We start from the raw sequence: 57,671 nt of genomic DNA on the forward strand, positions 1-57,671 counted from the left end.
AGAGAAATGCATACGATATAGTAATTATGGATGTGCAGATGCCAAAATTAAATGGATTTGAAGTGACTCAAGCGATCAAAGAGAATCTATCTTCAGAAGACTGTCCTTATATCGTTGCAGTGACTGCAAATGCTCTAATAGGGGATAGGGATCGATGCTTGAAGGCAGGAATGGATGAATACATTAGTAAACCCATTAAAAGTGAATCTATTTATCAAGTGATAGAGACGTACTATAGCAAGAAACAGATGAATCATTCGTAACTATTAAAGTTAATGTGGCGATTCGCAATTTGGAGCGCACGCCGCAAACTGGATTGCACATGAAGCAGCATCAGATGAAGACGCTCTCTAAGCTAAGGGAGATTCTTCGTGCATTAACTCCTTAAAAACTTCTGAGATGATGCATCGTTACACTGAAGGAAGAGCATTTATCGTATGAATCATGTAGCGGCATCGTAGGATCTTTGTATCCTACGATGCCGCTGTTTCTTGAACTCGTAATTGCCTATCTTTATGAACAGAAGGGTAGGTTACATTAGATCTTGACGCCAGGTTTGTAATCTACCTGCTAGGAATGGATAATACCCCTTGCTAATTGACAATGATAATTATTATCATTATAATGTGTGCATTCTATATACATGGGGGGAAAGACATTTGTTACATATCAAAAAATATCTCAGAATTACTTTACTCCTACTGCTGATTAGTACCCTTTTCCTTTCTGGTTGTGGTATAGGTGAACGCACAATCGGTACGCAGCGTGATTCTAATGCAGATAAAAGCGGGGAAAGAGCATCTGAGCATTCCATATCTATTCCGAATGAAGCAGGGGAAACAACGATAATTGGAGAGCCCAAAAAGATTGCAGTTTTAAATTGGCAACTAGCTGATTTTCTCTTAGCCTTGGACATCAAACCTTACGCTATGACAAACTTAATGGGAGAAACGAACCTGGAATATTTAGAGAAAGATGCATTAGAGGGTGTCATTGATCTTGGAGATAAACCCAATCTCGAAGTACTCTCTCAAAGCAATCCGGATTTAATTATCGGTTGGGAAAGCCGAAGAGAAATTGTTGACCAATTGACCAAAATTGCACCCACAATCCTTACAAAGGAAAACGATGATTGGCGTAAATCTTTGCAAGAACTCGGAAGCATGCTTGGTAAAAACAAGGAAGCGGAGGAATGGTTAGCTCAGTATGATCAGAAGGCAACTGCTTCAATGCAGCTCCTTACCTCAAAGATTGACCCTACTGAAACGGTCCTTTATATGCGTGTGATGCCTAAGGTACTTCGAATATATAGCTCCACTCAATCCTTAGGAGCGACATTATCTCAAGACACAGGCCTACAATATTTGCCTCAAACCGAATCGATTCAAAATTTCGAAAATATATCAATTGAACAGTTGCCGGAGCTAAATCCAGATCATATATTTATTCAGATTGGGCGCCCTCTGCGCGGCGGAGATCAAGAAGCTAAAAAGATTTACGAGGAATTAACTCAAAGTTCAATCTGGAACAACATGAAGGCAATAAAGAACAAACAAGTTTATACTGTACCTCACTGGATTATTAGCGATGCTCCTCATATTAAGGAAAAATCGATTGATCTTGTGTTAGAGAAACTGGGCGTAAACTAATTATGCAACCTTCCATCTGGGATGTTAGTTGCTCCTTCGCCATCTTTTTGAAATAAACCGGGCAAGAAATACAGTGGAATTCCCTTTGTATTTCTTGCCCATCTTTTTTAGTTTGACACATCTTTCAATCTGTTTTATAAGTTGCCTAAATGTGAATCCCCTAAATTACCTTCTTTTTTTAACAAATAATCGACGATCCAAAAAATAACCTGCCAAAAGTGAAAGCACAAGAAGAATAATGGGTATTCCAAACGATTCCTTAGAGAAGGGGGCTGTTATATATACAAGACCCGTTAGAGCTATACTCCTCGTTTGACATAATAAAAGTTTTTCAATATGGTGACATCCATCTGAAAAGTTAGGAAAAGAAGGAACACGGACAAGCGTTAAAGAAAAGAAACTAATAGAACAATCCAAATGAAGACTTAAAGAAGTTGCTTTGTTAATCTCATTTGAGACTCTAGTAAAGATCAAAGGTATGGGCTTGGTTCAATCATTGAATGTATTATTTAATAGAGGGGTGTATTGATATTAATTTCAGTTTACAAGAAGCAATTGAGATTTTGGAGCGCACGCCGCAAACTCTGGAGCAATTCTTATCTGGACTTTCAAACGGATGGCTGCAAAGTAATGAAGGTGATGGAACCTGGAATGTACACGAGGTGATGGAACATCTCATTGAAGCAGAGAAACATAATTGGATTCCGCGAGTACAATCCATTGTGGTGGAAGGGGAACATCAGCTGTTTCCTGCTTTTGACCGTTTCTCCCATTTGAAGGATACAACGGATCGAACCACGGAAGAGGCATTACAGGAATTTAGCATCATCAGAAAGACAAGTATCTCCTCACTCAACGATATCATCCTTTCAAATCCTGACCTGGAGAAAACCGGCTTGCATCCGGAGTTTGGCCAGGTAAAGTTAAGGGAGCTTCTCTCTGCATGGGTCGTTCATGATTTTACACATATTTCGCAGATTGTTAGGGTGATGGCGGAGAGATACAGGAATGATGTTGGACCCTGGAGTGCTTATCTCGGCATTTTAAATAGAAGTTAATTTTTATCATCATATAGAAACTATACTTGTAATTTTTATAGAGAATTGAAAGAAAGATGGGTCCAGGAATGAACATAGTCCTATTAAAGTCGCTAATTTAGCGACTTTTTTCGTTATACACACACCATTTTTCAAGTATAACGCTAGAGCTCATTACATATTTAGTTTCTTCTTTCCCTACAACTCAAAATTGGTATGCAAAAAAATGCATATAGTGGTACTTAAAACATTCAAAATATTCATGTTAGCATAATCAAACAGCATGCTGTAATAAATGTATATCAATCATAGCTATGATTATCCAACAGCAACAGGGAATGAAAGGGGAGCATATGAATGCAACAGATCCCGCAACGAACAAAATAAGCAAGATGCCTTACGTTATTGCGATATTATTTATTCTACTCATGATTGGCTTATCTGAACTTTTACAACATTCAGAGATCATTTTACCAGAGGTTGCAGCGATGGCTATTGCCATGTGGGTATATAGAGAACCAGGGTGGATCAGACGTCCCTCTGTCATATTCATTGCACCGACCGTTACAGCTGCGATAGGTCTGATCATCAATCAGTTCCAGATTTTTTATCCAATCAAGATCGTCCTTACTCTAATGTTCATGATGTTGTTTTTAAGATTAATACGTTCGAATCTTGCACCCGCCATTGCTACAGGTCTATTACCACTCGCTATTCATTCAGAGGATTGGTCATTTGTATGGATTGTCTTTGGTTTTACATTAACTTTAATGGCCGGAGTTGTTGTGTTCCAGCTTCATAAAAATCTCGCAACAAAGTCGATGATCCAATACAAATACATGGTAATCTTCCTGGGAATTTCACTATGCTGGCTTAGTGTTTGCTGGTTACTGGGTTATGAACAAATGGCTGTAATTCCGCCTATTTTTGTTGTCGTTTACGAATCGCTGCAAAAGCCGATGTACACAGCAAAAATTGCATTTAAGCAGGGAATTACACTAACGTTATCTGCTGCCGTTGGCGTTCTCATTTTTATGCAGGTGGATTCACAGGTGCTGGCTGCGTTCATGGATATGATTGTAGTCGTCATGATATCGCGCCTTTTTCAAGCCCGAATTCCCGCTCTGTACGCTATACCGCTACTAACCTTTATATTTCCAGCAGAAAAAGTGTGGAGCTTACCTCTTGTCACGCTTTTTGCAAGTCTGTTTATGTTTAGCTTAGTACTGTTCTACAAGTACGGGGAAGAGAGAACTTTGAATCGTAAAACGAAGGGCAGCAGCCACAATTCTGTATCTCCATCATAATTTATAAATAATTCGGGTGCATGGCAAAAAGCGAAATTTGGAGGATAAACGTATGATATTCGGCCTGATTGCAGCACTTTGTTTTGGTTTTTCGGACTTTATGGTTACCCAGGCCACCAGAAAAGTTCAAACTTTGCCTGCCTTGCTCGGAATTCAGTTCATTTCCTCACTTTTGCTGGGAGGGTATGTACTTACGCAATCCCCTCATATTAGTCAAAACGCAATGGCATGGATGGGAATAGCAGGTATAAGTTTAATTAACTTTGTTGGTACGTTATTGTTGTATCGAGCTTTTGAAAAGGGGACCTTATCCATCGTTTCTCCGATCGGCTCGGGCTTTGCTGTGGTAACTGCCATTCTAGCTTTTGCCAGCGGTGAGCGATTGCCTTTCAATACGATTATTGGTGTCATCCTACTGATTATCGGCGTGTTGACGGTAACGAGATCAAGCAAAAGCGCTGGGCAACAAGTGACGTTGTCGGGTATACCGGAGGCAATTATCGCCTCAATCTGCATCGGTTTTTATTTTTGGGCGATCGGATACGTCACTCCTCAGCTGGGGGTGACTCTTCCTGTACTCGTCACACGGATCATCCAATTTTTCTGTGCGTTTACACTTCTACGGGTAAAAAGAATCCAGCTCCCGCGCATAGGACTGTCAACCGGTCTTATTCTGGTTGTAGCCGCCCTGCTGGATACAGGAGCTTTACTCTCTTTTAATATGGGACAAACCATTGATTATACCACGAGCACAACTGCACTCACGTCATTATATAGTGTCGTTACCATACTTATGGCCGGATGGATTTTGAAAGAAAAGCTGATGAAGAGTCAATGGACAGGCATTGGCATTATTCTTCTAGGGGTCATTATCGTAAGCATCTAGAAAGGAATAAAGGATGAACAGAGTGTACACCGTCTATTCGTTGATTACCGACTCGAATGATTCACATCTATTAATGGTCCAAAATATAGGCTCAGAGACGTGGTCTCTTCCGGGTGGCAAAGTTGAACCTCACGAAACGTTAGAAGCCGCTGCCATTCGTGAAGTATATGAAGAAACAGGTTTACATGTACAGCTTAAAGGTGTCGCAGCCATAAATGAGTATAGGAAGAAAGATTGTTCCGAACATGGTATATGTGTAACCTTCAGAGCATGCATTGTAAGTGGAGCTGAGACCATCTCAAGACCTGATGAGATCAGACAAATAACCTGGATTCGTCTTGAAGAAGCGGATGCGCTGATGCCATTTTATGAGGAAAGTTTACAAAAAATCGTCCGTAAAAATGTGCAGGTATCCTATTTCGATGAAGGGATCATCTGATGGTACAAATGAAATAAAACTGAAGTAAGGAAGGGCAGAGGCTCTTCCTTTTTTATATTCGCGATTTTGGATCGTTTGGAGAAATATAAATGCTCACTAAATTATATAAATTGTGCAAGCACTTGAATCCCCTCGGAAATCTGAGTCTCGTTCACATTGCCAAAGCCCATGATAAGACTGTCATTATGCTGATCTTTACGAATGGTGTATCGCTCGGCTGGGTAAATCTTGATATGATGCTTCTCCAGTTCCATTGCTGTCAAAAGATCCGCGCTGCGTCCTGGCCAAGTTGCGATAAGATGCAAACCTGCTGCATCACCCGATATTTGAACGTTCTCTCCAAATGTTTCCCGTAACGCCTGAAGCAGGTGAGTTCTTCGTTTATGATAGATCCGTTTCATTCGCAAAATATGACGTTTCAGATGCCCTTCGTTCATAAATCGGGCCAATGTTGATTGCGATAAGACAGGAGACTGCATATCGGCCGTACGTTTAAGCTGTACGATCGATTCTACCAACTCTTGTGGGGCCACAATATAACCGAGCCTTAATGCAGGGAACATATTTTTACTAAATGTCCCTACGTAGATTACCCGCTCTGTATCAAGCTCTCGCAAGGCATGAATAGGCATTCCCCCGTAACGAAACTCACTGTCATAATCATCCTCTATAATGTAGGCGCCTGCGTTTCGAGCGTAGTCCAGCAATTGGAGGCGCCTGCTGATCGACAGAATACTCCCGAACGGAAATTGATGAGACGGCGTTACAAAAATACATTTGGGCTTCACATCGGTTGGCAGCTGCTCTACACATAGACCATCGGAATCTACGGGCACAGGCACAATCCGGGCGCTCGTCTCAGCGAAGATATTATGAATAAATGTTGCCGTTGGGTCTTCCATTGCAATCGTTTCACCAGCCGTTAATAAAAGCTTGCCGAGTATCGAAAAAGCCTGCGTTGCTCCAGCCGTAACGATAATTTGCGAAGGAAGGCAGTGAAGGCCCTTGATATGGAGAAGATGATCACAAATAGCTTGTCGAAGCTCCATATCACCAGCCATATCCTCCTGATACCCGAGCATAGAAGGGGGGAAATTGTGGTACACATCGAGTGCAACTCTTTTCCACTTCTGAAGAGGAACATGCTCAAGAGCAGGAAAACTGGGACGAAAATCGATATAAGATGAACGATCTCCATGCATTGGAGAGATATCCTCATTCCTGTAACTCCTATCTTCAGGCTGCAGACGTAGCGTTGTGCTTGAGCCAATATCTCTTACAAAGGTCCCTGAACCTTGTTTACCTTCCAGAAATCCTTCAGCAGTTAGCTGCTCATACACCTCTACAATAAGGGCACGTGAAACCCCAAGTTCTTTGGCCAATTCCCGAGTAGAGGGGAGGGAGGTCCCTGCTTTGTAAATGCCTTGCATAATTCGATCTCTAATCCACGAGTATACCTGTCTGGTTTTCGTTTCATTCCGTTCGGACTGCATGAAGGATCTCCTTTCATCCTAAAGTGGTATGGTCAAAATGAAATAAAAATGGCTCTAATGATGACCAATATATCATGATATCATAAGTCATGCCAAACCCTATTCCTATAGAAAGAAGCGAATTGTATGAGAAAACATAGGAGCAACACCCTTAGAGCACCAACAATGAACACAGCACCTGAGAGTATACCTCCGATACCCATTATACCCATGGACAAAGATTACCAATTGCATCGTTGGTTATGCGTTATAGCACTTTTTATGGCATCTCTGAATCTAAGACCTGTTGTATCATCTATTGCTCCTGTCTTGGGAAGCATCCAACATGACCTTGACCTAAGCGGTGCTGTATCCAGCCTGCTTGTATCTATTCCGGTGTTATGCATGGGGATACTTGCTCCGTTCTCTGTAAAATTGAGTGAAAAATGGGGAATTGAGAAGGTCATTACCTTTTCCTTAACGCTGATTGGGGGGAGCACACTTTTACGCCTATTTATCCATTCCGCTTCGTTGTTATTTTTCACTACATTGTTATCTGGTGTGGGTATTGCTATGATGGGACCCTTGTTATCCGGCTTTATCAAAAAGCATATGGCTGACAGAGCACCCTCCATGATTGCAATCTATTCTATGGCTCTAGCATTAGGTGCGGCACTTGGTTCAAGCCTTACTTCACCCTTGAATTGGAAGCTTCATTCGTGGCAAATGTCATTATCGTTCTGGGGGATGCCTGTGATTCTCGCTTTGCCTCTATGGCTTAGTGTGCTAAAGCAACATCCTTCTAGCTCTAAACCGAATTCAACCGTTGCATACAAAAAATCGTTAGAACTACCTTGGCAAAAGGAAAAAGCATGGATTCTAGCTGTGCAATTCGGAATGTTATCCCTTGTATTTTATTCCCTTTTAGGTTGGCTTCCCTTAATCCTTATTGGAGCAGGTGCTTCCAAACTTCATGCCGGGCTTATGGTTACTTTGTTCGCATTGATACAAATTCCAAGTGGTGCCATTGTGCAACAGTTACTTAAAAGCCATCCATCAAGAAGAAACTGGCTCATCGTATCCTCCATAATGCAAGCTGCTGGTCTGTTGCTGATTTTCTTTTCTACTTATTTATGGCTTGCTGTGTTTATTTGTGGTTTGGGATCGGGTATGTTGTTTGCACTGCTCAATTTGCTTCCGGTTGAACTGACTACTTCGCCTGAAGAGGCGGCCTCATGGGCGGCTATGACGCAGTGCATAGGCTTTCTAATTGGAGCATCAGGCCCATTCTTAACAGGCTATCTGCATGATCGTACGGGTCATTTTAATGAAGGAATATTGGTCATGGTATTGATCTCTACAGCGATGGGAATTCTATCCTTAACTATGATGTCTAAAGAAGATTCATTGATTTTATCAAAATAAAGTATGCGAAATTTCAAAATAATAAATTGTAAACAGAACCTGGAGGTCTATTTCTATGAAAATTTTTGTAGCTGGTGCAAGTGGTGTTATTGGGAGATTGTTGCTGCCGCAGCTCGTACAAGCTGGACACGAAGTTGTTGGCATGACGCGGAAAGAAGAGCAGAAAGAAGCCATCGAGCAAACAGGAGCCAAAGCCGTGCTTGCCGATGTGTTTAATCGAGAGCAAATGGTGGATATTCTAATGGAAATTAAACCTGATGTTGTAATTCATCAACTTACCTCATTAAGTCAAGGCAGCTCAGCAGAAAATGCACGCATACGTATTGAAGGAACCCGCAATTTGGTAGACGCAGCTAAACAGGCGAAGGTACAAAAAATGATTGCACAGAGTATCTCATGGGCCTATGAGCCTGGCACAACCCCTGCGACGGAAGAAACCGCATTGGACATCTATGCACCTATGCCTAGAAATACAACCATTAACGGTGTTGTGGCCCTGGAGGAAGCTGTAAAAGAAATTCCTGCGCAAGTCATTTTACGATATGGTACTTTGTATGGACCTGCAACTTGGTATGCTAAAAATGGGGATACCGCACAAAAGATCATGAATCAAGAAATGAACGCTACGGACGGGGTGTCTTCATTTGTTCATGTCGAAGATGCCGCAAATGCTGCTTTGCTGGCGCTCGATTGGCCGATCGGCACGTATAACATCGTCGATGATGAACCCGCCAAGGGAGTAGACTGGCTCCCTGTATATGCTCGAGCTTTGGGTGCATCGGCACCAGACATTCAATCGGGAGGAAGTCCGTGGGAGAGAGGGGCCTCGAACGACAAAGTCAAAAACGAATGCGGGTGGGTTCTAGAATATCCTACATGGAGAACAGGCTTTGCTAAGTCGCTGCGGTAACTTTCTCGATATGAGCATGGCGACCCAGTATCATGAAAAACTCGTAAAAATCCAGAATGATGAACGGAGTCCCCAAAAGGGGACTCTTTCTATTTAGTTCTATTCAGAGGATTTAGATCTACTTTGATCTATTAAGATACAATGGATGGTTCTTTTCCGGGCTTTCGTGATTTAGTATTTTGTAGGTTGATTGGCCTGCATATAATGGAATCTCAAGCATTGAGAAGTCGGGGAGTCCATTCTCTAAAAAACATTGCTCATCTCTATACCGCTGTACAATTTCTCCTGCGATCCACTCATGGTCGCCAAAGCTTGTAATGCTCAACGTACGGCATTCGTATGCAAAGTAGGCATCCGTGAGAACAGGTATATCGACTTGAAGTCCTTCCTCATACTCAATATTGAATTCCTTGAATTTGTCCAAATCTCTCCCACTGTATGTTCCAACGGCTTGAATTATTTCTGAACAATGTGCAGGCAAAAAGTGTACACCGAATGCTCCGCTTTGCTTAATTAATGTATAGGTATAGGTTTCTTTGCGAAGCGATATACCATATATTCCTGGTGAAGAGCCGATGTACGTGTGCCATCCAGAAGCCATAATATTTTGTCGCCCCTCATGACGCGCAGTCACTATTGCAACCATTCCGGGGTATGAGTACCATGATTCGTCTTGGATCGGTTGTCGCATGAAAATCACTCCTCGTAAAAATATTTTCAACAGGGTTGGAGGTTATAATTAGAGTAGCAGAGCCAAATTTGAAAGGAACATCAAGCTGGTAAACATCAACCGTATTATTTGGTATCGATATGGAAGATGCCTATCTCATTATAATGTTCTAGCTTATAATCAATGACATCAAGGCTACAGTTCAACATCTCCATTTGCTTCATAATATTTTGCCGATGTTGCTGCAGCATTTCTTTCCTCTGTTCACTAGTACTTGAACCTTCCAGACAGAGCAGCATGAATGCTTTTATATTCTCAAGTGGCATACCACTGTCTCTCAGACAACGTACTAATTCCAGCCAACATATATCCATCTCGGAATATTTACGAGTACCGTATTCCGTCTTTTTCAACAAAGGCATAAGACCTGCCCGATCATAGAACCGCAAAGTGGAAGCAGGCAATTGAGTACGTTCCGCGACTTGTTTAATCGTAAATTCCAAGCATATCTTCCTTTCAAAAAAGGGTTGAAGGCCTTGACTTAAACCTAAGTTTAACCACTATCCTAAGATAGTACAATAGAGCGTTTACAATTATAGGCTCTAGTCCAACCAATCTCATAAGGAGTGATTCAGTTGAAATACAGAAGACTGGGTAGAAGTGGATTGAAGGTTAGCGAAATCGGATTGGGGAGCTGGCTGACCTATGGATCGGCCATTTCAGAGGAGGCAGCTCGTGCATGTATGCACAAAGCATACGAACTCGGCATTAACTTTTTTGATACATCGAATTCGTATGCAGGTGCTGAAGAGGTTATGGGAAGTACGTTGAAGCCGTATTCACGTAGTAGTTATGTCCTTGCTACAAAGTTGTTTTTCCCACAAGGATCGGGACCGAATGAACGTGGATTGTCCCGCAAGCACATCGTCGAGCAGTGTGAGGCAAGCTTAAAGCGGTTGGGTACAGATTACATTGACTTATATCAATGTCATCGTTTTGACTCCGAAACTCCTGTTGATGAGACGCTTCGAGCATTGGATGATCTGCAAGCGCAAGGCAAAATTTTATATGCAGGTGTCAGTGAATGGACGGCAGCACAGATTGCGGAAGCATCTGGAATCAGCAAACGTCTGAATTTGCGTCCGTTAATTTCCAATCAGCCAATATACAATATGTTTGAGCGTTATATCGAGAGAGAAGGTGTGATTAAGCAATGCGAGCAGGAAGGGCTGGGGCTCATCGTGTTCTCTCCACTAGCACAGGGTGTGCTCACGGGCAAATATAAACCGGGGCAACAAATCCCAGAAGGCACACGGGCTGCGAATGATCAAACGAATGGTGTCATCAACAGTTATTTACGTGAGGACGTGCTCCAATGTACTGTACAGCTGTCGGAAATTGCTAATGAACTCGGAGCAACCTTGTCCCAATTCGCATTAGCTTGGATTCTGCGTCAACCCGTAGTAAGCTCTGCCATCATTGGCTCCAGCAGACCCGCGCAGATTGAAGAGAATCTCAAAGCGGTTGAGCTTCAGCTTACACCTGATATTATCTCGGAAACGGAAAACATTCTGTCTTCCATCAGCCATTTTGCGCCACTGCGATAATAACAATAACCATCTACTTTCCAAGTAAAAAGAAACGGTAGTGCTATACTGTATGGGGACAATGATACCTATGCGCCTGAAGAGATCACCGCTGCAACATTATTTACACCATACCCGATCCAAAGAAATGGTCGAAAACTTTAGGAAGTTTATGAATGAGATAAAATAAAAATAAAAGAGATCAACAAGTACTGATGTGAAGTAAACAAAAGAGCAATCTCTATTGAGGTTGCTCTTTTCTTCATGGCTTATGTTGCCTGACGGTGTATACGCATTTTGTTCCTCCTGTTAAAAGGTACTCCCCCCGTTCAATATGAACATTATTGCCTAGAACCGTTTTAAATAAATGTAATTCATTCTTGCATAACCCGGTACATACCGCCGCCGCCTCACAGATTGGGCAATGCTTCTCAATGAGTAGGAGGCTGCCATCATCCTGCGCCTCAACCTCGGCCATATAACCTTCATTTGTTCGAATCTCGGCCAGTTTCTCCAATTTCTCTCTAACATTTGATGCATCGCCAAGATGCTGAAGATATTTTTCTTGCATATTTTTATTTCGAACATCCAGCAGCTTGTCCAGCCCTTCATTACCAAAAGCTTCTTTCATCGAATTAATGAGACTGACGGATAAATCGGAATAGCCGCTTGGGAAAAAACGATTAGCCGCGGGAGTTAATATCCATAGCTTGGTGGGTCGACCCATGGGACGGGCCTCTTCCACATTCGTAACTAATCCTTCTTCTTTCAGCGCATTCAAATGTTGACGAACAGCCATTCCAGACAACGAAAATTGAGAGGAGAGTGCCACAACATCCATGCCACCTCGCTCCTTTAACAGATCAATGATCGCTCTTCGAGTACTGGTGGAGACATCTTTTTTGACTTGATTTCGGCTCATAGTGCATCTCCTTTTGAAGCAACTAAATTTACCTCACTCACTACATTTTAAACAAAAATGTTGACAAAGTCAAAGTGGAACTGTAGCTTAACATTATAAACAAAAATGTTTACTAAGTATCCGGATACGAGTATACATACCATTTTTCTTGGAGGTCACATTTCATGTCGTCTAATCATCAAGGTATTTTCAGCCCACGTTATTTTGCACTTTCCATAGGAATCATCTTGTCAGTGATGGCCGTTGGATTCGAAGGTCTATCCGTAACCACCATAGCTCCTTCGATTGCTGGAGACTTAAACGGTCTTAGTCTGTTCGGGTGGATATTCAGTACGTATCTGCTTGCGCAGATTATCGGAACGCTGGTCGTCGGTCGGATCATAGATAAAAGAGGACCTGCAGCACCGTTTACCGTTGCGCTTCTGTTGTTTATCGTAGGACTGATTGCTGCCGCAACAGCAAGCGATATGTATATCATGATAGGATCACGGGCTCTGCAGGGTTTGGGTGCCGGAGCTATGATGACTTGTGTATACACGGCAATATCCTTAAGTTACCCGGATGAGTTACGCGCCAAAATACTTGGAGCATTTGGTACAGCTTATGTTCTGCCGTCCATGCTTGGTCCATATGTAGCAGGTCTTATAGCAGATCATTGGTCCTGGCGGTTTGTTTTCTGGGGGATCCTACCTGTGCTGGTTGTTTCAGCATTTCTTAGTTTACCCGCTTTCAGGAAATTGAAAGTGCAGAATACGGGAGGGGATAGCGGATCTTCATCCACTTGGATGGCGTTACTCTTAACGATGGGTACAGGGATTTTCCTGGTTGGTCTAAGTAGGCTTCCGAGCATTGTGGGATTTGTTTTAGTCACAATTGGTTTTGTATTTATGGTATTTCCTCTCCGTAAATTGCTACCGAAGGGAACGCTTACGTTGCGCAGAGGTATGCCAGCAATTCTGGCAACACGTGGGTTGTTCTTCGCAGCCTATACCAGCACTCAGAATTTCTTGGTACTGGCTCTAATCGACGTGAAAGGAATTACACCTTCGCAGGCCGGATTAATTGTAGCCAGTGCTGCATTAAGTTGGTGTATCATTGCGTATCTGCAAGGACGGTGGGATGCGGCAGATCAGGGCCGTGGACGTCATATGAGAATTTTTATTGGGGTATTACTGCTTGCGACAGGGATTGCCATCGTATTTTGGGTACCCGTTGTGACCGTTACCATTGCAGTTATTGGTCAGATCATCGCAGGAGTCGGTATCGGATTGGCACATCCGATTAGCGGTGTTGTCGCATTTTCCCAAACGGGGGAAGAAGGCGTGGGCCAAACCTCAGCAAATCTGCAATTCGCAGATTCTTTTACACCTGGCGTAGTGATCGGAATCGGTGGTTCCATCCTTGTCGTGTGCCAGGCTGGCGGAATGTCACTTCAATCCGGCTTAATTGTAGCCATGGGTTTCCATCTCTTGTTGATTGTCATGAGTATCATTGCCAGCACTCGGATCTCACCACGCCGATGAATAAGAAAGTGGGTGTACAAACCATTGTTCACTGAAGATTCGAATAAACTATTTACGGCTTATCGTATCATCGGAACGAAATGGACGATCCATATTTTATGTGCTCTGTCTCAAGGCCCAAAGAGATTCGGAGAAATTTTCGAAAGTATTCCTTCCATTTCCGAAATGATCCTCTCCAGACGTTTGAAGGGTCTTCAACATGATCATTTGGTCAAAAGAACAATACTGGAACATCCTACACAAATTATGTATGAACTTACACCCAAAGGAGCTGCTCTTGCTACATTCATCCCCTGTCTAATGGACTGGGATACAAGATTTTCAAAATGATACCATCAGGGAGGAATGAAGATGATCATCGAGGTCAGTGATGCAGCATCGGACAGAATTATCGAAATTTTATCAAGTGCGGATATCCAAGATGCTTTCCTTAGAGTAGGCGCTGTTGAAGGGGGATGCAGTGGTTTATCTTATACCCTTGTCGTGGATGATCAGCAGGCAGAAGAAGACATTATATTAAATAAAAAGCAATTCAGGATATTGGTTCACGCGAACAGTATTCCATATATCGATGGTCTTGAGATTGATTATGAAGAAAGCGGAATGTTAGGCGGATTCACCATGAATAATCCAAATGCCAAAGTTTCGTGTGGATGCGGAGCCAGTTTCAGAATGGCCAATTATCGTGGCGATGTGAAAAAATGTGAGTGAACTGAAGCAAGGAGTTTGTAGCTATGGAAATGGCTGCACATAAAGTTACCGAGCAACAAAAGATATAAACAAAAATATAGCAGCGATTGCTTCCGGGAATTGGGGAGCAATCGCTATGTTTATTTGCGGATTTTTTTGTCATTTTGTCCTCCATATGTGTACAAAAAACAAAAAAGATGCTACATTGAAATCAGAAAAAATCCTTTTATAACAAGGTTTTTTAAGTATAATTAGTTGTCTCCTGTACGAGGACATACGTATATCGAGGAGGGAATGGAATGTCAAGTCAAGCATTGGACCAATTTTTAAATTCTAACATCGAAGATCTAAAGACTAAAGGTCTATATAACGTCATCGATACGCTACAGGGTGCAAATGGTCCTGTTATTCGTATCGACGGAAAGTCTCTAATCAACTTGTCTTCTAATAACTATTTGGGACTGGCAACAGATTACCGCCTGATCGACGCTTCAGTTAAGGCAGCGCAGACATACGGGGCTGGCGCAGGAGCTGTGAGAACAATTAATGGTACGATGGATCTTCATGTTGAGCTTGAAGAAAAACTCGCCCGTTTCAAAAAAACGGAAGCCGTTATCGTGTATCAATCCGGATTTAACTGCAATATGGCTGCTATATCCGCGGTAATGGACCAGCATGATGCGATTTTATCAGATGAGCTGAACCACGCTTCAATTATTGATGGCTGCCGCTTGTCGAGAGCCAAGGTGATCCGCTTTAAACATTCGGACATGAATGATTTAAGACAGCAGGCGAAAGAGGCCAAGGAATCCGGTCAGTATCATAAAATTATGGTCATCACCGACGGGGTTTTCTCCATGGATGGTGATATCGCAAAGCTGCCCGAAATCGTGAAAATAGCAGAAGAATTCGATTTGATTACTTATGTGGATGATGCCCACGGTTCGGGCGTTCTCGGAGCAGGTGCGGGAACCGTGAAGCATTTTGGATTGTCCGACCGCATCGACTTTCAAATTGGTACTCTTTCCAAGGCGATCGGCGTTGTTGGCGGTTATGTCGCGGGTAAAAAACAACTGATCGAATGGTTGAAGTTGAGAAGCCGTCCGTTTTTGTTCTCGACATCGCTGCCACCGGCTGTAATCGCTTCTTGTAGCGCTTCTGTCGACATTTTGATGAATGACAAAGAACTAATCGAGAAGCTGTGGGAGAACGGCAATCATTTGAAAAATGGCTTGAGTCGGCTTGGATATGATGTAGGCCAAAGCGAAACACCGATCACACCTTGTATCATTGGCGATGAAGTAACCACCCAACAGTTTAGCAAACGGCTCTATGAAGAAGGCGTTTACGCCAAGGCAATCCTGTTCCCTACGGTTCCGAAAGGAACCGGAAGAATACGCAACATGCCGACAGCTGCCCATTCCAAGGAGATGCTGGATCAGGTGATCTCCGTTTATGAGAAAGTTGGCAAAGAAATGAAGCTGATTTAGTTGCACCTATGGGAGTCTATTTCGGGAGGAATGTCTTATGAAAAAGATATTGGTGACCGGAGCACTGGGCCAAATCGGTTCTGAGTTAGTTGTTAAATTACGTGAAAATTATGGTGAGGACCACGTCGTTGCTACGGATCTCAGATCATCATCCCACGAAATTACCCGAACCGGGCCATTCGAGCTGCTGGACGTGACGAATGCTAAGGCGATGTTCGAAATCGCCAAGCGATACGAAGTGGATACCGTCATCCATTTGGCTGCGCTGCTGTCGGCTACCGCAGAGGAGAAACCGTTGCTTGCCTGGAATTTGAATATGGGCGGATTGATGAATGCACTTGAAGTATCCAGGGAGCTCAGTTGCCAATTTTTCACCCCAAGCTCGATTGGATCTTTTGGCCCTTCGACTCCGAGAGACAATACCCCGCAGGATACGATCCAGAGGCCCAATACGATGTACGGCGTGAACAAGGTGTCCGGCGAACTGCTTTGTGATTATTATTTTTACAAATACGGTCTGGATACCAGGGGGCTGCGATTCCCGGGTTTGATATCTTATATGACGCCTCCCGGCGGAGGAACGACGGATTACGCGGTGGAAATTTACTATGCAGCTGTAACAACTGGCCGGTATACATCTTATATTGCCAAAAACTCTAACATGGACATGATGTATATGCCGGATGCCTTGAATGCTATCATTGATTTAATGGAAGCGGATTCATCCCGGTTGATACACCGAAACTCATTTAATGTCACCGCAATGAGCGTGGATCCGGAGGCGATCGCTGCAGCGATTCGGGAAGAGATTCCCGGCTTTATCCTCGATTATGATATTGATCCGAAGAGACAGGCAATTGCCGATAGCTGGCCGCATTCCATTGATGCGACGGCAGCGAAAACAGAATGGGGATTTCATACCCGCTACGACTTGAAGGCCATGACGAAGGATATGCTTTCACACCTAAGCGATAGAGAAATGCTTCGCAAAGCTTAAAGTTATGTTGGATTCGGTGTGCTAAGCGATTATAAATACAAAGAAGCTGTGCCACGAGGTAACAAGTCTCTAAAATGGTAGTTGAAATTACAAAAAAAGAAGTCGTTATTTTATCGACTTTTTTATCAATACAAGTCCTTGTATTGAGCCAAGGACTTGTATTGATTGCCGGAATTGACATGAATATAAATTCAATTGCCGATTAGATGGATGTTAAATCATTTAGCTCATCACTTATAAACGAATTAAGTACCGTAATACATAATAATATTGGTGTATAAACTACACGATGAAAAGATGTAACATAAGCGGTCAGTATAATAACAGATCGAAACATCAGTTCCGCACTACCTTTTAAGAAAATAACTAGATCTTGCACATATTATCTATTTAATTTGTGTGAGAACCACTTTACTGTTGGATCAGTACACTCGTTACACCAATCTATTCTTATGGTTCATCAGAAGGTGACTTTGAGCTATCGCTTCCCATTGGATTTTTATTGATTTTATTATATTTATCAAACCGAGAGAGATACCATCCATCAAAAATGAAGGCGAGTCTTCTAGGGCTTTCCATAGCGCTATACCAGCTAATTCTTCAATATGTTGGATAGATGCATTGATGGGGGATTACGAGTATTAACCCGATTGCTAATATGAAATAACCTAATAAAAAAACGACGTATGCCTAGCTCTTATCAAGGTGCGAGGTCATACGTCATTATTGAGGTGAATGTGCAAGTTGCATAGGTTATTTTAAAACGTATTTGGTGATCGTTTCACCCATGTGAATATAGAATGTGTTTTCATCGTGAAAACGAATATCAGCTTGGTGAAAAAGAGCGTCATCGAGTTCAAGGGTGTTTTTTACTTTTAATGTCCGCGAATCTAGAATGTAGTAGACTGCCTTCTTAGGCTCTGGCTTAGTTGAATCATACCAGGCTTGTGATTTATCAGTGGCTCCGAAGACGATACTGTAATCGTTGAGTTGTTGTAGCAATCCTTGTGCAGGTAAATCATCAAATGTCTTGGTCGCTATCAATTGATTGTTAGTATTGTACAAACTAAGCTTATTTTTTTCTTGAATCAAGTAGTTATTTCCTAAGGATACATATATAGAATCGTACATGCCGTGGGCGTATGTTGTGCCGTACACGGCATCTTGTGCTGGCTTAGGCAATCTTCTGGTCCATTTTTCTTCCCCGTTAGACTTGTAGCCGTGTAAAGTTTCTACTTTCGTCTTAGCATCATATATTGGAACAATCACAGTGCCACCGCTTAACACTTCAAAGTCAGCATGCACAATATTGACATGATCTTGTGGTTGGACAGCAGTAACAACCTTTTTACCAGTGGATATGGAATAGATATCAATGGTCGTCGTGCTTCTCGGTGCATTAGAATTGATCAATCCGACGTAGTTGCCCTGAATATGACGCATGTGACCAGGAAACTCCGTTTTGATAAGCTGCTTGCCTTCCTGGTTGTAAATTGTGATTACGCTAGTGTCTTTGGTGAACGTAACTACTGCTATACGTCCGTCTTCCAGTATATTGAATTGAAAATGCTCTTTGAATGTTTTGACCCAACGTTGCTTGTTATTGGAATCCAGGGCAATTAATTTGTATACCTTTTTGTTACCAGACATTACCTCATCATAATAGTAGACATTACCTTCCTCATCCAAGTCAAAAGAATTATAGCGCATAGGTGAGTCATGAATCCATTTTTGTTTTCCTGTTTTATCATCTATCGCGAGTATTGAATTTACAGCTTTAGATTTGCCGGCAGAACGAGCTGTTTTATACAAGAATGTATATGCGGTTTCTAGATTAGTCAGTTCTGACACAATAGGAAAAACGACTCTCCCAGTGTAATAATTGTTCTTACTATGTATTTGTGTGGTCGTATCGGACGGTACATGATATGTCCATTCTGGCTTAGGAAGTAGCTTATAACCCGCAGCAGATATGGTCATGTTGGTTGAGACTAAAGGAATCGTAAGAAGAGCGGTTAAAGTCGTCATTAAAAATGTACGTTGAATGATTTTTCTCATGGTATAAGTTACTCCTATTCTGGTTGTACTGGTTGCTATAGACTATAAATCTATAAATGCTACATTCAACTTGTTACATGCATCCTCCTAGTTAGTATGACTCTCAATTTAGATTTTTTCATAAAAGTTACAGGAAGAAAAGGGGGAAATGCGGATGGAATAACACAATCGCTACAGATATTTTTACATTCCTCCTTACTTTTGGTTAAAACAACCTTTCAAGTATAACATATGATTATGAATCATCTACACTTAGTTGGACGAAGCAGTAAAGTTAGAAATTGTACATTTTTTCGGGGAAGACCTTTAGTATGTATATTGGAAAAAACAAGCGGGGAGTGTACAATTACATCAGATATGTAAGCGCTTGCTTTGTTTAAAAAGGTCGGAGACAGTATATGTATCCGTCCTGAATTCTATTATTCCAATACCAAAGGAGATGCATTATGAATCAACAACAACCACCTAAGCCGCACCAGCCGCTCGTAACCCACATCTTCACTGCGGACCCGTCCGCTCATGTCTACGAAGGCAAAATCTACATCTATCCTTCCCATGACCTCGATCATGACGAGCCGAGCAACGATAACGGCGACCAGTATAAAATGGAAGACTATCATGTCCTCTCGATGGACAACTTCGATTCCCCGGTGGTCGATCATGGCGAAGCATTGCATCTGAGAGATATTCCCTGGGCCTCCAAGCAACTCTGGGCACCGGATGCCGCTTATAAGAACAATACCTATTACCTGTTCTTCCCGGCACGGGACCATGACGGTATCTTCCGTCTAGGTGTGGCAACATCAGAGTCTCCGGCAGGCCCTTTTACGCCGCAGCCGAATTATATGGAAGGCAGCTTCAGTATCGATCCGGCCGTACTGGTGGATGACGACAATAAGTCATACATCTATTTCGGCGGACTCTGGGGTGGTCAGTTGGAGAAATGGCAGACTGGCAGCTTCCTGCCAGATGCAGAAGGACCGGCTCCTGACCAGCCGGCGCTTGGACCGCAAGTTGCACTGCTTAGCGACGACATGCTGTCCTTCCAGGGCAAGCCTGCCGAGATATCGATTGTCGATGAAGACGGGAATCCAATTCTGGCCGGGGATGAGGACCGGAGATATTTTGAAGGCCCATGGATGCATAAATATAACGGCTACTACTACCTGTCCTACTCTACAGGAACCACGCATAAGCTCGTATATGCGATCGGCAAGAACCCCATGGGACCATTCACGTTTAAGGGCGAGATTCTCTCTCCGGTTATCGGCTGGACAACCCACCACTCCATTGTGAAAGTTGAAGACAAGTGGTATCTGTTCTATCACGACAGCTCCCTGTCGGAAGGCGTCAACCACAAGCGTTGTGTTAAATATTCCGAGCTAAAATACAACGAAGACGGAACGATCCAGAAGATCAATCCTTATCCGGATGCCGAGTAAGCTGGCAGGTTAGCGGGAACAGATCAGATTACAAGATAAGGTATAACATGAAGCAGCTCCTGACGGGGCTGCTTTTTTGATAGGAGGATCCATTATGTCACTCAAACGTACATCAGATCAACATATCGAATAACTATCTTATAAATTAAGGATTCGAATTAATTCGATATTATTGAAGGGTTTATTCGATGAACATATAGTCATAAAATAGAGATGCGGTGCACACGAATTGCTTACGTTTCATTGTATTTTTACATTTCCAATGGTAAAATCAGTCATGAGATGCATACAAAGGAGCATAAACCTTATCATGTGGATTAACCTGTAAAGATTAACAAATTAAAATAGGCCTTTAAAAGTAACAGCCTTTTATTTGGCATTTTTTTAATTATTCTTACAGGGTATGCAGGTCAAGTTGTTTTATAAACCTATTCCCCGGATAACTTTTGGTATTCGTTTTTTTATTTTATTGTGAAAACGCATCTCAAATCGCTTCGAACCTGCTTATCCTCCAAATTCTTGAATGGAGGAAATCTTATGACACCTAAGTTGATTTTGATTGAGGGAATACCAGGCTTCGGGAAAACAACAACTGCTCAATTGGTCCATGAAATTCTAACGGATATGAACATTAAAACTCAGCTTTATTTGGAAGGGAACTTGGATCATCCTGCTGACTACGATGGAGTAGCTTGTTTTAAGAAAAAGGAATACGATGAATTGTTAAATAACCATGAAAAATTTAGAGATTTATTAAATAATTGTATAATTAATGAAGGCAACCATTATTTCCTTGAATATCAAAAAATGATAAATGAGGGTGCGACCAAGATTCCAAATGAGTTGCTAGATGTAATTTTAAAAAACGATGTTTATGAATTAACACTAGATTACAACAAGGAACTAATTACAGAACGATGGAAGCAGTTTACTAAGCGTGCGTTGAATGGTTCAGACACTTACATTTTTGATTGTTGCTTTATGCAAAATCCTATAACAATAGGAATGATCAAATATGGCGCTATGAACGAAGATGTTACTAGCTACATCAGAGAACTGGAAAAAATTGTAGAAGGACTAAAACCCTTATTGATTTATGTTGAACAGAATGATCTTGAGCATTCCTTTAGAAAAGCGTTTAAGGAAAGACCTAAAGAATGGTCAGAGGGTTTTATTGAATATTATACAAATCAAGGGTATGGAAAAAAATTTGGTTACATTGGGCTAGAGGGAACTCTTCAGGTTCTTAAGGCAAGAAGAGAATTGGAAAAGGATATTTTTAACAACATAAATATAGCTAAGGAAACGGCAAACAATTCTTCATATGATTTGAATGTTTATAAGCAAGTTTTAGTGAAGATTTTAACAGAACATTTCGGCTTAACCTAACTTATTAAAATGTCTTACTAGATTTAATATTGAATGTAAGGATAACCGTGCTCAATAAAAAAAATTAATGAGGCAGCCGATCTATGATGGGTTGCCTTTTTTCATGCAATCGATCGACTGATGTTTGAGGGACAAGAACATGTTCCCATTTCCGATTAGATAGATGTCTAAATAAAAAAGCTATAATAGAGGCGAGCGGGCTTTAACTTGGGTAATCAGTAGCGCTAAAGGGAAATACTTAACCCTAAGAAAGGGATGAAATAGCTTGTTTACTTAGATACGTATTGTGTCTTATAATCCTCATAAAGATACATTTCGTATCTTTAAAGAGTTTGTATTGTGCAAGTAATGTGAGGGTGCTCGCATCTTGGTTCCAGTTTTTGTAGAAAGGAGGGGACGACCGATGGAAACGAAAAATGCGCCTTGGCTGGCACCGAAATTAGAGGTGCTGGAAGTGCAACAAACGATGGGTGGCCCTGGATTCAGGCAAATTGATTGGATCTCCGAACATGATGCAGACCTATATGATCCAGAGTCCTGATGATCATACTTCAAGTTGAAAATCGTATTGTTGCTCAAAAGGTCGCCTGTGGGCGGCCTTTTTGATTTAAGGAACCAAGTTCTTGTCCTTGGCTTGGGACAAGAACTTGGTCCGATTACCGAAATAGACAAGAACACGCTCCTATCTCCGATTGGAAAAGTATCTAAGCTTGGAGGTGAGTCTCTTTATGAGTGATTAAATAGACAAGGGGCTTCAAAGCTAGAAGGTATTTACTGCAGGAATGAAACAAGCTGACCAATAATCTGGTCAGCTTGTTTCATTAAGAAAATTTATTCGTTTAATTCGATCAACAAAATTCTATTTTCTGTAGTAACACCTATGATTTCTTATCTTTTATAGCCTTGTATAAATCACATAGTGGCTGAATTTTTTTATTGCAAATCAAACTTTTTAAACAACTCGCCCGTCTTGCTTCCGTAAGACAATTGCAATTGATGGTTACCCGCGCGGGCCCAAAGGAGTGTCTGATTAGATGAGAGTCGGCCGGAAGCTGGAAAAGCTTCTAATCCAATGCATCACCGAAAACCAAGAAAGGGCGTATCGACTGGCCTACAGCTATGTCCGCAACAAAGAGGATGCCCTCGACATCGTGCAGGATGCCATCCACAAAGCTTTCATGTCCATTGAAAACCTGAAGAATACGGGTTCACTAAAAAGCTGGTTTTTCCGGATCGTTGTAACAACGTCCTTGGATTTCATACGAAAACAGAAAAAAATCCAAATCATGGACGAAGAAAAACTGGAGGTTGTGCTGCCACGCAGTCAAGACCGTTATGCCGACCTGGATCTGGCAAGATCACTGGATGAGTTGCCGGACAAATACCGGATCTTGATTATCCTTCGCTTTTTTGAAGATATGAAGATCGAAGATATTGCCGAAGTGCTTAACGAGAATCTCAATACCGTGAAAACAAGGCTCTATCAAGGACTACAGAAGCTTCGGGTGAACATGAGCGAGGAAGCTCAAGAGGAGGAGAGACGATAATGGATGATAAGCTGAATAGGATGAAGCAAGAGTATGATTCCATTCCTATTCCCGATGAATTAAATGAGATGGTGAACAGAACGATCGCCTCCCGGCGAACAAAAACAAAGGCCATGCCCTGGATCGTAAGCACTGCGGCTGCCTGCATCCTGCTGTCTGTCAGCGTAAACGCCAGCCCGGCCTTCGCCAAGGCCTTGTCTGAAGTGCCGGTGCTTGGGCAGATTGTCAAGGTGATCACTATCCGGGAATATGCCGAACAGAACGAAAACACCGATGTGCATCTTAAAACGCCCGGCATTGCCGGCACCGGCGATCCTGGACTGGAACAGTCCCTAAACACCAAATATTTGGAGGAAAACAAGAAGCTGTACGAGGGCTTCAAGGATGAAGTGACCCAGCTAGAAAAAAGCGGGGGAGGGCATCTCGGGCTGGAAAGCGGCTATGAAGTCGTCACCGATACGGATCGGCTGCTGACCCTCTCTCGTTATGTCGTTGAATCAGCCGGAACCTCCGCTGAATCCCGCAAATACGATACGATCGATAAAGTCAACCATATCGTCATCACGCTGCCGAGCCTCTTCAGCGATGAACGCTATATTCAAGTGATTAGCGACAATATTAAAGAGCAAATGCGTCAGCAGATGAAGGACGACCCAAGCAAGGTTTACTGGGTTCAGCAGCCTGGAAGCGAGGCGGATATGCCGGAGGATGATCTGTTCCGCAGCATCGCCAAGGACCAGAATTTCTACATTAATCAGGACGGCAAGCTGGTCATCAGCTTCAATGAATATGACGTAGCGCCTGGCTACATGGGCGTTGCCCAGTTTACGATTCCGACGGAGGGCATTCAGGACTTGCTCGTCAGCAACGAGTATGTCCAATAAGAGCCGTTTTGCACCTAGCAATTGCTCCTTAACGCACTGTGAAGGGTCGCATTTCGGATATTAGCCACATGAGCCCCACGTAAGAGAGCAGGAAATCGCATCGGACGAGCCCGCTAGGTAATGATCCGAATGTAACAAGGACTGTACGACTAAATCTATTTAATCACCAGGAGGTAATCACGATGAAAACGATGCAATATACAACAAAATGGACCAAAACCTTAGCCGTCGCCGGCTTGGCAGGCATTCTGATGGTGTCCGCTTCCGGGCTTTCTTCCGCACATGCACAGGTCCAATCCGCTTCCGGCAACGGACAGATTACGGCTCCCGTGCTTGCCACGAAGATGGTTACAAGCAAGAAACTCCACTCATCTGAGAAATGGCTGAAGGCAGATGTCACCATTCCCGTATTCCAAGGACTCGCAGACACCAAATATCAGGATCAGCTGAACGATATTATTGAATCCCATGCCTCCAAGGATCTTGCAAAATGGGAAAAAGCCGCCGCTGAAGCAGCCACCTCGGCCAAAAAGAATGGCTACACCATGCATCCCTACCAGCTGTTGATCCAATATGAGCTGACATCGGACGGCTCGGACAACGGCCTAGTCTCCCTTAAAATCACCACGGAGGGGACCAGAATGAACAATCCAGAGACACTTGTGGATACGTACAACTTCACGAATGAAGCCGAGGCGAAGCGCGTAACGCTTGAAGATCTGTTCGGGAGTAAGTACCCTTCCATTCTGGATGCGCATATTAAATCCGCAATCGCTGCAGACCAAGAGCTTTATTTTAAAGGGGAGGACGGATTTCAGGGTGTACATCCCGGGCAGAGCTTTTACGTGAAGGACGGGCATGCATACATCGTGTTCCAAAAATACAGCATCGCTCCGGGATCGACAGGCACGCCTGAATTTGCCGTGAAGCTCCCGGACCAGAAAGACGTACACAGAGCTGTCCAAGCGATCATTCCTTCCAGCAAGCATTACATCGGCAAAGACGGTAAGCTAATGGTGCCTTTAGCCAGCGTGCTGCGCCAGATGAATTTCGACGTTACCTGGAATGGCAAAAGCAAAACCGCCGACATTACCAAAGGAGCCCTCTGGAGCTCCATCAGCTTGAACAAGGACAGCTATTTTCTTGGAAAAAATGCTCCCCGCAAGCTCGGGGCGGTACCGGAAATGAAAAATGGATACGTCTACGTGCCGCTGGAATTCCTGTCCGATATTCTGAATTTGAAGGTCATCCAAGACAAGCAGGGTCAGATCACGATCTCCAACGCAGAAAATTAAAAACGCGCTTTCCTCCTTTTCTGTCCGCCCTCATATTCGATCACAGCAAAGACCGCCCGCAAGAATTTGCGCCAGCGGTCTTTTTTTTTCTTGTTGGGGGCTTGTGACCCGCCCAATCACAGATAAGATCATAGTGGCTGAAATTTCTTATTGCAAAATCAAACTTTCCGAACAACTCCCCCGTCTTGCTTCCGTAAGACTATTGCAATTGATGGTTACCCGCGCGGACTCAGAGGAGTGTCTGATTAGATAAGAGTCGGCCGGATAAATATCCGATTTTGCTTATCCTTCGCTTTTTTGAAGATATGAAGATCGAAGAAATTGCCGAAGTGCTTAACGAGAATCTGAGTACCGTGAAACCAAGGCTCTATTAAGGACTGCAGAAGCTTCGTGTGAACATGAGCGAGGAAGACCAAGAGGAGGAGAGACGATAATGCATGACAAGCTGAATAGGATAAGGCAGGAGTATGATTCCATTCCTATTCCCGACGAATTAAATGAGATGGTGAACAGAACGATCCCCTCCCGGCGAACTTTTCTATTAATCTTATGTAAGAACAAGTTCAAAGATTAATAGTTAGCATAAATTACGAGATGATAGGACGTGGACAGGTTTTGAAATCACATCAAGAATCAACAAAAGTGTACGGAAGTGCAATTCGCGGTGGAAGTCACAAACGTAGAAGGAAAATTCGTTATGGAAAGTTAAGTTTGGTACTTATGGGTTTGATTCTCCTTGTCATGGGGATTACGTATGCATTCAGCGGTATGACACATTGGATAAAGACGATGGTTGAACCGCCGCCCATTTCTGTTATTAAAGAGCCTGTTCAATTAGGGTTCATACAGGGTTCGCCAGACTCAAAAGAGCAACCGACGAGATTTTTGGGTCAAGTTAGCAAAGTGGTATATATTACATTTGATGATGGCCCTAGCAAATACACGGAGCAATTGCTAGACATTATGAACCAGTATGATGCTAAAGCTACTTTTTTTATGGTTGGAGAGAATCTGAATCACTACCCGGAAGCGGTGAAACGTTTGGTGAAAGAAGGCAGTTATCCCGGGCTGCATAGTATGACACATAGTTATAAAAAGTTATATAAGAGCGGCAGCTCAGACAACTTTTTGAATGAATTTAAAGAAGTACAAAATAAGGTCGAAGCTTTGATTGGATTTACACCACATCTGATACGTGCGCCTTATGGAAGCAGCCCACAGATTGGTGAGGCATTTAGAGGGGATATCGCGGCAGCAGGATTTAAAATGTGGGACTGGACTACGGACTCACTTGACTGGAACCTTCCCGGTCAGCCCAATAAAATTATATCCCGGATACAAAGAGGCGCACACCGAGATATAGAAGTTATTCTGATGCATGAACGGAAACAGACTGTAGAAGCTCTGCCACAAATTTTAAAACTACTGAGAGCAAAAGGCTATGAGTTTGAGGTTTACAATCCGAATGAGCATATGGTTGTTAATTTCAGCCACGATCCTCGCTTGTAATTCAACTTAGATAAACTAACCTTAAAAGAGGGAAAAACCGTGAACATTATAAGTAAAAAACGGATATATGCTGTTCTCATTACCTTATTACTTCTCCTACTTAACGGATGTGGAGAGCCTCAGGAGCCTGCGGTCAATCAGATTAATCATTTAGCTCAAAATAGTCAGGCGATCGAGAAAGGTCTGGAGTCCCTTTCAAATCATGAACAAGAAGATATGAAATTATACAATGTTATTCTGAGTCAAGGGAGGGAGAAAAAGAGTAACGTAACAGGGTTCCTGGAGCAGGTGGAAACTCATATTCGCGCGAAGAACTATTCTTGAACAAATAGTTTATCATTTACAGTGACATACTCAATATTCTTCTTCCTCATGTCTGTACTACTCACATTATGGTGGGCAATAACACACAAAAAGGGTCCGTTAGAATTGTTCATGCGAAAAGTAACAGGTTAAAATCTTTCAATTGGAGAAATTATAACAAGGTATGATGAATTTTTGAGGATCGTGTAACATTCAAAGGGAGCTTATTTTTATGTATCACATAACTATAGACGGAAAAAAAATTTGTAATATAAAAGAGCTGCATAGTTTTCTTCAAGAGAATCTGGCATTAAACGCAATCTATTTTGAGAACCCAGAAGCATTGTGGGACGGATTGACCAGCCATGTTTCTATGCCCCTTACACTTCAATGGCTTGATTTTCAAATGAGCAGAAGGGTTCTTGGCAATTATGCTGATGAATTAATGAATTTATTTTATGAAATTGATGAAGAGTTGGAAGAACTGTTCACCTTTATTTTAAAACTATGATGTGTCCTTTGTTCTTTAAACAGGAAGAACAACATCAACATGTCCGGATATTTAACAAAAAGAACATGAGATTCATGGACATGTACTAAAGATAGGCGATAAGTAATGCTTATAGAGATCAGAGAGGTTAGCGAGGATTTTTCTGCCTGTCGGATAGAGGTAACTTTTGATACTGTCACGGGACAAGAACATTGTTCCATACAAAGCCGCTATTATAGCGGCTTTTTTGATTTAAGGAACCAAGTTGTTGTCCCAAGCTGAGGACAAGAACATTGTACCATTGCCGAAATGGACAATAACATTGTATCATTGCGGATTAGATTGTTATCTAAATATTATCATGACAGGATTAGTGCGGTGGGACAAGGATCCAAACGTTTCTATAGGCAAAAACTCTGTTAAGGTATTTGATAAAAAAAACAACGGCTAAAGATCTAAGAACTTCCTGTACATAGTCTTTGTCATCAGTTGAGATGAGAATTAACTAGCAAACGTGTAAAAAGAAATTTTTAAAAACGCTCTTCGTTTCGTATGTCCGAAAGGGCATGTACTAAAGTACTATTATTCATGTTGAAAAGAGGTATACTGGATACCGAGGTGAATCTAATGTGGTTTAAAAGAAGACCGAATACCGCTTCAGATGCAGAAGAACCTATCGACCCTTTATCCGCTTCGCGGCTCCCTGTGTTAATATGGCTATGCCTTGTTACCACCGCAACCCTTATACTACAGACCATGTCAGCACCCATTATTATCCCGAGTATTTTTTTCGTCATAGTGATGATTGTCCATGCTTACTTTTACTGGATAACAGGTTCAATAGTCGCTTATTCCAAGCCGTTATATATTATAATTCAAGCAAGTTTAATATACGGTAGTGCTATTCTTATGCCGGATGGCATGCCGGCGATTCTGATTGGACTTATACCTGTATTAATCGGGCAAACCGTTGCGATCTATTTCGAAACAGCAAAAGTGGTTTTCGTTGCATTTGTGCTCTATGTCATGTTTTGTTCTCTAACTTTATTTAATCGAACTGGCCCTGAGGCGGCACTGCTTGTTTTATTACTTTTACTCATGATGGTTGTAGTCATATCTTACGCGTCATTGTTTTACAAACAAGTTAATGCACGTGTCAGAACCCAAAATTTCTTGCGGGAATTAGAGCTGGCTCACCAAAAAGTAGAGGAACTTACACTGACTGGTGAGAGACAGCGGATGGCTAGGGACTTGCATGACACATTGGCCCAAGGTCTTGCCGGAATTATTATGCAGCTGGAGGCTGCAAGTATTCACCAAGAAAAGGGGAACCAGCTCAAAGCACAGGAAATTATACGTAATGCCATGGTGCAGGCCAGACAATCATTGGCGGATGCACGACGAGCAATAGATGATTTACGCACAAAATCAACCCCTTCCATCACGCTGAGCGAAGCATTTCAAGAACAACTGGAACGATTCCGACAGGCGACTGGCATTGCAACTGAATTTCAGGGAGAGCTCTCTTCACAGTTGTCCAAAGTGCAGATGGAGCATATCTTGCATATTTTGAGCGAGTCCCTTATGAATATCGCCCGTCACGCACAAGCGAACCTTGTCAAGATAACTACCAGCCATAGCAATAATAAGTTTAACCTGAACATCGTTGATAACGGCCAAGGGTTTAACACGGATCGCATCGGAAAATTACATGGCCATTACGGCTTAATTGGTGTACAGGAGCGCGCCAGACTCATTGGCGGGAGTATTGAGATTGACAGTAATGCACAAGGAACAGCTATACATTTAAGCGTTCCATTATAATCGGTAGAAGGAGAGGGATAGCCGCATGAAGCACAAAGTCATGATTGTGGATGACCATTGGGTTGTGAGAGAAGGTCTGAAGCTTATTCTTGAAACAGACGACAATTACTGCATTGTAGGAGAAGCAAACGAAGGTGTTGAAGCATTAAAACTGATGGAAAGTTCTGAACCGGATGTCATCCTGATGGACCTTAACATGCCAGGGGGACTTGGGGGACTGGATACCATGAAACGGATGCAAGAGCAAGGCCTGCTTATTCCCGTTATCATTCTTACCACATATAACGAGGATGAACTTATGATCGAAGGTTTATCCCTGGGTGCCAAAGGATATCTTTTAAAGGATACCAGCCGTGAAAACCTATTCCGTACATTAGACTCTGCACTCCGTGGAGAGACTTTGCTTCAGCCAGAGATTACTGCCAGAGTATTCGCTCATCAGACCCGATCGTTAGCCAGAAAAACGGAGCCTACCTTGCTTAGCGATAAAGAAACGATTGTTCTGCAAGCCATCGCAAGAGGAATGCGTAGTAAGGAGATTGCTTTTGATATGGGCATTGCCGAACGTACAGTGAAAGCTCATCTTACGAATATTTACAACAAACTTGGCGTAGATTCACGGTCTGAAGCGGTTGCTGTCGCTGTCGAAAAGGGACTCCTGCATCTCTAAGTAAAAAAATGCCTCGCGTACGTCTTGATTTAACTAACGTACATGCCCGATCTTGCCCGATCGTACATTTAGGGAATGCCCTTATGTACGATTTTTTTTCGTCTATTTTTCAATACAATACAGACATAGGGTGGTGATGAATCACTTCCTAATTGCAGCAAGTTGAAAGGGGCATGACATTTATTATGGCAAAATGGTTATATCGTCTCGGAGCCTGGTCTTCGAGGAAAAGAAAAGCAGTAATTACAGCAGGACTCACACTTCTCATTGTAATGGCAGCTCTCGGCCTAGGCATGGGGACTTCGTTTACAGGTGAGATGACTATACCCGGAACAAAATCCGAGCAGGCTGCCGAGGTATTGAAATCCGAATTCCCAGCGTCGGATGGTGGTGGTCAAATACGTCTGATTTTCAAAGCTGATCAGGGATTGCTCACATCAGAGGGTAATCAATCCAAAATAAAAAAAGCGTTGAAAGATGTTAAAACGGATCTGTCCGTCGTCTCCGTTTCCAATCCATACGAAACGATGACACTAAGTGCAGACAAAAAAATCGGATATGCTGATATTACGTATAAACAGTCTGCAAGTGAAGTCGGAGAACATTCAAAAGAAAATGTACTTAATATAGCAGAATTGTTAACCAAAAATGGAGTGCAGACAGAACTCGGAGGCAGTGTGGCTTTCTCTGAAATTGAAGTAGGTGGCGTTTCTGAAGTCATCGGAATTCTGATTGCATTTATGATTCTGGCTTTTACCTTCACATCATTTCTTGCAGCCGGATTACCAATTCTGACAGCAGTGATCGGTTTGGGAATTGGATTGATGACCGTGATCGTTGGATCGAACTTTGTATCCATGTCATCATTCTCAATTACACTCGCTGTCATGCTTGCTTTAGCCGTAGGTATTGACTACGCTTTGTTCATTATATCCCGCTACCGTCAACAGCTGGCCGAAGGTTATGACCGTGACACAGCTATTGCGCAAGCAAACGCTACTGCCGGAGGATCAGTCGTTTTTGCGGGTCTGACCGTTATTATCGCCCTTGTAGGACTATCCGTTGTTCAAATTCCGTTTATTACCATGATGGGCTTGGCTGCAGCAATCAGTGTATTTATCGCAGTGCTTATTGCCATCATCTTTGTTCCTGCTCTTCTGGCTGTTGCTGGAGATCGGATTAGTCCGGCGCGAGAAAATCGCTGGTTGCGCAAATGGTCAGGTCAAAAGAAAAATAAAACAAAAGAAAATGCCTGGGGAGGGTTGATCACCCGAAAACCGTGGTTAATTTCGATTATATCCATAATCATTCTTACCGTATGTACATTGCCATTCCTGCACATGCAGCTAGGCTTGCCGGATAGCGGGCTTAAATCAACCGAAACCACGGAACGAAGAGGATACGACTTATTAGCAGAGGGTTTTGGAGCCGGATTTAATGGTCCGCTTGTCGTTGTAGCTAAAACTACTAACAGTAAAGATAGCCAGACCAAGATTGCAGAGGCAACAACTTACATCAAAGATATTCCAGGTGTTGCAAGTGTATCGCCAGCGATTCCTACTCCTTCAGGGCAAGCTGCAATCATTACTGTATTGCCTGAGACAGGACCACATGATATTCGCACGACTGAATTAGTACAAGCTATTCGGGATCAATCGGAGAACGTGCTAAAAAAAGACAACGTAGAGATTATGGTGACTGGTGGAACGGCAGTCAACATTGATATATCGGAAAAATTACAGGAGGCACTGCCTAAGTTTGCATTGCTTATCGTTGGACTCGCCTTTGTCCTGCTAATGCTTGTCTTCCGTTCAATCCTGGTTCCTATTAAAGCAGTTGTCGGCTTCTTGTTCACGTTAGGTTCAACACTTGGTTTTATCGTATGGGTCATACAGGATGGATACCTCGGCAGCTTGTTCGGCATCCCGGAACCTGGTCCTGTCTTGAATTTCCTCCCTATTCTTGTGACAGGAATTTTGTTCGGACTGGCAATGGATTATGAAGTATTTCTGGTGAGCAGAATGCGTGAGGATTATACCCACACGGGCGACGCCCACCGTTCAGTAAGAAGTGGATTAACTCACAGCGGGCCTGTGGTTACAGCCGCTGGACTTATTATGATTGCTGTGTTTGCCAGCTTTATTTTTGCCGAAGATACGATCATCAAATCGATGGGGCTTGCCCTTGCTTTTGGTATCCTGGTAGATGCCTTTGTCGTACGAATGACACTTGTACCTGCTGTCATGACAATACTCGGCAAACACGCTTGGTATCTGCCTAAATGGTTGGATCGACTTCTACCTAATATCGATATTGAAGGTGAATCCATTATGCAAGAGAATATGAACGAGAGCAGAATTACAAAAAATACCAAAGTTCAGACGGAATCAAACATTAAATAAAAAAGATATCATTAAGCCTTGAGCGCTGAAAGAAACGTCGTTTTAAGAATGTTAAATTGTTGATTCAAGTCTACCCGGGTATTAAATGCATCCGTATCATGCAGCATGGACATTTTTTTGGAGAAATTACCGAATACATTAATCATTGTAATTAATGTTTCAACTGTATTCATGTCAGTGCGCACAGAACCATCCTGTTCGCCTAAATGGGCCAGCTCCTTAAACAGATGGATTAGCTGATCATATTTATCCTGATAAATTTGTATGTTCTCCAGAGGTTCTTTAGACAAGGCAACATAACATTCAAAAGCTTCTATAAGTTTGGAATTTTGTTGATAATGAGCTTGATGATAGAAAACCAAAGCGTCAAAGATGCGCTCCATTTTCTCGTAACACGTACCTTCATCATGCAATACGTCTTGAAGTATCTCAATTTCTGAATGCACGATGTTAGCTGCTACCTCCACAATAAGATGCTCTTTTTTTGGGAAGTAACGGAAAATTGTTGCAACGCCGAGTATCGCTTCATTTGCAATTTCCTGCATCGTCGTTTGTTCAAAACCCTGTCGTGCAAATACAACAGTAGCCGCTTTAATAATTTCGATCCGGCGTTTCTGCCGCAAGCTGGTGCGCTCCTGTTCTAACCTTTGTTTGGGTTGAATGAGAATGACCTCCTTAAGTTCAATTAAATTATGCTATCAACTTAGATGTGGTTTGTCAACGAAAGAGAGTATGTTTATCATCATCTGATACAGATCACGTTCTTAAGAAAACTGCTCCAACAATTTGCATAATACAAAGAAGAACCTTCCACCCATAATTATCGATGGGATGGAAGGTTTTTTCACATTATAAATTAATCAAATGATCTTGTTGTAAAATTAACGATTTCGATATTCCTGAGGTGTGCAGCCATATTGTTTTTTGAAAATTTTTATAAAATGAGGGGGAGCCATAAACCCAAGCTTTTTGCTAACATCAGCAACTTTAAGTTCGGTTTGGGTCAGAAGGTGAACAGCTCTTTGCATGCGCAGCCGAAACAGATAGTCGCCGATCGTTTCTCCTGTTGCTGTTTTGTAGACTTTTGACAAGTAGACCGGATGAAGTCCAACGTGATCTGCAATAATTTGCAACGAGATTCCATCTGAAAGATGATTCTGAATGTAGGCATGCACGCTTGAAACAATATCATCGTGGGTATGCCTGATCTGATTTATCGCTTGGCTTCGATGAAACTGAATTATTTTCTCAGCCCAGGCATATACACGGTGACTGGAAATTTGACTTTTCTTTCGAATCATCAAATCGAACTCTTCATTGAGCAGTTCATCTACCGTAACATGTTGTGAGCGGAATGCAATGGCAAAGGTGGATGACAAGTAAAGCAAGCATGTATAAAGAACTTCATGAGACAGGTCCGACCCTTCTTCATCTACTAAAAGCACACGTTTGATTTTGGCAATCGCTTCTTCCCAGTTTCCAGCTTCCAACAATTGCGGCAGAAGTGGGGGCTCCAAAAGTTGAAGATAACCTTGATCCATCACAGGGTTCGGCAGCTGATCGTCGACGGTAATAAAATAGCTTTTATGCTCACCGACATTTTGTTGAATAGCCGCCACGCACCGATTAAAACCTTCACTTAATCCTCCGGGAAAAAGTCGCTCTTGTCCCAAACAGATGGAGATTGCCCCTTTTAGAAATTTTTGCACATGATTTTGCAACTTAACCGCAAAAGAATCGACAGAGTTTAGTGTTTTGGGATCCTCATGATGAATGAGGAACACTAGATACCCCTGATCGGTAATACAATGCCATAATCCAAATGGAGTGAAAACTTCATCTGCAATATTGGTAATCGCATATTCAAGGAGGGATAGAGATTGAAGATCATATCCTGAGAATTCCTCTTCCATTCGGATCACCATCATTCGATAGTTGTCTTCCATACGGATAGGAAGATTCAGAATCTTCAGGCGCTCCTCCAAAATATGCTGACTCATAGGCTTATTTTGGAGGAGATCATTAAGAAACTGATTTTGCAACACGGGAAGATTAGCATGTAACATGTGCTGGATCTGCTGCATTGAACTTATCTTTTCCCATTCTTGCTCAATATTCTTAATGGCGTCTTCAACAGTCTGGATAAGCGCTTGAGTGTCCACAGGTTTAAGCATATAGTTCATCGCCTGATAGCGAATTGCTTGCTGCGCATATTCAAATTCATCGTGTCCTGACAAAATAATACTCCGAATGCGAGGAGCTGATAAGCGAATAAGGCGGATTAATTCAAGACCATCCATTTCAGGCATACGTATATCCGTAATCATCACATCAATCGCAAACCGGGACGCGATATCCAGTGCTTCTTCGGCGGAGTAGGCACGATGCACTTCTTCGATGCCGCTATCTTCCCAAGGAATCGTGAGAGCAAGACTGTCCACCACAGACTTCTCGTCGTCTACAATTAAAAGCGCATACATAAGTGCAACAACTTCCTTCCTGATGATTGGTCTCCTTATTGTAGGCAATCATCACGGGCATTACAATCCGGATTTCCTTCTTAACCTGCGAATATTAAGATATTGTTATCCGTGTTTGGATGTAGTTATCTATATCAAAATGAATCTTGCGAAATGCGTTATGCAATCTTAAGAATGCGTTATATGCCTTCTTCTCCCTCAACCGTAAAATAAAATGGATACCTTTAAATGATACATAACGAAAGGGAGTATCCATGGATGAAACGAGATATTAAACAGCTCATAGATCAAATGACAATCGAGGAGAAAGCCAGTCTGTGTTCCGGCAGCACCTTCTGGACAACCACAGGAATCGAAAGATTAGGTATTCCATCCATTATGCTAGCTGACGGACCACACGGACTGCGAAAACAAGATGGAGAATCGGATCATCTGGGTCTGAACGAAAGTGTACCCGCGACATGTTTTCCTACAGCCAGCGGGCTGGCAAGTTCCTGGAATCGCGACCTGATTGAACAGGTAGGAAGTACCATTGGTAAAGAAGCCCAGACCGAGAATGTATCTGTTTTGCTGGGACCAGGTGCTAATATCAAGCGCTCCCCGCTGTGCGGACGAAACTTTGAGTATTTTTCTGAAGATCCGTATCTTACAGGTGAACTGGCTTCATCTCACATTCGCGGTGTGCAAACCCAGGGAGTCGGCACTTCGTTGAAGCATTTTGCCGTTAACAATCAGGAGGATCGTCGAATGTCTGTTAATGCGGTAGTGGATGAAAGGACTTTACGCGAAATTTACTTAACTGGCTTTGAAAAAGCGGTCAAACAAGCTCAACCATGGACTCTAATGTCTGCATACAACAAAGTTAATGGGACCTATGCATCGGAGAATCCCTACCTGCTGAATGATATATTGCGAGAAGAATGGGGTCATGACGGAATTGTTATGTCAGACTGGGGAGCAGTCAGTGAAATTGTACCTAGCGTGGCGGCAGGCATGGAACTTGAAATGCCGCCTTCCAATGGGGAGGCACAACTTAAAATTATTCAAGCGGTTGAAGAGGGGACACTCGATATCTCATTACTTGATCAAGCGGTCGAACGCTTGCTTACGGTTATTTTTAAATGTGCAGATCATATGCAGCAAGATGTGACATACGATGCTGAAGAGCATCATGCTTTTGCGAGACAGGTGGCCCAAGAGACCATGGTATTGCTGAAAAACGAGAATGGGATACTACCATTGCAGAAAACGGGCCATATCGCTGTTATTGGAGAACTAGCCCAATCTGCCCGTTATCAGGGCGGGGGAAGTTCACACATTAATGCAACGAAAATTGATATTCCTTATGAGCAGTTGCTTCTTTCAGCAGGAGACCAAGCACAACTCACGTATGCACAAGGATATGAACTGAGCTCGGATGAAACCAATGCTCCATTATTACAAGCTGCTCTGGAAACGGCAGCGGCAGCTGATGTGGCCATCTTGTTTGTAGGACTACCCGATCGTTATGAATCTGAGGGATATGACCGCAAACATCTTGACCTGCCAAACAATCATCAGGAGCTCATTACCGCAATAGCTGCTGTTCAACCTAATGTAATTGTAGTGTTGAGCAATGGTGCCCCTGTCGTTATGCCTTGGCTCCACAATGCCAAAGCCGTTCTGGAAGCATATCTGGGGGGACAGGCAACTGGAGGCGCTATCGCTGATATTTTATTTGGTGATGCAAACCCGAGCGGCAAGCTTGCCGAGACGTTCCCGCGTTCAACCAAACACAATCCATCCGCATTGTTTTTCCCTGGTGATGGAAACCAGGTTGAATACAGAGAGGGGATATTTGTAGGTTATCGGTACTATGAAGCCAAAGATATAGAACCGCTGTTTCCTTTTGGTTATGGACTAAGCTACACACAATTTGAATACTCCAACCTGACTGTTGATAAAAGGAAGATCAACGATACAGATTGCATCAACGTCTCGGTAAAGATTAAGAATACTGGTTCTGTGCAGGGTAAGGAGATTGTTCAACTTTATATTCATGACACAGCATCCCGTGTTACACGTCCTGACAAAGAGTTGAAGGGCTTCACCAAGATCGACTTAAAACCAGGTGAAGAGAAACAAGTCACAATAAGTCTCGATAAACGTTCATTTGCATATTACGATGTAGAGCGATCCGATTGGCATGTGGACAGCGGCGAATTCGAGATATTGGTAGGTGCATCTTCTCAAGATATTAGGCTTACAACAAAAGTTGTCGTAAATTCGACATCCCGTGAAATTATCCCAACATACCATCGCGACACCACTTTTGGTGAGTTGCTTGCAAATCCTAAAACGATGGCAATCCTTTCTCAAATGCAACCTCAAGCGGATCAGGATCAAAGTGAGATTCAATCCAGTGCAGTATCCGCTGAGATGGTTCAAGCTTCCATGCAGTATTTGCCATTGCGGAACCTGATTCCTTTTTCAGGGATGACAGAGGAAACCTTATCACAATTACTTGCAGCATTGAATCAGGCAGTACAAAGCGAAACATAGAATTTGATCTTTCTTTTCAGCTTGATTTCAGATAAAAGTCGCCATGAAGGCGACTTTTATCCTTTGTATAGTCTTTATACTTAACTCGTACATGTATAAATTTATAAGAATTATTAATATGTAACTTTTAGAGAAGGTGGATATTAAATGAGTATTCGTAGGAAAATGCTATTCGTGTTTGGGACTGTTATTGTACTGTATCTCGTGGCACTAAGTTACCAAAATTACAAATCTTTAATCCAAAATGAAAAGTTGGAAGAGATACGAAAAGTTCAATTTACCTCCTCGCTGAAAGCACAGGAGATGCAGGAGAGTCTGATGGAATACCAGGTTCAAATGATGCTTCCATCGATTGGATATGCGTCTAAGGAATCCGTTGAAGAAGCAAGTGCACAATTGTTAACAAAATTCAAGCAAGCTTTGCAAGAGTATTCTGCATTGAATCCATCCGAAAAAAATGAAGTAGTTCAGATTCAGGAAGCATATTCCAGTTACATTGACCAAGGTCATTTGGAGGGAGGACAGAAACTAAACGAATTAATCCTTGGATTAAAATCCAAAAGTGTGATTGATGTGAACTCCAATATTCATACATTGATCACGTCCAACAAAAATGTATTTTGGCAGTCCATCACATATCAGTTATTAGTGACTTTACTTGTTATCGTCATCGCACTGCTGCTCGCGCGTTCTATTATTAAGCCTATTGAACATCTCGTTAAAGGAACGGAACGGATCCATAATGGAGATTTAAGCCAGTCATTTCATTCAAACGCTTCAGATGAGATTGGCAAACTTGCAATTATGTTTGAAGTCATGCGCACTGGCCTTACAGGCTTCATACGTTCAGCCCAGGATAATTCCGATGTGGTTGTACAAACCAGTCAGAATCTAATAAAGAATTTGGAGAAGTCCTCCATTTCAATGAGAAAAATTGGTCGGTCGGCAACTTCCGTTTCAGATGGAGCGCTTGTACAACTTCAGTCAGCAGAAGAAACGGTACGAGCCATAGATGAAGTAGCCCGAGGCATTGCCCTGATCAGTGAGTCAAATAATGAAGCTACAGAATGTTCATCCACTACTGAACAAGAAGCTAGAAAGGGAGAGGAACTTCTAAAGAACGCTAAACTTCGCATTGACCGCTTTAATCACACGATGGATGAAATAGAAAGATCTGTTGCAACAATGAAACAGCATTCCGTTACTATTCAAGAAATCGTTCATCTTATAGCGACAGTTGCTCGTCAAACTGACTTACTCGCTCTTAACGCAGGTATAGAGGCTGCAAGAAGTGGGGAACAAGGAAGAGGATTTTCCGTTGTTGCAAGTGAAATTCGCTCACTGGCAGATCAAACCCGTCAATCGTTAAGTAACATATTTGATACGATTAACGACATTCAGGAAGATGCGGTATCAGCAAACACTATCGTAGTTCAAGGAAAAAAAGAGTTGGCACAAACGATAAATGCAGTTGAACAAGCAGGTCAAGCATTCGAAATGATCCTTGAATCTGCCAAAGACGTTGCCAGTCAGATGCAAGAGATCTCATCCGCTTCTGAGCAATTATCCGCAAGCTCTGAGGAGGTCAGCGCTTCGATGCAGCATTTAGCTTCTATTGCCAAACAAGCACATACAGAAAGCACAACGATGGTTCAGGCCGTTGAACAGCAGATGGTTATTGCAGAAGAAATACAGCATTTTTCCGATAACATTCGAGATTCTGCTTTTAATATGAGAGATCAAATCTCCATTTACAAAACCTGATATATGTGAGGATGAGCGCGAAAATAGAAAAAATGAAAAGGATTCGGAGTATGGAGAAAAATCGGGAGAGTTGATACTAAATTCTAACTGCTGTAACGATTAAACCAATCATTTAGATTACGCTATTCCATCTTTGTTATGAGTTATATCCCTCTCTTCAAAGAGTTATTAAAATAAAGTTATAAGATAAAGAACTCAATTGAGCATTAAAACAACTAGATACCGGAGGGAAACAGTATGGGAACCATAGTAAATGAACAACCCATTGTAACCGAGAACGCTAAGCCCAAACAACCTGAACGAGAAATTCCGACACGCAGATTACTTGGAGATTCCATGGGACAATTTGGTCTTAACATCTCCAGCGGCTTGCTTGGATTAATTACGTATTATTATACCGATGTGGTCGGTGTATCCGCTGCAATTGTTGGTACAGTGCTGCTGTTAACTAAAATATTGGATGCGTTTGCAGACGTTGGTATGGGAGTGCTTGTTGACCGCACCAAGTCAAAATACGGGCAGGCTCGTCCATGGCTTCGATGGATGACCATCCCGATGTTCGTCTCGCTGCTGCTCGTATTTTCTGTTCCAGATATCAGTCCAACTGGTAAAATAATATATGCTGTTGTGACCAATCTTATCTTTTATATTCTTGTGTATACACCAACATCTATTCCGTATTCCAGCCTAATGGCACTAACGACACGTAACAACTATGAACGATCATTGATGGGGATTTTCCGCTCCGCAGGAGGATATTTGTCCGGTATGATTGTTGCCATTGCTTTTATTCCGATGGTAACAGCTATGGGGGGAGGACGAAAGGAATGGACGATCTTAGCCGGTGTATTTGCTGCAGTTGCTGCCATCGGTATTTTCGTTGCCTTTTTATCCAACAAAGAAAAGTATAATAATGTTCAATTGGATGAACTTGGTTTTTTCCAGGATAAAGTTCCGCTGTCACAAGGTCTTAAAATGTTGTTTGCAAATAAGTACTGGGTTCAAATCCTCATCGTGATGACAGTTGTAAATGTATTGTTTGCTCTTAACGTTGCTGCAGGCAGCTATTTTGCCAAATACATTTGGGGAAATGTAAGCCTGGTTGGTTTGATGGGGGCAATCGGTCTGATACCAGTTGTTATCGGATTCGCACTCTCTGGACCGTTCATCAAACGTTTTGGGAAACGCAATACAGCCTTGGGCGGCATTATTATAGCTCTAATCGCAGCTGTGATTAGACTGATCTCACCGGAAAGCATTGTTCTGGGACTGGTCTGCTCCATCTTTCAGGCTCTAGGTACGATTCCACTTATGGCCGTTGGTACAGCTCTGACAACGGATACGATTGAATACGGGGAATGGAAGTTCAATAAACGTCTGGTTGGATTGACCAATAGTGTTATCGCATTTGGTTCCAAAGTAGGAACAGCAATTGGAACCGCTATGATCGGTTGGTTTCTTGCATTAGGGGGATACGTGGAGCAGGCTGCTACACAAGGAGCAGGAGCTAAACAAGCTATTATTGCCCTGAACATTTACGTTCCCATTGTCATTTTGCTTATTCTTGCTGTAGCCTTGTATAAATATAAACTTGATAAAGAATATCCTAAAATCATTCAAGAATTGGATGCCAGAAAACATTCCTGATTCATTGAAAAAGAAGCTCTCCCATAAGGGAAAGCTTCTTTTTGTTGGCCGTTTTAAATACGTTCTGTTAGAAGATAAACTCTACTGGCTCAAGACACTTAATTCAATATTAGGATCATTTATTCTGGCGCACACCATGGCTGCTCTGTTGCCTGAAGTGAGCAGGTGTAATATTTAATGATTTTTTGAAGACGGTCTGAAAGTGACTTTGACTGGAGAAACAAAGATAGTTGCTAATTTCGCTAATGGGTTTGTTCGTATAAACAAGCAAATTTTGAGCTTCCTTTAGCTTGCAATCCATAATAAATTGATGCAGGCTTTTGCCGATTTTTTTTTTGAAAGTGGTCGATAGATACGTACGACTGTAACCAAAATGTTTTGCCACATAATCAACGGTCAAATTCTGATGCACGTTATTATAAATATATTGAATCAAACTTCGCATACTTACGTCATCTGCTATATCATACCTTGCGGCTTGGACTCTCCTAGCAAAATTAAACAATGCCTCTTTCATGAAATTTTGAATGGATTCAGGCGTCGATAATTGTTCAATCTCTTGGAGATAGAGATCGGATAACTGAAAAGCAACTTCTGTATCTAATTGCCCCCGAATGGCTGCTCGCGTAGCCAGGGCAATCGCGACAATCGATGTATTTTTCGTCTGACGAATTGTGTCCCCAGCGGTCATACCCTCATGAACCATAAAAGGCCGTTCCAAAAACTGTTTAAGGCCAACTTCATTACCGTTCTCAATGTAATAACACATCTGGTTTTCAATCTCGTAGGAATTGTTAAAATATAAGTTTTCTTTATTCTCGTAAATTCGTTTTGTTTGCTCGTTGTTAATTTCCTTCATCGAATTCATTTGAAGTAAGTCCAAGTAACTCATCTCTTGGCCGTTCACAAAATAATGAATGGTCACAAGATGATTTAGAAATTGCTGCAGCGGCATTGGAGTGATCTGCTTTAGAAAACTTTCGAAGTTTGCTTCATCTTGACCGGAAACGACAAAGGCTTTTTTAGCGATACGCAGTGTGTCTTTCAAATAAGGTGTTTGACTGACGGGTCCGACAAGAATAACATGGCCCGGAAGGGAACTGACTTTGATCGCACCATAATAAGCAAAGAAGGAAGTAGATAAATATGCGACCTCTTCGTGTGAAAGCAAAAGCTCAGAGAGATACTCCAGTGGCGGATGAGTTAACTCGCTCTGAGCAGGATGACTAAATGTTTGGTGCTGATGGTTATACAAATATGTCGGAATCAACGTAGACTGGTAGAGAAATTTTAATTTCTTTTGTATGCTGTTCAACAAAATCTCCTCCGGGTTAAACAAATGGTTGAAGTGCGAGCTTTCTAATCATTATTTTCAAAAATATCAAACTCGTCTAAGGCAGTCAATATATTTAAAGAACAAATCTGAAATTTACATTACATATATGAAAGATAGCATTTCCATAATGGAATACAATAAATCTTAACTAATGCATCCGGAGCGAAGGGAGAAGGATCATGCAGACCGTTAATGAACTAATTCAACGTATGACGGTAGAAGAAAAAGCGGCTTTAATGGCTGGTGTGGATTTTTGGAAAACAAATTCTATTCCGAGATTATCCATACCATCTATATATATGACGGATGGGCCTTGCGGCTTACGCAAACAAGGAGAGAAGGCAGACCATCTCGGTCTAAACAACAGCGAGCAGACAACATCATTTCCCACAGGAGTTACGCTTGCTGCCAGCTGGAACCGGGATAATATTCGTAAGATGGGTGCAGCTATAGCGAAGGAGTGTCACCATTTCGGGGTTAATCTTCTCCTTGGTCCTGCTGTTAACATTAAAAGAAATCCCAAGTGCGGCAGAAACTTCGAATATTTCTCTGAAGACCCTTACCTCTCGGGAATTCTTGGCAGCGCTTTTGTCGAGGGTGTTCAAAATGAAGGGATTGGAGTCTCCCTGAAACATTTCGCTGTAAACAACAACGAAAATTATCGTTTTATGGGAGATTCTGTATTGGATGAGCGTGCATTACGTGAGATCTATCTCAGAGCATTTGAACGAATTGTCAAAAACACAAAGCCAGTAACTGTAATGAGTGCATACAACAAGATTAATGGTGTCTTCTGTTCCGAAAATCACAGACTATTAACTGAAATTCTAAGAGAAGAATGGGGTTTTGATGGTGCGGTTATCAGTGACTGGGGTGCAGTATCTGATCGGGTAGATGGCATTAAGGCGGGAATGGATCTGGAGATGCCAGGTGATTGCGAATATTTTAGAAAGTCAATTATAGATACAGTTCATAGTGGTGAATTACCAATTTCTGCGCTGGATCAGTCGGTGAGCAATATTTTGAAGCTGATTCAGCGTACACACGATATTCAGTACGGCCTTGCATATGACAGAGAAGAACATCATAACCTGTCAGGTGAAATCGCAGCCGATAGTGCTGTCCTTATGAAAAACGATGGCATCCTGCCATTAGATTCGTCCCAAAACTATGCTGTCATCGGTGAATTGTTTGAGAAGATGCGTTTTCAGGGGGCCGGAAGCTCTTTGATCAACCCAAGCAAGCTTACTTCTCCAAAAACTGCTTTTGATCAACGCGGCATCCGCTACGATTATGCAAGTGGCTACAGAGAGTCCGAGTTTGAATCAGAACCGGAATATGTTAATTCAGCTATGGCAAAGGCACAGTCAGCGGATGTTGTTCTATTCTTCGCAGGACAAACCGATTATACAGAAAGTGAAGGGTATGACCGGGAGTCGATGACATTACCTGATAATCAACTTGCTCTTCTGCGCAAGCTGGTCCAGCTGAACAAAAAAATTGTTCTTGTATTATTTGGGGGTTCACCTGTCGAATTGCCTTTTGAAGATGAGGTTCATGCGATCTTGAATATGTACTTGCCTGGCCAAGCAGGAGGCGAAGCTGCGGCTCAACTCCTTTTCGGAGAAAAAAATCCTTCCGGGAAACTGGCGGAGACATGGATGAAAAGTTATACAGATGTACCCTTTGGTGAACAGTTTGTGCAACAGAAGTCCGAGCTTTACAAGGAATCTATTTACGTAGGCTATCGCTATTATGATTTTTTGCTGGGAGAGGGTGTGCGTTATCCATTTGGTCATGGACTTAGCTATACACAGTTTGCTTATGAATCGCTGCAAGTCCAGCAAGATTCAGAAACGTTCATAGTCACATGTGAAATCTCGAATACAGGGCAGATGGAGGGTGGAGAAATCATACAGGTGTATGTTGCAAACCCAACCTCAGATGTGTTTAAGCCTACCAAGGAACTTCGTGCTTTTGGCAAAGTATATTTGAAGCCAGGTGAGAAAAAGCAAGTAAAAATGAGTTTTACCCTAAGCGACCTCGCTTACTATCATGTGGACCGGAAAGAGTGGGTTGTAGAAAATGGGGACTATCAGGTCTTGATTGCTGCTTCAGCAACCGATATTCGGTTGTCAGCCAGCCTGTCTATCACCAGCCAACCTGACATTGCAAGCCCGTATTCTCGCGAACAATTAAAGCATTACTTCTCTCCACATTTGTTATCTCAAGTGAGTATGGAAGAATTCGAAGTTCTACTTGGGAGGAAAGTAACGAGATCATCTAATAAGGAATCAACGAAATATACTCTGGATTCCAGATTGGATGAATTGCGGGAATCCTTTATAGGGAATTTATTTTATACATTCGTTATCGGTATTGGCAAAAAACAGTTTAATCGATCACAAAAGATGCCTGAAGGTCCCGAGCGGGATATGCAGCGCAAAAATGGCATGTTTCTGATGAAAATGATGCCGAATAACAGCATTCGTTCCATGTCCGTGTCCAGTACAGGCCGTTTTGGCTACCATATCGCAGCAGGGCTGATTGACTTGCTGAATGGTCAGATCATGCAAGGCATCAAACGCATGCTTCGAAAAGAACGTTTGTCCCCTCTGCCGAAGGACCAGAAGTGACTACACCTTAAACCACGAACATACAGGAGGAAACAACATGAGTCAGCGCATGATCAGCAAAAAACGTGTTTTTATTACTGGTGCATCCGGTGGTATGGGACAGGAAAGCTTGAAAAGAATGGTCAAAGACAGCCATTTGTATGACATTGTTACTTTGTGTCTGGATACGGAAAAGGATCGTAAGGCCCTGGAGCCGTATCAAGAATTGAAAGAAGTAACCATAAAGTATGGAGACATACTGGATTATGAAAAGGTGCTTGAATGTGTCAAAGACGTAGATTTGATTCTTCACATTGCTGCATTTGTGTCACCTGCTGCAGATTATTTCCCCAAGAAAGCTATGGAAATTAATTACGGTGCCGTCAAAAATCTGGTGAGTGCTATATACGAACATGGCCAAGAGGAACATACCAAGCTGGTATTTATCGGAACCATCGCAGAAACCGGCGATCGCATGCCACCTATCCATTGGGGGCGAGTAGGTGATCCCCTTAAACCAAGCATGTTTGACTATTATGCCGTTTCTAAAATTGCAGCCGAGCGTCTTGTGATTGAATCCGGACTCAAATACTGGGTAAGCCTGCGTCAAACCGGAATTATGGGACCCGCCATGAGTAAAATTATGGATGCGATTATGTTTCACAACTGTCTGGACAACGTCCTGGAGTATGTATCAGACCGTGACTCTGGCAGAATGATGGAGAATTTGTGCAATTATGAGTTTACAGGCAAGCTGCCCGAGGATTTCTGGTGTCATGTTTACAATATAGGAGGCGGGGAATCCTGCCGTGTCAGTACCTATGAGATGTACCAAAAACTATACGGGGCAATTGGTTTCAAAAACCTTGACCATGTGATTAATCCGAAGTGGTATGCCACTCGTAATTTTCACGGACAGTATTACCTCGATTCGGACAAGCTAAACGATTATTTGCATTTCCGTCAGGACGGGATGGATTATTTTTATCGTTGTTACCTTGAAAATCTGGGTTCTCAGGCAACGGCAGCGAAAATTCTGTGTAAACTTCCGTTTGGCGAACGAATCATGGGAACTGTCATGAAAAAAATGTTTGAAAAACCGGCCCGAACGGAACATGGCACACTGCGGTTCATTGAAGAAAATGTGGAAGACCACATTGATGCGTATTGGGGCAGTAAAGAGGCATGGAACAGCATACCTGATAAATTAAGCGAGTTCCAGCATTTCAAAGACTGGAACACCGTAGTTCATATTGATCATGGATACGATGACACCAAACCTGAGCGGGATCTCGGAATTGATGACGTAAAGTCGGCCGCTGCATTTCGGGGAGGACAATGTTTGTCCTCAGAGATGGAAAAAGGAAACTGGAGAAATAAGTTGAGTTTTACATGTGCATTTGGACATACATTCCAAGCCAGTCCGAAGCTGGTGCTGCATGCTGGTCATTGGTGCCCTGAATGTGAACGTGAGAGTTGGAATTATGCTGAACGTGCAAAAGTAGATCCATTTTTTGCTCAAGTATGGACTCCGTTACATGCTCCGAATGAGACCAGAGTTTATAAAAAAATAGTTTCTGAGCTAGATGTATAATATTTTGACAAGGCAGGAGAGGCCTCAATGTTAATGCTATCTTCCATCAAGATCAACGGATTGGAATCCGGCTGTATTACAGATCATGCACCCATGATTTCGTTTGCACTTTCTTCGGATCGAGCTGGAGAAAAGTTGCATGAAGCCATCATTGAAGTCGGTGACTGGCGTGTGACCACCTCAGATCAGATTAACAATCTTTACACGGGGCCGCTAAAACCGCATACGGAATACCATGTCAGGATCATAGCAACTGGAACCAGTGGAGAACAGGCAGAGCAGTTTGCTTTATTCAAGACAGGCAGAATGGGTACAAAATGGTCTGCTCAATGGATTACCGATATGTCTTACGATTTCCCTAAAAAGGTTTCTCCTGTACCTATGACATTTCGCCGTAACTTTGAACTCACACGGACGGTGACAAGGGCGTGGATCAACGTAACGGCGCTGGGGGTATATGAACTTACTCTGAATGGTGAAAAGGTGGGGAAAGATTATTTTGCTCCAGGGTTCACTTCATATGATCATCAGATCCAGTACCAGACCTATGATGTTACACATCAACTGAAATCATCGAACGCAGTCACAGCTGTAGTAGCGGGGGGATGGGCTGTCGGTTCATTCAATTATGTTCGTAAAAATAAAATTAGTGCTGATCGTCAAGCATTATTATTGGAACTGTACATCGAGTATACAGACGGTACATCAGATTTAATCGTTACCGATCCAACGTGGGAAGTTACTCTGAATGGAAACTATCGTATGGCAGAATGGTATGACGGGGAACATTATGATGCCACCATTGATCTTAACCATGTACATTGGAAGCCGGTAGATGTAACCCACCCTCGCAAAAATCCGGAATTATTAGCTCAGTATGGTTTGCCCGTGCGTGTACAGGAAGAATTGAAACCGATATCCCGCTCAATAGCGCCGAGTGGTGAAATCATCTATGATTTTGGTCAAAACTTTGCAGGCGTTATCCAAGCCAAAATTGTGGGGAATCACAATCAAAAGGTTGTGTTTCGACACGCTGAAGTATTGGTAGATCAGGAACTATTCGTAAAATCTTTGCGTACCGCGAAGGCTGCTGCGACATATGTTTGTCTGGAAGGAGAGCAAACGTATTCACCTCGGTTGACTTATATGGGATTTCGTTATGTTGGTTTGACCGGGATAGATCCGGACCAGATTGAACTTTCGGCTTATGTACTACATTCTGATTTCAAGGAGATTGGTCATTTTTCATGTTCCAATCCACTCTTAACACAGCTTCAGAGTAACATCCGTTGGGGAGGACGCTCCAACTTTGTTGATATTCCAACAGACTGTCCGCAACGGGATGAACGTCAGGGATGGACAGGGGATATTGCTGTTTTTGCTTCAACGGCTTGTTTCAACTTCGACATGAGCCGATTCTTTGATAAATGGTTGATGGATATGCGAGCAGAGCAATCCAAAGGTGGCGGATTTCCTATGGTTATTCCCCGAGGTGGAGATCACTGGCCTGCAATGGCTAATTCATGTTGGGGAGACAGCAGTATTCTGGTCCCTTGGGCTGAATACTTGGCACGCGGCAATAAACAGGTTCTTGAAAAACAATATGTTTCCATGAAGAAATTTCTAAAAGCAGCGAAATGGTGGTCTTCTTTCCTAGCAGTCTCGCCTGCTGATCGTTATGTTTGGCGTTTCCCGTTCCATTTTGGTGACTGGGCTGCACCGGAAGGAGATGCCAAAGCATGGATTAAAAAAGGGAAATGGGTAGGCACCGCTTATTTCGCTAACTCGTGTGGCATTATGGCAAAGATCGCTTCCATTCTAGGGCACACCGAAGATGTATCCTATTACTACGATTTAAGAAAAAAAATTATCACCGCGTACCGGAACGTATTTACTGATAAACAGGGGAATATGAAAGAAGAATTTCAGACGGCCTATGTGCTCCCCCTTCATTTCGGCATGACGGAAGGTGAGGAAACAAAGCAAATGGTGAATAATTTGACTCGATTAATTCACGAAGCGGGAAATCACCTTACAACAGGCTTTACCGGAACCCCTTATCTACTGTTTGCCCTGTCTGACAATGGACAGCTTGACGCAGCATATGAACTGCTGTTACAGGAGGAATGTCCATCCTGGCTATACGAGGTGAAGGCTGGCGGGACAACGATCTGGGAGCGCTGGGATGCACTGAGACCTGATGGAACTGTAAATATTGAAGAACTAAGCGGCAATAAATCTGCAGAAGAATCGAATGGGGGAATGGTTTCCTTTAATCATTACGCGAATGGAGCTGTGGGCGATTGGCTTTATAAAAGGCTTGCAGGTTTGGAGTCCACCAGCGGCGGATATCAGACTTTCCGAGTCGCTCCTATGATTGGAGGAGGCATTACTTGGGCTAAAGCTTCTACGATAACCCCTTATGGCCTGGCGAGTGTAGACTGGAAACGGGATGAACATCAATTCCATGTCGAGGTTACAGTCCCCGTTTCTACAACATGCTCTTTACACATGCCCAATGGAGAGATACACATTTTGACGAGTGGACAGCACAGCTTCCGATGCTCCTTGAATACAAATGCTCCTGTAAAAAAAAGTTATAAAGAGCAAATCGTTGTACATTAAGTTAGTCCAGAGAACGGTCTACGTAATGAAGTCGCCTGTATGGCGGCTTTTTTTACGATCAGCTTTTTCATCTATAAGTTAAGAAAACGCTATTCACCCTTTGTATTGCATTATATCCCGCAGACTTGTATGCGCTTACAATAAATCCATTAATACTATTCTACATCAGACATGAGGAGGTCTCATATGGAGTTGGCAGCCCCAAAAAAGGACAAAGTGAAAATCAATAGACGAGGAGATCGCTGGCAGCTCTACTTAATGTTAAGCCCCGCCGTGCTATTGGTTCTTGTATTTGTCTACATGCCCCTGGGCGGACTAGTCATGGCGTTTCAGGATTACAAACCTTATCTGGGGATAATGGGGTCCGAATGGGTAGGTATGGAACATTTCAAATTTCTATTTGAATATCCAGATAGCGTGCAGGTCATCTGGAATACACTTCGGATCGCGGTGTTAAAACTGGTTTTTGGTTTTATTTCGACGATGGGCTTTGCACTGCTGATTAATGAAGTCCGCCGCAAAGTATTAAGAAGTACTGTTCAAACATTTGTTTTTCTCCCACACTTTCTCTCATGGGTTGTTCTAGGCGGTATTTTTATTGAGCTGCTTAACCCGGACAGCGGTCTTATTAATCAGGCACTGCAGGCATTAGGACTCAACCCCATCTTCTTCCTGGGTGATAACAACTGGTTTCTGTTTACAGTGGTATCGAGTGAAGTATGGAAAGAGTTCGGATATGGTTCCATCATTTTCCTCGCGGCCATAGTCGGAATCAATCCAGCACTGTATGAAGCAGCACAGATTGATGGAGCAGGCAAATGGAAACAGATGTTGCATATCACTTTGCCATCTCTAATTCCAACAATAGCTGTGGTACTAACACTTTCACTCAGTCAAATACTGAATGCAGGCTTTGATCAAATCTTTAATTTGTATAACCCTCTGGTGTATGAAAAAGGTGATATCATCGATACTTTTGTTTATCGGATCGGTCTGATTGATGGTAACTACAGCTTCTCTACTGCAATCGGTTTATTCAAATCCATTGTCAGCCTGATTTTAATTCTGGGTGCATACCGGATTGCCTACAAAGTAGCTGACTATAAAATTTTCTAAGGTGGGATCTTATGCAAGTGATGTCTACGCCTCAGCGCTGGTTTCAGACATTTAATAATGTACTCATGATATTACTAGCACTAATTTGTGTTGTACCATTGCTACATGTTGCTGCCATATCGCTAAGTTCAACAGAAGCCGTTATGGCAAACAGAGTTACTTTTTTCCCGATCGATATTACCTTTAACTCCTATCTGAAAGCACTTGAGAATCCCGCTTTCCTGCCAGCGATATGGATTTCAATACAGCGTACCGTGCTAAGCCTGGTGCTCGGACTTATGATCAACTGTATGGCAGCTTATGTGTTATCCAAAGGCGGCGGGAGGGACGGCATCGCTGGATACAAACTGTTTGTAAGTCTGTTTGTGGTTGCGATGTTGTTTAATGGCGGGCTAATTCCTACCTATCTGCTCGTCACCAAAATTGGCTTGTATAATTCCGTCTGGGCACTTGTGCTTCCAGGTTTGGTCAACGTATTTTATCTCGTTCTCATCATGAATTTTTTCAAAGCATTACCGAAGGAGATCGAAGAATCTGCTTTTATGGACGGAGCCAATCATTGGCAGGTGTTCTTCAATATGTTTCTGCCGCTATCCTTGCCTGTCCTTGCAACTGTAGGCCTATTTATGGTGGTGAACGATTGGAATGAATGGTTTGCGGGCTCCATTTATATGAGGGGAGACAATGTACCACTCAGTACGCTCCTCAAATCTCTAATTGCTGTACCGGTTGTCGATGCCAGCAATGTGAATGACATTGCGAAGATTAACAATCGTTCTATTCGGGCAGCTCAGGTCTTAATTGGGGCTATACCGATTTTGCTCATCTATCCTGTGCTTCAAAAGTTTTTTACAGCCGGGATTGTTATCGGTGCAGTAAAAGAATAATTCCATTGGGGGGAAAAGTATGAAAAAACAAAGAAAAATGATGTGGGGATGTCTGCTTCTTGCGATGAGCTTTAGTCTGTTAGCCGCTTGCAGCAATAAAGAAGAGGCAGCCAAATCGAATGAGCCTGCAAAAGAAATTAAAATTGTGAATGGAAAAATCGAGCCTGCGGTATCGGTAACAATGGTGAGAAGCGAGGACCCTACAGTCAAATTCAAAAATGGTGAAAACTATATGGACAATGTTCATACCCGCTGGGCCAAAGATACGCTCGGCGTAGAAATGAAAACGTTATGGACATCCTCTGCGGTAGATTACGACACCAAATTGAAGCTAATGTTGTCTTCCGGGGACAAGATACCTGATTTATTCGTAGCTAACTCAAGCCAATCCAACACGATCAACACTTTTATTGACTCAGGAAAATTGCTTGACGTAACAGAAGCATTCGACAAATACGCATCGGATACCTGGAAAGCAGCTCTCGCAGAGGAACCCACCGCTTGGTATCCTTTCATAAAAGATGGCAAAAAATTTGCCATACCGGTAGTTCGCCCTACAGCTGGAACCCAGTCTGTACTTTGGATCAGACAGGATTGGCTGGATAAGTTAAACCTTAAAGCACCAACCACATTGGATGAGCTGGAGAAGGTGATGGATGCTTTTGTGAATCAAGATCCTGATGGCAATGGAAAAAAGGACACTTTAGCTCTGGAACTCGCGATGAAAGATCAAGTAGTCGGCTCACCTATGGGTGATACTTCATGGTTCTTTGGAATGTTTGGAGCTATACCGGAACGCTGGTATCCAGACACGGATGGCAACCTCAAGTATGGATCCATTCAACCAGAGGTCAAGTCAGGTTTGAGCAAACTCAATGAGTGGATGAACAAGGGATACATTGCGAGTGACATTGCTCTGCACGATTTTAATAAAGTAGCTGAGAACGTTGCCTCTGGAAAAGTGGGTATGCTGGGCGGAGAAAACTGGATGATGGTATATCCAGGATCGATGCTGCTGGCATCCAACCCCAATGCGATTTATAATCCATATTCGATTCCGAAGGGAGCAGATGGCAAAAATATGCGAACAATCGCGGATCCATACACGAGTGCGATCCTGATTAATAAAGATATTTCAGAAGAAGCTCTACAGGCGTTTTTCCATTATCAAAATGCATTGTACGAGGCCTACAACTCAGATGATCCATTGCTATTCAAGGGTTTTCAGGATGGATACGATTATGTGATTGAGAATGGCAAAGCCGTTATGGATGAGAGTAAAATTACAGGTGGCAAAGTTTCAACGATGAAATATACGATTACTGGCTCGGACGCCGTATATCCTTCCAAAAGATTGGAAGCCAATGTTAAAATGGCTAAAAACGAAACGTTGAGTAATCAAGAGTTAGCGGCACTGGCACCAACTGGTATTCTTGGCAATGACGCATCTAATCCTTTGGAGGCCTTTTCTTCAAAAGCTTTGCTGGTTGCAATGGATCAGAGTGATATCGATGTACCAGAGTATTTCCAAGGTCCTTCTACCAAAACGATGCTTTCCAGGCAGGAATTATTAACCAAAATGCAGATTGACTCCTATATTGAAATTATTTATGGCAAAAAGCCCGTCGATGAATTCGATTCTTTTGTTGCAAAGTGGAGATCATCCGGAGGAGATAAGATCATCAAAGAAGTAAATGAATGGTATGATACCGTGAAGCAACAATAGGCGAGAGAAAAGGCACCTGGATTTAAATAATCCAGGTGCCTTTATTTTGTTGCAAATTATTGGTTAAACGGAGGAGAATCCATGAGTCATTTCCATAGCTCACTCCATGTTTTCTTTCGGTTGTGGTTCAAGAGACCAATGTAGCTGGACGCGCAGACCCCCAAGCGGGCTTTGCTCAAACTCTAGATGTGAGTTAACAGGATCATGTATTCTTAGGCGTTCCGAAATGTTCCAAAGCGCACATCCCACCGTATCGATCGGAGGTTTTGAGATCCTAGCCTTAAGCGCATGGATATCATTCGTACTCATTCCTTTACCGTCATCATCTATCCTGATGCAGATCCCATGCTCAATACGTTTTATTGAGACGTGTATGACGCCAGAATCACGCTTTGTTTCAATACCATGGATGATACTGTTTTCCACCAAAGGCTGAATGAGCAGTTTCGGAATCGGCACAGTCTTTAATTCCTCCGGAAATTCAATCTGATAGGAGAGCCGATCCATGCGCAAGCTCTGAATTTTAAGATAGTTGCGTATGATCCCCATCTCTTTTTCCAGGGTTGTCATAGGTTCGTCCAATCGCGTCGTATACCTGAAATATTCAGCCAGATTTTGAGTCATGGCTGTCACCGCTTCCTCATTGCCCAATCTCGTCATATTGTTGATAAAGAAAAGGCAATTATACAGAAAATGAGGATTAATCTGAGCCTGTAGCTGCTTTAACACGGCTTCCCTTGCTACAATTTTCTCTTTATACACTTTTTCAATCAGATCCTCGATTTGCCCAGCCATATCATTAAATTGTCCATATAAAAAATCAAACTCGTTACTGCTCTCCCGCTGTATTCGATAAGAGAAGTCCCCATGCTTCAAAAGTCGAACACCTTTCAATAAGGCGAGAATTGGAATCTGTACTTTACGGAAGAGAACCACAATGATCGTGATTCCTGCGATAAACAGCATGATACAAGAAGCATAGAACCAGATCTGAGTGAAACGAATGGGTTGTAAAGCCCTGTCAAGCGGCATGAAGTCAATTAAATACCATCCGAGCTGATGAGAGTATACATAGTTTACGATATACTTTTCTTCGTTTACAGACACGGTTTCAGAACCGGAGGTAGGTTGAAGATGTTTTGCGATCTCCTTTACAATATTAGATGTTACCGGACTGGCCTTCTTACGTGTGATGGAGTCCCCGTTAGTATTATAAAATACAGACTCATTCTCTCCCTGATGGGAGTTCTCTACAATATCTTCAAGATTACTTCGAGGGAACTCAAGTCGGATAATAGTCTGGGGCATCACTTTATATTTGTAGTATTTATCTGATGCTTTATCAAAATGCCAACCTGTATTATTGGAGTTAACGATAGGAGCTTTCATGCCCATCTCGGAAGAAATAATCCATTGTTTCAAAAGTGTAGAATAGATGGAGATTTTGTTGTTCCATCCTTCTGACAAACTTTGAAGATTGACTCTTGTAGCAATATTCTGAATTAATTGTACCTGTTCGTAGGAGCTCATCACATCAACCGAGCGTAACAAAGCAATGGAGTTGTCTGTTTCCATCGAGATGGATAACATGTTTAACCGGTCCAGGCTTTGATCCAGCGAATTCACTACAAATTGGACACGATTGAGATTATTCGTTTCAATATCCTTCTGCACCGTATCCACACTGGATTGAACAGAAAAGGTATACATGATAAGAACAGCAGCAAGCATAATAAACGTAATTGCTACCATACTCAGAAATGTTCTGTATTTCTCTCTCAATCTGAAATTCCCCCTGACAAGAACTAAATTCACCTTATTGTAGGCTTGCCAACTCTGAATTACAAGCCATTTAACTTACATATAGAAGTAAGGTTAATAATGAATTATGTAATGTTGATAAAGCGTTATTTAGACTCAACCACTGGCACGATATGATGATGATGAAGGAGCTTGATTCGTATGAACTGGAAACAAATTTATCTTTCTCTTTCATTCTTATGTCTGATCCTGCTCACTGCAGGATGTAGCCCTAAAACGCCACAACCTGAGCCCGATAAATCGGCAGTTGTGCTGACAACGGTCAATATGAATGACCCGACTACCGTATATAAAAACGGCGAAAATGCTACAGATAATGTACATATCCGCTGGGCTTATAACACGCTGGGTGTAAACATTCGTACAAAATGGAGTGCTCCAGTTGAAGACTATGATATGAAGCTTAGGCTAATGCTCTCTTCCGATGATGTATTACCTGATGTTTTTACGTCGAATGTGATGGATACGGTCAACACGTTTATGCTTTCAGGAAAACTCTTGGATGCAGGAGAAGCTTGGGAGCGTTATGCTTCGCCCACATGGAAAGCAGCAATGGCAGAGGTGCCAGAAGCCTGGGAGCCTTTCGAGATCAATGGAAAGCGTATGGCTATTCCGATCATTACGGAGCAAGCATCACAGTCTGTTCTCTGGATTCGCAAGGACTGGCTGAAGCACTTGAACCTCGAAGCTCCTAACAATCTGAAAGAACTGGAAACGGTCATGACTGCCTTTACCTATGACGACCCGGACGGAAATGGCATACAGGACACGTACGGTATTGATTTTGCAATTAAAGACCAGTACGTCGTCTCACCGATAGGGGATATCTCATGGGTATTCGGTGCATATGGAGCGATCCCGAGCATATGGAGCAAGAATGAAAAAGGCCAACTCGTGTATGGAAGTGTTCAGCCTCAGATCAAACAAGCGCTTGCGACATTAAAATCATGGAAGAGAAAAGGTTACATTGGAAATAACCTAGCACTTCAAGACTTTAGTCAAGTAAATCAAAACATCATTGATGGAAAAGTAGGGATAGTTGCTGGCCCCCGCTGGTTTGGTGACTATCCTTTCCAGCAACTAAAAGCCAAGGAGCCGTCAGCCGAGTTTGTACCTTATCCCATTCCTGCCGGGATGGACGGAACCGCGGCCCGCTTGAAAGGAAACTCATACAGTGGAGCATTGATGATTAATCGGCATATTTCAGAAGAAGCATTGCAGGCATTTTTCAGGTATCAGAACTATTTATACGAAGCAACAGTGACCAACGATCCTTTGTATCTCAGCGCTTATCAAAATGGTTACGATTATGTTCTAAACCCTGATGGATCCTTAGATAGCAACAGCAATGATATTCCTGGGGGGAAGGTGCAAACGTTTAAGTACACCCTCATGGGACAATACGCCAGTTACCCTTCCAGAATCAAAGCAGCTCTACTGAAAATGGGCCGAGGGAAGAATCTCAATTCACATGATCGCGCTGTTTTACTAAGTATGGGGGTTGATCCCAAGGATGAAATTCAATCCCCTATCATGCAGGCAGATGCTGTAGTGATGCAGCAGAGGCAGATTGATCGCAGCAATCTGTTTCAAGGTCCCCCGACCAAAACGATGCAAGCTCGAAACGCCTATTTGCAAAAAAATGAGCTGGAAACTTTTAACTCGATCATTTATGGAGAGGAGCCACTTGCTACGTTTGATGAGTTTGTACAAAAGTGGATGAATTCCGGAGGGAGACAAATTACAAACGAAGTGAACGAGTGGTACCGCTCCACAGAGACTAGGCCATAACATTGAATCATTTACAGCTGAATTTCGCGAATCAACATAGGAGGTTACTTAGATGAAGATTACGAAGCTAAAAACAAATCATATCTCCAATCCGTTAGGATTTGAGATATCCAATCCAAGCTTTTCTTACATGGTTACGGATACTACGGCAACGAAACAAATTGCGGCACAGATCGAAATCGCTGTTGATGAATCTTTTTCACAGATCGTATTTAACAGCGGGCAGAAACAGGATATCGATTCACTTTCGTACTCACCAAACTTGGAATTAGCTCCACGGACGCGATACTTCTGGAGAGTTACCGTGTGGAATGAACGGGGTGAACAAGCCGTTAGTGAAACTGCCTGGTTTGAAACAGCGAAAATGGATGAATCCTGGACGGCCATGTGGATTACACCTGATCTGGACAGGGATATTCATCCCGTGATGAAGAAAAGCTTCGAATTAAGAGGTCCGATTACTCAAGCAAGAGCCTACATTTGCGGTTTGGGCATCTATGAATTGGAATTAAACGGGGTCAAAGCAGGGGAGGAATATCTGACTCCGCATTATAATGCGTATCACAAATGGTTGCAATATCAGACATACGATATTACAGATTTGCTGCAGGAAGGAACAAATTCGGTAGATGTGCGTCTGGGAAACGGGTGGTACAAGGGCCGTTTTGGTTTCGAAGGTGATACGACAGCCAATCTGTATGGTGATCATTTTGCTTTGTTGTCCGAATTCGTGATCACTTATGCCGATGGTACAGAAGAGGTCATTCCATCGGACCTGTCCTGGCATGCCACTCGCTCCCATGTATTGGATGGCAACATCTATGATGGGGAAATTTACGATGCCACACTGGACGTAAGTGAAATTTATCCGGTTCGCGAAAGCGATCTGGGATACGATCGGCTTCAAGCCAG

At 42.6% G+C, this 57,671-nt stretch carries 49 protein-coding genes (1 of these 49 running past the window's edge); 40 read left to right on the forward strand and 9 right to left on the reverse strand.

Annotation, left to right across the window (positions count from 1 at the left end; translation table 11 throughout):
- From EC604_RS25810 to EC604_RS25835, 6 genes are all read left to right on the forward strand, one after another.
- Positions 1-263 (forward strand): response regulator (locus tag EC604_RS25810; protein ID WP_151458123.1); only part of this gene is annotated, 263 nt, incomplete at its 5' end.
- 396 nt (positions 264-659) lie between these two features.
- Positions 660-1,649 (forward strand): ABC transporter substrate-binding protein, encoded by a 990-nt coding sequence (locus EC604_RS25815; protein ID WP_161557048.1) that lies wholly within the window; start codon positions 660-662, stop codon positions 1,647-1,649.
- A gap of 530 nt (positions 1,650-2,179) precedes the next feature.
- Entirely contained in the window at positions 2,180-2,707 is a 528-nt protein-coding gene (locus EC604_RS25820) for a DinB family protein (protein WP_123066975.1), read from the forward strand.
- A gap of 332 nt (positions 2,708-3,039) precedes the next feature.
- Entirely contained in the window at positions 3,040-3,993 is a 954-nt protein-coding gene (locus tag EC604_RS25825; protein ID WP_123066902.1) for a hypothetical protein, read from the forward strand.
- A gap of 52 nt (positions 3,994-4,045) precedes the next feature.
- Positions 4,046-4,879, forward strand: a complete 834-nt coding sequence (locus EC604_RS25830; protein WP_123066903.1) for an EamA family transporter — start codon at positions 4,046-4,048, stop codon at positions 4,877-4,879.
- A gap of 13 nt (positions 4,880-4,892) precedes the next feature.
- Entirely contained in the window at positions 4,893-5,318 is a 426-nt protein-coding gene (locus EC604_RS25835) for an NUDIX hydrolase (RefSeq protein WP_123066904.1), read from the forward strand.
- A gap of 101 nt (positions 5,319-5,419) precedes the next feature.
- On the opposite strand, the gene EC604_RS25840 is transcribed toward EC604_RS25835, so the two are convergent.
- Positions 5,420-6,811: a PLP-dependent aminotransferase family protein gene (locus EC604_RS25840; protein ID WP_123066905.1), complete on the reverse strand. Its 1,392-nt coding sequence runs from the start codon at positions 6,809-6,811 to the stop codon at positions 5,420-5,422.
- A gap of 210 nt (positions 6,812-7,021) precedes the next feature.
- Here EC604_RS25840 and EC604_RS25845 point away from each other — a divergent pair, with 210 nt between their 5' ends.
- Positions 7,022-8,215, forward strand: a complete 1,194-nt coding sequence (locus EC604_RS25845; protein ID WP_161557049.1) for a CynX/NimT family MFS transporter — start codon at positions 7,022-7,024, stop codon at positions 8,213-8,215.
- Positions 8,216-8,270: 55 nt separating this feature from the next.
- Complete coding sequence (locus EC604_RS25850; RefSeq protein WP_123066907.1) at positions 8,271-9,125, forward strand: NAD-dependent epimerase/dehydratase family protein; 855 nt, start codon at positions 8,271-8,273, stop codon at positions 9,123-9,125.
- Between the two features lie 118 nt (positions 9,126-9,243).
- Here EC604_RS25850 and EC604_RS25855 read toward each other — a convergent pair whose 3' ends face one another.
- Both EC604_RS25855 and EC604_RS25860 read right to left on the reverse strand, forming a co-directional pair.
- Complete coding sequence (locus EC604_RS25855) at positions 9,244-9,816, reverse strand: flavin reductase family protein (RefSeq protein ID WP_123066908.1); 573 nt, start codon at positions 9,814-9,816, stop codon at positions 9,244-9,246.
- 104 nt (positions 9,817-9,920) lie between these two features.
- A complete protein-coding gene (locus EC604_RS25860) occupies positions 9,921-10,298 on the reverse strand; it encodes a MerR family transcriptional regulator (protein WP_123066909.1) in 378 nt (125 codons plus the stop codon).
- Positions 10,299-10,430: 132 nt separating this feature from the next.
- Between EC604_RS25860 and EC604_RS25865 the strand changes: the two genes are divergently transcribed.
- Positions 10,431-11,402 carry an aldo/keto reductase family protein gene (locus EC604_RS25865; protein ID WP_123066910.1) on the forward strand — a complete coding sequence of 324 codons (972 nt, stop codon included), beginning with the start codon at positions 10,431-10,433 and terminating at the stop codon, positions 11,400-11,402.
- A 241-nt stretch (positions 11,403-11,643) separates the two neighbouring features.
- On the opposite strand, the gene EC604_RS25870 is transcribed toward EC604_RS25865, so the two are convergent.
- Positions 11,644-12,303, reverse strand: a complete 660-nt coding sequence (locus EC604_RS25870) for a helix-turn-helix transcriptional regulator (protein ID WP_123066911.1) — start codon at positions 12,301-12,303, stop codon at positions 11,644-11,646.
- Positions 12,304-12,467: 164 nt separating this feature from the next.
- Here EC604_RS25870 and EC604_RS25875 point away from each other — a divergent pair, with 164 nt between their 5' ends.
- From EC604_RS25875 to EC604_RS30870, 6 genes are all read left to right on the forward strand, one after another.
- A complete protein-coding gene (locus tag EC604_RS25875) occupies positions 12,468-13,826 on the forward strand; it encodes an MFS transporter (RefSeq protein WP_123066912.1) in 1,359 nt (452 codons plus the stop codon).
- Between the two features lie 12 nt (positions 13,827-13,838).
- On the forward strand, positions 13,839-14,156 hold the full coding sequence (locus EC604_RS25880; RefSeq protein WP_240037225.1) for a winged helix-turn-helix transcriptional regulator: 318 nt from the start codon (positions 13,839-13,841) through the stop codon (positions 14,154-14,156).
- 21 nt (positions 14,157-14,177) lie between these two features.
- Positions 14,178-14,537 carry a HesB/IscA family protein gene (locus EC604_RS25885; RefSeq protein WP_123066914.1) on the forward strand — a complete coding sequence of 120 codons (360 nt, stop codon included), beginning with the start codon at positions 14,178-14,180 and terminating at the stop codon, positions 14,535-14,537.
- A 278-nt stretch (positions 14,538-14,815) separates the two neighbouring features.
- Positions 14,816-16,006, forward strand: a complete 1,191-nt coding sequence (locus EC604_RS25890) for a glycine C-acetyltransferase (protein WP_123066915.1) — start codon at positions 14,816-14,818, stop codon at positions 16,004-16,006.
- A 37-nt stretch (positions 16,007-16,043) separates the two neighbouring features.
- Positions 16,044-17,003 carry an L-threonine 3-dehydrogenase gene (locus EC604_RS25895; protein WP_123066916.1) on the forward strand — a complete coding sequence of 320 codons (960 nt, stop codon included), beginning with the start codon at positions 16,044-16,046 and terminating at the stop codon, positions 17,001-17,003.
- 74 nt (positions 17,004-17,077) lie between these two features.
- Entirely contained in the window at positions 17,078-17,209 is a 132-nt protein-coding gene (locus EC604_RS30870; protein ID WP_275670054.1) for a hypothetical protein, read from the forward strand.
- Positions 17,210-17,756: 547 nt separating this feature from the next.
- Here the strand turns inward: EC604_RS30870 and EC604_RS25900 are convergent.
- On the reverse strand, positions 17,757-19,061 hold the full coding sequence (locus EC604_RS25900; protein ID WP_123066917.1) for a PQQ-binding-like beta-propeller repeat protein: 1,305 nt from the start codon (positions 19,059-19,061) through the stop codon (positions 17,757-17,759).
- Positions 19,062-19,507: 446 nt separating this feature from the next.
- Here EC604_RS25900 and EC604_RS25905 point away from each other — a divergent pair, with 446 nt between their 5' ends.
- The 14 genes from EC604_RS25905 (at position 19,508) to EC604_RS25975 (ending at position 32,816) form a co-directional block, all read left to right on the forward strand.
- Positions 19,508-20,503, forward strand: coding sequence for a glycoside hydrolase family 43 protein (locus tag EC604_RS25905; RefSeq protein ID WP_123066918.1), 996 nt, complete (start codon positions 19,508-19,510; stop codon positions 20,501-20,503).
- 537 nt (positions 20,504-21,040) lie between these two features.
- Positions 21,041-21,892: a hypothetical protein gene (locus tag EC604_RS25910; protein WP_123066919.1), complete on the forward strand. Its 852-nt coding sequence runs from the start codon at positions 21,041-21,043 to the stop codon at positions 21,890-21,892.
- Between the two features lie 403 nt (positions 21,893-22,295).
- Positions 22,296-22,433, forward strand: a complete 138-nt coding sequence (locus tag EC604_RS25915; RefSeq protein ID WP_123066920.1) for a paeninodin family lasso peptide — start codon at positions 22,296-22,298, stop codon at positions 22,431-22,433.
- A 493-nt stretch (positions 22,434-22,926) separates the two neighbouring features.
- Positions 22,927-23,439 (forward strand): RNA polymerase sigma factor, encoded by a 513-nt coding sequence (locus tag EC604_RS25920; RefSeq protein ID WP_123066921.1) that lies wholly within the window; start codon positions 22,927-22,929, stop codon positions 23,437-23,439.
- Positions 23,439-24,323 carry a DUF3298 domain-containing protein gene (locus tag EC604_RS25925; RefSeq protein WP_123066922.1) on the forward strand — a complete coding sequence of 295 codons (885 nt, stop codon included), beginning with the start codon at positions 23,439-23,441 and terminating at the stop codon, positions 24,321-24,323. Before EC604_RS25920 ends, EC604_RS25925 begins: the two co-directional genes overlap by 1 nt.
- Before the next feature lie 182 nt (positions 24,324-24,505).
- Positions 24,506-25,618, forward strand: a complete 1,113-nt coding sequence (locus EC604_RS25930; RefSeq protein ID WP_123066923.1) for a stalk domain-containing protein — start codon at positions 24,506-24,508, stop codon at positions 25,616-25,618.
- A gap of 278 nt (positions 25,619-25,896) precedes the next feature.
- A complete protein-coding gene (locus tag EC604_RS30675) occupies positions 25,897-25,992 on the forward strand; it encodes a sigma factor-like helix-turn-helix DNA-binding protein (protein WP_275670055.1) in 96 nt (31 codons plus the stop codon).
- Positions 25,993-26,233: 241 nt separating this feature from the next.
- On the forward strand, positions 26,234-27,127 hold the full coding sequence (locus tag EC604_RS25945; RefSeq protein WP_240037227.1) for a polysaccharide deacetylase family protein: 894 nt from the start codon (positions 26,234-26,236) through the stop codon (positions 27,125-27,127).
- 39 nt (positions 27,128-27,166) lie between these two features.
- Positions 27,167-27,451 carry a hypothetical protein gene (locus tag EC604_RS25950; protein ID WP_123066924.1) on the forward strand — a complete coding sequence of 95 codons (285 nt, stop codon included), beginning with the start codon at positions 27,167-27,169 and terminating at the stop codon, positions 27,449-27,451.
- A gap of 21 nt (positions 27,452-27,472) precedes the next feature.
- The gene (locus EC604_RS31115) at positions 27,473-27,583 is read left to right on the forward strand and encodes a DUF418 domain-containing protein (protein ID WP_123066925.1); all 111 of its coding nucleotides are present in this window, start codon (positions 27,473-27,475) and stop codon (positions 27,581-27,583) included.
- A 79-nt stretch (positions 27,584-27,662) separates the two neighbouring features.
- Positions 27,663-27,941 (forward strand): barstar family protein, encoded by a 279-nt coding sequence (locus EC604_RS25960; protein WP_123066926.1) that lies wholly within the window; start codon positions 27,663-27,665, stop codon positions 27,939-27,941.
- A 567-nt stretch (positions 27,942-28,508) separates the two neighbouring features.
- Positions 28,509-29,744, forward strand: a complete 1,236-nt coding sequence (locus tag EC604_RS25965; RefSeq protein WP_161557050.1) for a sensor histidine kinase — start codon at positions 28,509-28,511, stop codon at positions 29,742-29,744.
- 25 nt (positions 29,745-29,769) lie between these two features.
- On the forward strand, positions 29,770-30,414 hold the full coding sequence (locus EC604_RS25970) for a response regulator (RefSeq protein WP_123066928.1): 645 nt from the start codon (positions 29,770-29,772) through the stop codon (positions 30,412-30,414).
- Between the two features lie 185 nt (positions 30,415-30,599).
- Positions 30,600-32,816 (forward strand): MMPL family transporter, encoded by a 2,217-nt coding sequence (locus EC604_RS25975; RefSeq protein ID WP_123066929.1) that lies wholly within the window; start codon positions 30,600-30,602, stop codon positions 32,814-32,816.
- A gap of 11 nt (positions 32,817-32,827) precedes the next feature.
- On the opposite strand, the gene EC604_RS25980 is transcribed toward EC604_RS25975, so the two are convergent.
- On the reverse strand, positions 32,828-33,439 hold the full coding sequence (locus tag EC604_RS25980; RefSeq protein WP_161557051.1) for a TetR/AcrR family transcriptional regulator: 612 nt from the start codon (positions 33,437-33,439) through the stop codon (positions 32,828-32,830).
- A gap of 258 nt (positions 33,440-33,697) precedes the next feature.
- Positions 33,698-35,296 carry a response regulator gene (locus tag EC604_RS25985; RefSeq protein ID WP_123066931.1) on the reverse strand — a complete coding sequence of 533 codons (1,599 nt, stop codon included), beginning with the start codon at positions 35,294-35,296 and terminating at the stop codon, positions 33,698-33,700.
- 258 nt (positions 35,297-35,554) lie between these two features.
- Here EC604_RS25985 and EC604_RS25990 point away from each other — a divergent pair, with 258 nt between their 5' ends.
- The 3 genes from EC604_RS25990 to EC604_RS26000 all read left to right on the forward strand — a co-directional run bounded on the left by EC604_RS25990 (position 35,555) and on the right by EC604_RS26000 (position 41,248).
- Positions 35,555-37,837: a beta-glucosidase gene (locus EC604_RS25990; RefSeq protein ID WP_123066932.1), complete on the forward strand. Its 2,283-nt coding sequence runs from the start codon at positions 35,555-35,557 to the stop codon at positions 37,835-37,837.
- A 147-nt stretch (positions 37,838-37,984) separates the two neighbouring features.
- The gene (locus EC604_RS25995) at positions 37,985-39,601 is read left to right on the forward strand and encodes a methyl-accepting chemotaxis protein (protein WP_123066933.1); all 1,617 of its coding nucleotides are present in this window, start codon (positions 37,985-37,987) and stop codon (positions 39,599-39,601) included.
- A 237-nt stretch (positions 39,602-39,838) separates the two neighbouring features.
- Positions 39,839-41,248: an MFS transporter gene (locus EC604_RS26000; protein ID WP_123066934.1), complete on the forward strand. Its 1,410-nt coding sequence runs from the start codon at positions 39,839-39,841 to the stop codon at positions 41,246-41,248.
- 115 nt (positions 41,249-41,363) lie between these two features.
- Here EC604_RS26000 and EC604_RS26005 read toward each other — a convergent pair whose 3' ends face one another.
- Entirely contained in the window at positions 41,364-42,563 is a 1,200-nt protein-coding gene (locus EC604_RS26005) for a helix-turn-helix domain-containing protein (RefSeq protein ID WP_123066935.1), read from the reverse strand.
- A gap of 200 nt (positions 42,564-42,763) precedes the next feature.
- Here EC604_RS26005 and EC604_RS26010 point away from each other — a divergent pair, with 200 nt between their 5' ends.
- The 6 genes from EC604_RS26010 (at position 42,764) to EC604_RS26035 (ending at position 53,147) form a co-directional block, all read left to right on the forward strand.
- Positions 42,764-45,220 (forward strand): glycoside hydrolase family 3 C-terminal domain-containing protein, encoded by a 2,457-nt coding sequence (locus EC604_RS26010; protein WP_123066936.1) that lies wholly within the window; start codon positions 42,764-42,766, stop codon positions 45,218-45,220.
- 37 nt (positions 45,221-45,257) lie between these two features.
- The gene (locus tag EC604_RS26015; RefSeq protein WP_240037228.1) at positions 45,258-46,793 is read left to right on the forward strand and encodes an NAD-dependent epimerase/dehydratase family protein; all 1,536 of its coding nucleotides are present in this window, start codon (positions 45,258-45,260) and stop codon (positions 46,791-46,793) included.
- 27 nt (positions 46,794-46,820) lie between these two features.
- Positions 46,821-49,418, forward strand: a complete 2,598-nt coding sequence (locus tag EC604_RS26020; protein ID WP_123066937.1) for an alpha-L-rhamnosidase — start codon at positions 46,821-46,823, stop codon at positions 49,416-49,418.
- 186 nt (positions 49,419-49,604) lie between these two features.
- Positions 49,605-50,534: an ABC transporter permease gene (locus EC604_RS26025; RefSeq protein WP_123066938.1), complete on the forward strand. Its 930-nt coding sequence runs from the start codon at positions 49,605-49,607 to the stop codon at positions 50,532-50,534.
- 11 nt (positions 50,535-50,545) lie between these two features.
- Entirely contained in the window at positions 50,546-51,421 is an 876-nt protein-coding gene (locus tag EC604_RS26030; protein WP_123066939.1) for a carbohydrate ABC transporter permease, read from the forward strand.
- 19 nt (positions 51,422-51,440) lie between these two features.
- Entirely contained in the window at positions 51,441-53,147 is a 1,707-nt protein-coding gene (locus tag EC604_RS26035; RefSeq protein WP_123066940.1) for an extracellular solute-binding protein, read from the forward strand.
- A 99-nt stretch (positions 53,148-53,246) separates the two neighbouring features.
- On the opposite strand, the gene EC604_RS26040 is transcribed toward EC604_RS26035, so the two are convergent.
- Positions 53,247-54,929, reverse strand: coding sequence for a histidine kinase (locus EC604_RS26040; protein WP_123066941.1), 1,683 nt, complete (start codon positions 54,927-54,929; stop codon positions 53,247-53,249).
- A gap of 180 nt (positions 54,930-55,109) precedes the next feature.
- Here EC604_RS26040 and EC604_RS26045 point away from each other — a divergent pair, with 180 nt between their 5' ends.
- Positions 55,110-56,759, forward strand: a complete 1,650-nt coding sequence (locus EC604_RS26045; protein ID WP_123066942.1) for an extracellular solute-binding protein — start codon at positions 55,110-55,112, stop codon at positions 56,757-56,759.
- 52 nt (positions 56,760-56,811) lie between these two features.
- Positions 56,812-57,671, forward strand: the beginning of a protein-coding gene (locus tag EC604_RS26050; protein ID WP_123066943.1) for an alpha-L-rhamnosidase. It continues 1,981 nt past the right edge of the window; only the first 860 of its 2,841 coding nucleotides appear in the window; its start codon is at positions 56,812-56,814; the stop codon falls past the right edge of the window.

It is taken from the genome of Paenibacillus amylolyticus (assembly GCF_003719335.1).
In the GTDB taxonomy this organism is placed as follows: domain Bacteria; phylum Bacillota; class Bacilli; order Paenibacillales; family Paenibacillaceae; genus Paenibacillus; species Paenibacillus amylolyticus_D.

What these genes read in the sequence shown, in the direction of transcription:
- EC604_RS26020 (WP_123066937.1), top strand. Translation starts at nt 46,821, where the DNA reads ATGTTAATGCTATCTTCCATCAAGATCAACGGATTGGAATCCGGCTGT.
- EC604_RS26015 (WP_240037228.1), top strand. Translation starts at nt 45,258, where the DNA reads ATGAGTCAGCGCATGATCAGCAAAAAACGTGTTTTTATTACTGGTGCA.
- EC604_RS25975 (WP_123066929.1), top strand. Translation starts at nt 30,600, where the DNA reads ATGGCAAAATGGTTATATCGTCTCGGAGCCTGGTCTTCGAGGAAAAGA.
- EC604_RS25995 (WP_123066933.1), top strand. Translation starts at nt 37,985, where the DNA reads ATGAGTATTCGTAGGAAAATGCTATTCGTGTTTGGGACTGTTATTGTA.
- EC604_RS25885 (WP_123066914.1), top strand. Translation starts at nt 14,178, where the DNA reads ATGATCATCGAGGTCAGTGATGCAGCATCGGACAGAATTATCGAAATT.
- EC604_RS25925 (WP_123066922.1), top strand. Translation starts at nt 23,439, where the DNA reads ATGGATGATAAGCTGAATAGGATGAAGCAAGAGTATGATTCCATTCCT.
- EC604_RS25990 (WP_123066932.1), top strand. Translation starts at nt 35,555, where the DNA reads ATGAAACGAGATATTAAACAGCTCATAGATCAAATGACAATCGAGGAG.
- EC604_RS25970 (WP_123066928.1), top strand. Translation starts at nt 29,770, where the DNA reads ATGAAGCACAAAGTCATGATTGTGGATGACCATTGGGTTGTGAGAGAA.
- EC604_RS25920 (WP_123066921.1), top strand. Translation starts at nt 22,927, where the DNA reads ATGAGAGTCGGCCGGAAGCTGGAAAAGCTTCTAATCCAATGCATCACC.
- EC604_RS25960 (WP_123066926.1), top strand. Translation starts at nt 27,663, where the DNA reads ATGTATCACATAACTATAGACGGAAAAAAAATTTGTAATATAAAAGAG.
- EC604_RS25830 (WP_123066903.1), top strand. Translation starts at nt 4,046, where the DNA reads ATGATATTCGGCCTGATTGCAGCACTTTGTTTTGGTTTTTCGGACTTT.
- EC604_RS25895 (WP_123066916.1), top strand. Translation starts at nt 16,044, where the DNA reads ATGAAAAAGATATTGGTGACCGGAGCACTGGGCCAAATCGGTTCTGAG.
- EC604_RS25985 (WP_123066931.1), bottom strand. Translation starts at nt 35,296, where the DNA reads ATGTATGCGCTTTTAATTGTAGACGACGAGAAGTCTGTGGTGGACAGT.
- EC604_RS25915 (WP_123066920.1), top strand. Translation starts at nt 22,296, where the DNA reads ATGGAAACGAAAAATGCGCCTTGGCTGGCACCGAAATTAGAGGTGCTG.
- EC604_RS25875 (WP_123066912.1), top strand. Translation starts at nt 12,468, where the DNA reads ATGTCGTCTAATCATCAAGGTATTTTCAGCCCACGTTATTTTGCACTT.
- EC604_RS25905 (WP_123066918.1), top strand. Translation starts at nt 19,508, where the DNA reads ATGAATCAACAACAACCACCTAAGCCGCACCAGCCGCTCGTAACCCAC.
- EC604_RS25845 (WP_161557049.1), top strand. Translation starts at nt 7,022, where the DNA reads ATGGACAAAGATTACCAATTGCATCGTTGGTTATGCGTTATAGCACTT.
- EC604_RS25930 (WP_123066923.1), top strand. Translation starts at nt 24,506, where the DNA reads ATGAAAACGATGCAATATACAACAAAATGGACCAAAACCTTAGCCGTC.
- EC604_RS25855 (WP_123066908.1), bottom strand. Translation starts at nt 9,816, where the DNA reads ATGCGACAACCGATCCAAGACGAATCATGGTACTCATACCCCGGAATG.
- EC604_RS25870 (WP_123066911.1), bottom strand. Translation starts at nt 12,303, where the DNA reads ATGAGCCGAAATCAAGTCAAAAAAGATGTCTCCACCAGTACTCGAAGA.
- EC604_RS25890 (WP_123066915.1), top strand. Translation starts at nt 14,816, where the DNA reads ATGTCAAGTCAAGCATTGGACCAATTTTTAAATTCTAACATCGAAGAT.
- EC604_RS25850 (WP_123066907.1), top strand. Translation starts at nt 8,271, where the DNA reads ATGAAAATTTTTGTAGCTGGTGCAAGTGGTGTTATTGGGAGATTGTTG.
- EC604_RS25965 (WP_161557050.1), top strand. Translation starts at nt 28,509, where the DNA reads ATGTTGAAAAGAGGTATACTGGATACCGAGGTGAATCTAATGTGGTTT.
- EC604_RS25910 (WP_123066919.1), top strand. Translation starts at nt 21,041, where the DNA reads ATGACACCTAAGTTGATTTTGATTGAGGGAATACCAGGCTTCGGGAAA.
- EC604_RS26045 (WP_123066942.1), top strand. Translation starts at nt 55,110, where the DNA reads ATGAACTGGAAACAAATTTATCTTTCTCTTTCATTCTTATGTCTGATC.
- EC604_RS26010 (WP_123066936.1), top strand. Translation starts at nt 42,764, where the DNA reads ATGCAGACCGTTAATGAACTAATTCAACGTATGACGGTAGAAGAAAAA.
- EC604_RS30870 (WP_275670054.1), top strand. Translation starts at nt 17,078, where the DNA reads ATGGTAGTTGAAATTACAAAAAAAGAAGTCGTTATTTTATCGACTTTT.
- EC604_RS25835 (WP_123066904.1), top strand. Translation starts at nt 4,893, where the DNA reads ATGAACAGAGTGTACACCGTCTATTCGTTGATTACCGACTCGAATGAT.
- EC604_RS25840 (WP_123066905.1), bottom strand. Translation starts at nt 6,811, where the DNA reads ATGCAGTCCGAACGGAATGAAACGAAAACCAGACAGGTATACTCGTGG.
- EC604_RS26000 (WP_123066934.1), top strand. Translation starts at nt 39,839, where the DNA reads ATGGGAACCATAGTAAATGAACAACCCATTGTAACCGAGAACGCTAAG.
- EC604_RS26035 (WP_123066940.1), top strand. Translation starts at nt 51,441, where the DNA reads ATGAAAAAACAAAGAAAAATGATGTGGGGATGTCTGCTTCTTGCGATG.
- EC604_RS25900 (WP_123066917.1), bottom strand. Translation starts at nt 19,061, where the DNA reads ATGAGAAAAATCATTCAACGTACATTTTTAATGACGACTTTAACCGCT.
- EC604_RS26025 (WP_123066938.1), top strand. Translation starts at nt 49,605, where the DNA reads ATGGAGTTGGCAGCCCCAAAAAAGGACAAAGTGAAAATCAATAGACGA.
- EC604_RS25825 (WP_123066902.1), top strand. Translation starts at nt 3,040, where the DNA reads ATGAATGCAACAGATCCCGCAACGAACAAAATAAGCAAGATGCCTTAC.
- EC604_RS26030 (WP_123066939.1), top strand. Translation starts at nt 50,546, where the DNA reads ATGCAAGTGATGTCTACGCCTCAGCGCTGGTTTCAGACATTTAATAAT.